The following is a 54604-nucleotide window of genomic DNA, read 5'->3' as shown; positions in this document are numbered from 1 at the left end:
ATGCTTCCGCGGCTGCCGTGACGTTGCTTCGGGACAGGCCCGGAAAATCAGGGTGCTGGCTGACTTTCGTTCCGATGATGATCTGGGACCTGTTGGAGCGCCGTGTCATCCAGTTTCCGATGATGGTCTCGGATTCCCCTCCAGTGTTGCCCTCCGCCCAGGCAGAGTAGCTGTCTGCTGTGTCGACGAAGTTGCCGCCCTGTCCGGTGAAGGCGTCCAGAACGCTGTGGGAAGTTTGTTGGTCAGAGGTCCAGCCGAAGGTGTTTCCGCCCAAGGCGAGCGGGAAGATCCTGAGATCCGAATGTCCGATAGTCGTCACGTGGAGTCCTTCTTGTAGTGGGGTCTGTCCAGTTCGAGGGGGCGTCAAGTTGTCTGTGTAAGGGGCCGGTCGGTTATCCGGTCTGCTGGGAGGACACATCGGAAGTGGGTTTGGGAATTTAACAGCGAACGCGTTTAGTGCCTGGTGCCAGCCTTGGGTGCCGGTGCCGAGCTCGCCGCCGCGGGTGGTCTCGATGTTTCTGATTCCCACGTAGACCAGATTGCGCGGCCTCGACGCATGCCAAATTCTCAGGACCCTCCTAGATCACCGCGCGCCTTTTCAGTTTGTGACGGCATGCTGGATGTTACTCCCGAGCCTGGCGGCCGGAGCGCACGTCGCAGCATCCTCCCTGAACGCCGCAGGCCGGCCGGACGAGGTGACGAGTCTGGTGGACGCCCTGGTTGCCGCACTGGAGCCATCACTACGCGCGACAACATCACGGATGCTTATGGGAACGAGATTGGAAACGCATCACGCGGGTGACGGGAGTCATATACCTCAGGTCTTGATAGTCAGTGCCAACATCCTTTCTTCGGGGGCACGTTGCCTTTACAGCAGCGACCCTTCAAGGCTCACACTTTCGTCGCTGGGGAGTTGGGGCAGCACCTTGTCTGCGAAGAGCTGCAGACTGGACCAAGAAAAATCTTCGTCCAGCCCGCACAAAGTGGGGTTGATGATCATTGCGGTGCCCCGATCGTGAAGGGACTTGCCGTACTCGATGCATTCACCGGGAGTGAGGACCTGGTAGAGGCCCGTCGCTTTCAGTGCGTCCACGTCTTCCGCCACCTGATAAGGCGTCGCCACGTCTGTCGTTGCCGCGTTCTTGGCATACATGTTGGTCTCATGGAACGCGAACGGCGCGATCTTATGCCACGCAGCCTCGGGATCCTCCGCGACGAAGAGGAACTGATGCGCACTCACGGCGTCAACGACGATTGGTTCCTTGCCAAGCTCACGACAGGTGTTTTCATAGATGGCAACGAGCTCCTGATCGAGCACGGCAGGTGCGAAACCGTCGCCTAAGCGCGCCGCCCGCCGCGCGGACGCTGGAACGTTGCCACCGACGAAGATGCGAGGGCCCCCGTTTGGCGGGACCGGGCGAATCGAGACCGGCCGCCCTTCATATTCGAAATCCTCACCGGCAAAGGCACGCCGCAGGACCTCGATGCCAGCCTCCACGCGCCTTGCTCGGTCTTTCAGCGAAACACCGAACATGTCAAACTCTGAAGGCACGTATCCGACCCCGATCGTCAGATCAAGCCGGCCGTTAGCGATGATGTCGAGCACAGCTGCATCTTCGGCAACTCGTACCGCGTCATGCAAAGGAAGTAGCAGCGCGAACAGGTTGAGCCTTATCCGCTCGGTTCGGGCCGCGATCGCCCCCCCGAGCACGAACGGAGAAGGATTACACCCATCCGAACTGCCATGATGTTCAGTGAATTGCACTGTCTCGAAGCCCAGCTTGTCGGCCCAGGCAGCCTGCTCGAGATGCAACTTCGCAACCCGCGTCGCCGGTATTCCAAAGTCGGCACTCCGAAGATCACATCGAAGCCAAATTTTCGCCATTACAAGTCCCTTTCAATTCTAGGATGCCGGGCCGGTCGTGCCGAAAGGTACGACTCCTCCAGCTCTCGCACCCGCGTCTTGACTTCGTCAGAGGGCCCCTGCAGAGCCACCTTGCCGTCGCGCAGCACATACACACGGTCGGCGACGGCCAGCGCCGACTCGACCTTCTGCTCCACGAGGAGAACACCGATGCCGTTGTCCTTTGCAGCGCTGCGTACGACCTGAAGCAATCGCTTCACCACAAGCGGCGCGAGTCCGAGCGACAGCTCATCGATGAGGAGCAGCTTCGGCTTGCGGGTGATCGCGCGTGCAAGGGTCACCATCTGCTGCTCACCGCCGGACAGAAGACCCGCAGGCCGATTCATCAGCTTCCGTAGTTCGGGGAAAATCGCAAGGCATTCGTCCGCATCGACACGACCCACCCTGAAGTTCTCAGCGGTGGTCATCTGCATGAACACCGAACGCTCTTCCGTCACGAACGCGAGACCGTCGGCCGCCCGCTTGTGCAGCGGGTCGACCCGCTTGTTGCCCAAGAAGTGCACTTCACCACTCAGCGCCCGAAGCTCGCCAGAGACCGCCAACAGCGTCGTCGTCTTACCTGCCCCATTCGGCCCAAGCAACGCGACGACTTCTCCGGCTTCGACAGTGATGTTCAGATCCCTAACGAACGGATGCCCGTGATAGCCCGAGGACAGATCCTTGGTTTCCAGCACTGCGGTCATTGCGACTGCCCTTTCCCAAGCACAACCGTCTCCTGCGTGAACGCATCAGCCGATGCGGACTCATTCTTGTCATTTCCGCCCAAGTACGCGGCAATGACTTCCGGACTCGCCTGGACTTCGGCAGGTGTACCGACCGCCAATCGCTTACCAGTATCCATCACGACCACGCGATCGCTGACCCCCATCACCAGACCCATGTCGTGTTCGACCAGCAGCACGGCGATACCCCACCTCGCGATCTGGCGGACGACCCCTTCGAACTCCTTTTTCTCTTGCTCCCCGAGACCCGCTGCCGGTTCATCAAGCAGCAGAACCGATGGTTCGGACGCCATTGCACGAGCGACGGCAACCAGGCGCCGCTGGCCGTAGGCCAGATCATTGACGCGTTTGTCGAGTACGTCCGCGAGCCCGAACTCTTGGATGACTGCCTTGGCGAGCGGTCCGAGTTCCGGTCGCTTCATCGATACGAGGTCTCCGAAGTACCGGCGCGACTTTCCGTCATCCGCCGCGATGAGCAGGTTGTCCTGCACAGTCAGGCTCTCGAACAGCTCCAGGGACTGAAACGAACGACCAATACCCTTGCGCGCTCGCGCGTGCGTCCAGTCCTTCGAGATGTCGACGCCGTCGAGCTTGACTCTCCCGGCGCTCGGGACAAACCCAGTGATCGCATCGATACATGTGGACTTGCCAGCCCCGTTCGGTCCGATCAGCGCAACCACCTCACCGGGTTCGACCGAAAACGACACCCCGCTGACGGCAACCACGGCACCGAACTTCACCGTGAGATCCTGGACTTCGAGGCGCTTCGGCGCGACTTTCACCTCCCCCACTTCCGAGGGGTCGGCCGCGGCGCCAAGTTCAGACTCGAGGGTTCCGCTCTTAACCGCGCTTGCGGATGGACTCCTCCGACGCGGGCGCTCACGGATGGCGTCCGCTGCCTTCACCCAATCGCGGGCGAAGCCATCGGGCTGCAGCAGGATGAACAGGATCACGAAGACACCGCTCAGCACCTGCAACCAGACACCGGAGGCATCCGGCCAGATCACGTCAAGTAGCCAGGCACCGAACGAACCCGGTGCCAATTGGCCTCCCGCGGGCGCTCCGAGGACGAACCCCACACCACCCACAAACGCGTAGGCGATGACAGTGATTGACTGCATAGGATCGAAATCTGCCGGGGTGAAAGCGGAGTTCTGGAATGCCAGTATCACACCGCCGAGACCGGCAACCGCAGCAGCCAGGCCGAACGAGTAAAACTTCGCACCGACCACATTAACCCCGAGTGCAGCAGCGGCACGTTCGTTGGTCCGCACTGCGAGCAGGCGCCCTCCGGATGTCCCCCGACGCACCGCCGCGACCGCGAGGCACCCGAGTAGGAAGATGATGAATGCAAACAACGCGTAACCCGTCGAATTTCTGATCGGCGAAATGTCGAACCCGAACAGGCTCACTTTGGGGACAAAAATACTGCCGTAGGGTCCCGTGAAGAAACCGTTTTTGAAGACGAGATCGCTCGTAATACTCGCAATGCCGAGCGTGACGATGGCAAGATTCATCCCTCTTGTGCGAACCGCCGGCAGCGCGAAAACCAGGCCGATCAGGACCGTGGTGATCAGCGCCACGATGATTGCGGGCAGGAGTGGGAAAGCTTGCTCGCTCACCAGCTTGGCCGCAATCATTCCGGTGATCGCAGCGAGGGTAGCCTGCGCTAGCGAGAGCTGACCGGTATAACCTATGAGAACGACGACTGACAGAACGATGAGTGACCAACCGAACGTGCCAGTCGCTGCTGCCTGGAATTGATCGTTGAACCAGAAAAGTATCCCGGCACTGACCAGCAGCACGACGATGGTCAAGGGAATCCACCGTACCCGTCCCGAACCCACCATGGGCAGCCGCTCGATGACCAGCGATCGACTGAGACGCTCCCGGCCCCGTGCGATGAGGACGAGCAGGATCAGGATGAACGGGAGGCTCTGCGCCACACCTGTTATCGGAACGAAGTTGAAGATCAAGGACTGGCCGACGCCGGTGGCCACAGAGGCGAGCAACAGCAATGGGAACGACTTGAATCCCGCAAGGAGCACTGCGGCAAGCACCGGAATGATCATCATTGGCATGCCGTCGGCGGAGACTGTGGTGATCGGGGCGATTAGAACCCCAGCGAGGCCAGCAAGCGCGGAGCCGAGGGTCCAGGTGAGCGCGCCCAGTTTGATCGGCGACCACCCAAGAGTGGAAGTGGCGCGCGAATTTTCGGCGATCGCGCGGAATGCCAGACCTGTGGCCGTGTAGCGGGCCCCCACCCAGAGCACACCGACCACCAACGTGGCAATCGCGATCAAGATGAGACGATCCCAACTGATCGCCGCGCCGAAGATCTCAACAGTGCCCCTCGGAAGGAAGGGCTGAAGGCTGAACGGACCGATTCCCCAAATCAGGACTGCAAGCCCCGGGAGCAGAATGAGGAGTCCGAGTGTGGCAATGGTCCGCGCCGTCGGGGAACTGTCGGCCAGCGGCCGCATGATGACGAAGTAGACAACCATGCCCAGCACGGCAGTCACCAAGACTGCCAGGGCAATACCGATGTAGACGGGGAACCTCATCACATTGGTGAGGCTGTGATAGAACAATGCAGCGACCAGCGCCAAAGCGCCCTGCGCGAAGTTGATCACCCCAGAGCCCCGGCTGATGAGGATCACGCCCGACCCGAGGAGCGTGTAACCGGCAGCAGCCCCAAGACCGAGGAGCGCGTATTGGAGGATGTCGCTCATCCTGAAACGCTCCTTCCAGTTTGGAGGATAACGGCGCAAACGTATGCATGCATCCGCCCACGCACCGCCTCGGGCATCAACTTAATTCGGCACGGTGTGACAACTCGCATGACCGATGACTCGCTTTCTTCTTCTTCTTCTTTGAAGGATGGGGAACCTTACCCCGTTGTGTGGCCGGGACCAGAGGTCCCGGCCACACGAGTTGAAGCGTTGAAATCAGGCTAGGCCGATCACTTCTCGCCCTTGATAGTTGGGACGAGATCCACATTCTGCGGGATGTCGAGATCGACGGCCTTGCCGTCCTTGAATGTCGTGAAATACGTCCTCATCTGCGGCATCCGCTCGTAGCCTTCAGGACCGGCCACGCCCGGAGTCCAGGTCACGAACTCCATGAGATTCAGACTCGTCGAAGGATCGTTCAAGACCTTGAGAAGGGTCTCACGAGTTACTTCGTCGCCCGGGATGGCTTCGATCGCTGCAGCCGCTGCATACACACCCTGCCAAGCTTGCACATCATTCATCCATGACCGGTCGTAAACGACGGCATCCAAATAGTTCTCGACAGACTTGCCCTCGAACGCTGCCATGTCGTTCACGAACTGCTCCATCATCGGGTACTTCTTATACTCCCGCGGCGACGGGTAAGCGGAGGGGTTTAGAAAGTTCTCAAGGAGCTCGCCGTTTTCGGCCGCATCATTTTCACCGATCGTCTGGGGGTTCGCTGCGAGGGCGGGCTTGTGGCCAATATCTGCCAAAGCCTTCATGAGGCCGAGGGCGGGACCGGCACTGGATATGAACTCCACAGCATCCGCGTCCATGTCCTTCACCCGCTGAGCCAGTGGCGAGTAGTCAGGCATGCCGAGGTTAAGGATCTCGACCGGAGACGTTACATCAATGTTGTATGGCGGCGCGAAGTCGCGCATCAGCTTGCCGTTGTTCTTGCACGCCGGATACTCGCACTCCACCGGAGTGATACTTTTGTGGCCCAACTCCTTTAGCATGAGCGGAGTTGAAAGAATGGCCCCACTGACACCCGCTGAGAGCGGAAAACTCATCGGACTGGTGAAGTCGCTTGGGGACCCGCTGGTGCCGAGCCCGATCGATGGGACATTGGCTTGCTCCAGTATCGGCAGCGTCTGGTCGGTGAACAGATCGTCCTGTCCCACCCAGGCGAGGATGTCATCGCTTGTGCCTTTACGCGCGCAGTCCAGCGCGGGCCCCTGGTCGAAAAGATTTTTGCACTGCACGAGCTCCAGTTGGCTACCTTTCACGCCGCCATCTTTGTTGATCGCGTCGACGGCCGCCTTGGCTGCGTTGCCGACATTCGGCTTGCTTGAGGCCACGCTATCGCCGGCGTAACTGACGAACAGCTTTATCGACCCGCCGGCGGCGCTGTTTCCGGACCCGCCCCCAGCAGCAGTACAGGAAGCGAGTAGCGCCCCCACCGCTAAGGCTGCGATCCCCCCAAATCCAGCCCGAAAACTTGGTGATCTAACGGTCATGGTTGCCTCTCTCCTTTGATGAGTAACCCGATAAACCATATTTCTTCCTATGGTCCGGATGTTAGTATTGAGTACTATGGATCCCACCGCAAGGGCTTGCATGGTTTTCATGACTCGAATAGGATGCTGCATCGCGAGCGGAAGCCACTGAACCGCCGGTTTTAACCTTTGGCGACGATAGAGCGCCGAACTCCTTCATGTCGACAACCGCTATGACTTGGGGCATGGGCTTTCCGTGCCCGCGTAGTCAGAGAGCCTTCAGGGAACCAACTGCGGTCAGTTGCAGATGGAACCGTCCCTATTTTTGCTGCTTCTATGCGGGGTTGGTTTCGAGGCCCTCATCGTGTATTCATGTTGCGATCCCAATACTCGAACACTGCAGACATGTCGCCACCTCTGTGACGAGTTTGCGAAACTCGACACAAATCGTGGCGATATACAAGGGTGACTTGACCCTAGAGTTCTGCACCGTGACTGGAACAGCGCTATGTGCGCCAGTCGCGGCAGTCAGCCGCACTTTTCCACCCTGACATTGGGGGAGGGGGACGCAGTCTGATTGGGCATGCGGAAAGTATTGGTAGACGGTCTGCCTGCTAATCCGGAAGTCACGCGCCTGAACGCTTTCGGAACACGGTTGCTGCTGGGCCATCTCTGCCGTCCGTGCGACGTCAGGTTTTTCCGTTGTTTGTAAACTTCGCGCTGTTGGGTCAGGGTGATGCCTTCGCGCTGGCGGTCGCGGATGAGGGCGCGTTTAACTACGGCGAAGGCGCCCATGACGGTGAGTATGAGGTTGGCTGTGGGGGGAGTCCTCGCCAGTGAAGACCGGCTGGTTTTTGAGCAACTCCACGCGCACGCCTCGACGGGTAAGGTTCTGAACCAGGGCGCGCAGGTCCAGCTATCACGAGTTCGAATGTCAAGTCGTGGCATATGAAGGTCAAGACCCGCCCGGTGGGAGATGCCGCTCAGTCTAGTGCAGCGGCCATGTCCTCGACGACCAGATAGTCGTCCTGGTCCGGCTGGAGCTCCAAGCTTTGCCAGTATCGCGGCAGGGCTGCCTTTCCGGACACGTGCTCAGTGCGCCCCATGGGCTTTTGCTTTTGTCGGCAGGCCCCGCCGGGCCGGTGCCATACAACAACGTCTCCTGAGCATGCCGAAAGGATGGCAATGGCAGGAATGTTCGAACTAATTGTCGACGCGGAATCGGCTTTCAGGTTCCGTCTCGCAGCGCCGGATGGCATCATCATGGCAGTGTCCAAGCCCTTTGACACTAAGACTGACGCTGTTGCCGGCATCGCCGCCGTGCGCGAGTACGCCGGCCTGGGCCTGATCAGCGACCACTGGACAGCGGCCACCGATGCCGCATTGCCTAGTGTCCGCGATGATGCCGCGTCGGCCTACCAATTTCGCGCGAGTCCCAAAGCTCGACTTCCAGCTCCCGCCAGGGCCGTCCGCAGGGCCGTGTCCGGTCCGAGCTGGGCCGGGGCAATACACGACCTTTTCTAAGCACCGGGGACGGCCCTTTTCGACCCCTTGCGGCGCTTTACATAAGGTCCACTACCTGCGTTTGAGTGGGCCATGTAGAAGTAGATGAGGGAACTGGTCCCGCGTGTTTTCGGGCGTTTTTAGCTTAGGCCGAAGTCGTGTCACATGGCAGGCAACCGTGCGTTGAAGACGTCTAGCATGACCCCGCGGCTCAGCCAAGAAGACTCTCACCGAACGGAGCGGTCTGGTCGGTTCCGCTTCCTTCGACGAGCCGTACACGCTGGCGCGCCCACTCCGGGGCTTGATCTGAAGGACCACCAGTTTTGAGCCGGCGGCCTCAACGAACTATGCATGCCAAGTTCCGAACGCCTTCACCAAGTGGTACAGATCTCCCAAGTACTGTAGAAGCTGGGAACGCAATGCTGGCAAGCTTGACCAGACCGCTGAGCGGTTCTCGGACCGCGGCCACGTGCGTACGGTCAAACTGCAGGGACGCCAGGTCGGCGCCCCGGACCGCCCCAGATCCCGCCTTCCTGGCAGGGCCAGCCAGTAATCTTCATGCCGTCGGCCAGCGGGTGGGGGCTGCAGGCTGTCGGCATGTATGCCAACGCCAGCATCGCCATAACCACCAGAATAAATGCGAGGCGGGCGCAGCGCGATCAAATCCATTCCCTCGCCGAAGCCGCAGCGCAAACGTTCGACGAGGTGAAGGTTCTGGCTTTCATGACATTTAGTTCTGGGCCCACCTCAGAAGGAGCCTGTGAAGCGAAGGACTGCCCTGGAGCAGGCAGCCGGCATATCAGTTTCCCGTCTTTCGTTTCGATCAGCGCCGCACGATCGACTTTTCCGATGCACAGGAGTCATGCGCTATCAAACGGAAGCGATTTCCATCGCGTTCGGGCACGACACCCGCTGTGACTACTAGCCGCCGATCACGGGCGCAGGCCGCCTCGTCGTCGCAGGATCGGGATGACCTGATCGACGAAGGGCGTCGAGCCCGTCGTGACGGTCGTCGATGACGAGGATGCCGTGGACAAGGAATTCGCGGAGTAACAGGCCCTGACTGGCGAGCTCAACGGCACGAGCAGCCTGTGGTAGGGCCTCGGACGCAGACCCCCGACTTGTTAGCTGGATAGAGGCTTGTCGGCAGCGGCCGGGCCCAGGCGGACGCCGAGCACCGCCGAAAAGTGCGCCAGGTTCCCCCGCATCTGGAGCGCTACCACCTGAGAACCGTAAACCACTACAAAGCACAAATAAATATGTATATGATTACTACGAACTAAGTGTGTGATGCAGTGATCAGGTACTCAAGGGCCCATGATTATCAGCCCGGACGCGTCCTTTGTCAGTACACCGGAAAGAGAGAATTCATGGAGTTCAGGATTCTGCTGGGCGGCCAGCCTGCAATGACTGCGCAGCGTATGAACGGCGTTCGCAACGAGAAAGTATCAGTGCAGATGCAACTCATGGCGGGCGTCTGTTGAGCGCTACACCGCGCAGGAAATCCCTCTCTGCATTTGACGCCGCTGTCTCCTCGGTGGTCTCCGGTGCCGAACTCACCGTAGATGAAGCCGAGGTTCTGCTGGGCGCACGCGGAGACGATCTCAAGGAGCTGTTGGATCTCGCATCAGCGAGCCGCGACGCTGGTCTAGCTTCAGACAAGCGCCCGGGGATCATCACTTACTCTCGCAAAATATTCATTCCGCTGACTACGCTATGCCGGGATCGTTGTCACTATTGCGTCTTCGTCGAGACTCCGAACCAGCTGGCGAAGATGAACAAGCCGAGCTACATGAGCGCGGAACAGGTGCTCGCAGTCGCTCGGCAAGGAGCGGCACTTGGATGTAAGGAGGCGCTCCTTACCCTTGGCGATCGGCCGGAGGACCGCTGGCCGGATGCTCGTGCGTGGCTTACCGCGAATGGTTACACGTCCACACTTGAGTATGTCGGCGCGATGGCCGCACTCATTACCCGTGAGACGGGCATGCTCGCTCACCTGAATCCCGGCGTCATGAGTCTGGACGAGTTGCGAACGCTCCGGCCCGTTGCTCCTTCAATGGGAATGATGCTGGAGACCACATCACGGCGACTCTTCGAGGAGCCGGGGGGCGTGCATTACGGATCTCCGGACAAAGATCCTGCCGTTCGTATGCGCACGATCGAAGACGCTGGGATTGCCCGTATCCCCTTCACGACGGGCATTCTCGTTGGTATTGGCGAGACGGCGGCAGACCGGGCGGAGTCACTTGTTGCCCTTCGAGACCTGCAGGCGAAGTACGGGCACATTCAGGAAGTCATTGTCCAGAACTTCCGCGCCAAATCGATGACTGCGATGCAAAATGCAGCCGATGCTACGTGGTGGGACTACATCTCCGCCGTCGCGGTGGCGCGTCTCGTGATGGGCTCGGCAATGAGGATTCAGGTCCCACCGAATCTCTCAGATGTCGAGGAGTTGGGCATGCTCGTCAGAGCCGGTATCGATGACTGGGGCGGCGTTTCACCGCTCACGGCTGACCATGTCAACCCGGAGCGGCCCTGGCCCAACCTTGACAATCTTGCGGTCCGGACAGCAGATCTAGGATTTTCTCTTAGAGAGCGTTTGACTGCTCATCCCGGGTATCTCGCTAAAGCCGACAAGTGGCTCGATCCCGCCATCGTTCCAGCAACAATGGCCTTGGCTGATCCGGCATCATTCCTCGCTCGCGTTCAGATCGATGGAACGACGACCCGGCCGCAGGCGAGGCCCGACCTATCTCAGGCCGAATCTGCGGGCCCGCGCGAACCGGATGGTACGCCCCTCCGAGCTGGACGAAGCAGCTCCAGCCAAATCCGCTCCCTTGTTGCTCGTGCCGCCGATGACCCCAGCTCTCTGGACAATGGCGAGTGGGTGGCCTTGCTCGAAGCGACCGGGGACGATCTCGACGTGCTCGCACTGACCGCCGACAGTGTGCGGCGATATACCGTTGGTGAAGCTGTCAGCATAGTGGTCAACCGCAACGTCTCCTCGAGCGCCTATCGCACAGTCCCCTGCGGGGACCCCGGCACGTACAACTCGGACGAGCTTGTTCAAATTGCGTTGGATGCATGGGAATTGGGAGCAACAGAGCTGTGCGTCCAGGGACTTCTACCAGCGGATGAGGACCCTAAGGGGTACGTTCAGATCGCACGCGCCATAAAGTCAGCAGTGCCGAGAATGCATCTTCACGCATTCCGTCCCCAAGATATCAACGACCTCGCCACACGAGGGGGACTGGGGCTCTCTGGCGCACTCGGAGCCCTACGCGAGGCCGGAGTCGACACGGTACCCGGAACCGGAGTGAAAGTCCTCTCGGAACGGGTTCGGAGGCTCGTGGCGCCAGAGGACCTGGACACGGATGAGTGGGTTGAAATTATCTCAGCAGCTCACCGGCTCGGCCTCCGATCGAGTTCCGTAATGTTCTACGGTCACATCGAAAGCGCGGAAGAACGCGTCGCGCACCTTCGCGCGCTGATGAGGATTCAGTCCCAAACGGGCGGTTTCACCGAGTTCGTGCCAATACCCCTGCCCGGGCACGGCAATCCGCTTGTCCCGAGCCGCGCACCACTAGACGAGCACCGTGCGATGTTCGCCGTCTCACGTTTGATGCTCTCGGGTGTGATCCCTCATATTCAGGTTGCCTGGACGCGACTTGGTATTGATGGGGCTAAGGCTATGCTCCGGTGCGGGGGTGACGACCTCGGTGGCACTCTTCTCGACGGGCGCGTGCTTCCCGCCGTCGGAGCCGAGAGTGGGTTGACGTTGCCTCTCGCAGACGCCCGACGGCTCGCACATCAGATGTTCCGTTCGTTCCGTCAGCGACTCACCGACTACCGCGAACCTGACGCTGATCGAAAAGCTTCATAATGCGAGTCGAAACGGCAATTGTGGGTGCAGGGTTCGCCGGAATCGCTGCGGCGATTTCGCTGGGCCGGGCCGGACGAGGCTCGTTTATCATTCTTGAGCGCGGTGCGTCCGTCGGCGGTACGTGGCGCGATAACACCTACCCAGGGGTCGCCTGCGACGTCCCGTCGCACCTGTACGGGTTGGAAAGCCACCCAAATCCAGCATGGTCTTCCGCATTCGCCAGCGGATCAGAGATACACGGTTACCTCGAAGCGGTCGTTCGCGACGAAGACTTGACCGGACGGATCCTTCTTAACACTGCAATGACCGGCGCCCAGTGGAACGGCCGCACGTGGCGCATAGCGGCTGGCGATCGTCAAATCGTGGCCGACCACCTCATCCTGGCCTGCGGGAGGCTGACTGAACCGCGCGTGCCGACCGTCCCAGGGCTCGGAACGTTCCCCGGGCCTATGTTCCATTCGGCCCGCTGGGATCACAGCGTAGAAGTCGACGGCACAAGAGTTGCGGTTGTCGGATCGGGGGCGAGTGCAGTACAACTCGCGCCGGCGTTATCGCAGCTCGGTGCGAAAGTAACGCTGTTCCAACGGAGCGCCGCGTGGATCTTACCAAAAGGCGACCGGCCCTACACGCCAGAGGAGCAGAGCCACTGGCGGTCTTATCCGGCGGAGCTCGCCCGGGTCAGGGACGAGCTCTACCGGGACGGTGAAGCGCGATTCGCTTCCCGCGCCGGAGATCGCGTCGCTGCGACGGCGGCCCGGAAACTGGCTCTGCGCCATCTGTACTCGCAGGTCGATGATCGGGGCCTTCGACGGGTACTTACCCCCGACTACGCTTTCGGATGCAAACGTGTACTCCTGTCAGATGCCTTCTATCCCTCTATCGCCTCTGGTGAAATCCAGTTAGAAGCTTCGGCGCTGGCCGCTGTCGAGGGGAACACTCTCACTGCTGCGAGCGGGACTCGTAGCGAGGTCGATGTCCTGATCCTGGCCACGGGCTTCGAGACGACAAGGCAGCCCTACGCCAGGCTTATCGAAAATGAGAACGGCCTGACGCTCGATCAGCACTGGTCAACGGGAATGACGTCCGTCGGATCTATCTTCGTAGCAGGCTTCCCCAGCCTGTTCGTGCTGAACGGGCCTAACGCCTCCTTGGGCCACAATTCCTCAATTCTGATGATCGAGGCCCAGACAGACTTCACGGCTCGCCTCATCGCCGCCGAGCCCGGACCCGTTAGGGTCTCGGCCGACGCTGAAACAGCGTATACCCGCGAGATAGTCACACGAAGTGCAAACACGGCGTGGATCGCAGGCGGCTGCCGTAACTGGTACACCGATGGCCGAAGCGGGCGGCTCACCCTGCTGTGGCCCGGCACTGTTGAAGCGTACCGTGGCCGCTTGGAGCAGGTCTTAGCCGCGAATATCGAGACAAACCACCAAGAACCGGCCCTGCTGTCGAAAGGAACATCATGACCGTACCCATCCGCTTTGGCTACAAGGCGTCCGCAGAGCAGTTCAAACCCCGCGAGCTTCTAGAGTTCGCCGTGCTTGCCGAGGAGGTGGGGTTCGATTCGGTGTTCGTCTCGGACCACCTTCAGCCTTGGATGCACGACGGCGGCCACGCGCCCGCAGCGTTGCCCTGGCTCGGCGCCCTGGGCGAACGTACCTCGCGCATCATCATGGGCACGTCGGTACTGACCCCCACGTTTCGATACCCACCGGGCGTGGTCGCACAGGCGTTCGCGACGTTGGGATCGCTCTACCCGGACAGGGTGATCCTTGGCGTCGGCACGGGTGAAGCGCTGAATGAGGCGACCCTCGGCCTGGATTGGCCGGACCCTCCGGAGCGCTTCCAGCGGTTGAAAGAGGCCATCGGCCTGATCAACCGCCTCTGGACCGAAGAGCGCGTCACCTTTGATGGAACGTACTACAGGACCAAAAACGCGACGATATACGATAAGCCTGAACGGCCCGTTCCGATCTATATCGGCGCATCTGGTCCTGCGGCCACACGCCTTGCTGGACGAATCGCCGACGGCTTCATTACCACCAGCGGAAAGCCGACAGAACTGTACACCGAAACTCTGCTGCCGGCTCTCGATGAGGGTCTCACCAAAGCCGGCCGCAACCGGGGCGACATTGACACGCTTATGGAAGTCAAAGTATCCCTCCACAGCCACCGAGCCGCGGCGCTGGAAAAGACACGCTTTTGGGCACCACTGGCCCTGAGCGCCGAGGAAAAGATGGGCGTCGAAGATCCGCTGGAGATGCAGAGACTCGCCGAGGCCCTCCCGATCGAGCGGGCCGCCTCACGATTCATCGTGTCTGACGACCCAGATGAACACGTGGCATCCATCGAACGGTACCTCACGTTGGGGTTCCGCCACCTCGTGTTCCACGACCCCGGCCACAATCAAGAGGAGTTCCTGAGAACATATGGCTCCGAGATTCTCCCGCGTTTACGCAAGCGCCTGTCCGGTGCCTGAGACCAGCGGCGTGGAGACGCGTGGGCGCGCCACTGTCTCCGCGCTGCAGCTTCGCGGGTACAAACTCGCGCGATTTGCTTCCATGCTGCAATGCACCCAGCTGTAAGATGGCGTCGCGTTCGTTTCGTCAGGCAGTGCGCAAAATCAGGATCTCGCCTTTGTTGCAATGACTTTCACGCCGGGATGCCACGCGCCGAGCAAAGGAGATAATCATGACCAGTGCCCAGTTCACCGTTTTTGCCGTCGAAGGCATCCCGGAGATTGTCCCAGGCGACGATCTCATACAACTTATCGGCGACCTGGTGGCGTTGGAGGACGGCGACATTCTAGCGATCACGTCGAAGATCGTGAGCAAAGCCGAAGGGCGATTTGCGGCGTTCGCAGATCGGGAAGAGGCAATAACATCGGAGACTGTCCGGGTGGTAGCGACGAGGGCCTATCCGGGTGGTGTTACGCGAATCGTCGAGAACCGATTCGGGATGGTCATGGCAGCGGCCGGCGTCGATGCCAGCAACGTTCCCGACGGACTGGTACTGCTGTTGCCAACAGATCCTGACGCGTCCGCTCGGCGTATCGCCTTGGCTCTCCGTGAGCGATTCCGCGTCTCAATTGGCGTCATCATCACCGACACTTTCGGGCGGCCCTGGCGCGAAGGCCAGACGGACGTGGCGATAGGTGCCGCGGGTTTGCGGGTACTCGACGATCTTCGCGGTACGCGGGACGCGGATGGACGAGAACTAAGCGTCACAATCGCTGCGACAGCCGACGAAGTGGCCGGTGCTGTGGATCTTGTGAAGGGTAAATCACGAGGATTGCCTCTGGCGATTGTTCGCGGACTGGGACATCTGGTTGGTGAAATGGATGAGCCGGGCGCCACTGCACTTGTACGCCCGAGAGAAAACGACATGTTCAGCCTCGGGACCGAGGAAGCGTGGGCGGAGGGTTTTGAGGCGGGGCGACGTGCGAAGGACTGACTGGACGGTGATCATCCCCGTCAAGGGAACACCACAGGCGAAATCACGAATGGACCCGATCCCCGGACTTCCTCTCGCGATCGCCCTCGACACCGTCGAAGCAGCCCTCGCGGCGGCAGAGGTATTGGTCGTGACCAGTGCATCGGCAGCAGAGTTGTTTCTGCATCTGGGCTCTCGTGTCGTCATAGACCATGGCGGCGGCCTCAACGCCGCCGCAAACCAGGGTCTGGCCGCGGCCAAAAGCGGAAACCGCGCAGTCCTCCTGGGAGATCTTCCCGCCTTGCAGCCTGGCGAATTGACGGAAGCGCTCGATGCCGCCCTTCAATTTCCCGGTACTTTTGTGCCCGATGCTGAGGGGGAGGGCACTACCCTCATCACGGCACGTGCTGGCTTCGCTCATCGTCCAGCCTTCGGCCCTCAGTCCCGGGTGGCGCATCAGGACTGGGGCTACGTCGAGCTCCAGGTCGATGTGCAATCGGGCCTGAGGCGCGACGTGGACACGCAAACTCACTTGCGGGGTATCCCCTCGGCTCGGCTGGGGGCCCGCACACGAGGGATACTCGAGGAGTGCAGCCTTCTAGGAGTTCAGCCCGACTGAAATTGCTGCGGATGCGAGAGCTGAGCTCGTATCCAAATCCCGCATCCACAGGGGGACAGCCGCCGCTCGAATTCCTGCACGCTCAATGTCGGGAGCAAGTGCAGCATCCGATTCATCGATCAGCCAAGCGTCGAGAAGCCCTCCACCCGAGCGAGAGCCGTATCTCAGCGCAACAGCGTCCGCGGCGGTCGCGACTCCGACCGCGCTGAGACAGGCGTCCGCCATGCCCCTGACGACCGAACCGGATATGATCGGCGAGACCCCGACCACCGGTGCGCGTGTTTCTGAGATCGCATCGGCGATTCCGGGCAGGGCGAGGATGGGTCCTATCGACACGATGGGATTTGATGGTGCGAAAAGGACGAGGCTCGAGGAACGAATGGCCTCCAGAACGTTAGGCGTCGGTCGTGCTTGTTCGACTTTCGAGTAAATAAATTCCGCGACCGGGAGCCGTGCCCTGTGACGCGTCCACCACTCCTGGAAATGCATGATCGCACCGTTGTCGGTTCGGACGTGAGTCTCAGTTTCGTCATCAGAGGCAGGAAGCAAAGTCACTCCAAGCGGCCACCGCGAGGTCAGCTTCGCTGTCACCTCGGTCAGTGTGAGGCCTTGTCGAAGCAGTTCGGTCCTCGATAAGTGGGTCCCAATATCAAGGTCGCCGAGAGTGAACCAAGGCCACCCAACTCCGTTGGCGCGCAATTCCGAACTTACCCGAGATGTGTCCCCAACGCGACCCCACCCTCGTTCCTCGTCTGATTCGCCCGCCAGCGTGTACATGATCGAATCCAGATCCGGCGCAATCCTGAGACCCGTCAGCCACATGTCATCGCTGACATTCACGATGGCGGTGATCTCGTCCTTAGGGGACGTCCCAGCCAAGGAACGTCGACATGCTTCGCGGACGCCGCGGATGAAGCGGGCGCCGCCCACGCCACCAGATAGAATCGTAATCCTCACTCAGAGATTCTATCGGCGCGCACAAACCGTGAACACACCGCGACGGCGAGACGGTGGCTGAATCGGCCTCTCGTGTTGCAGCCAACCGAAAATAGGGTCAGGAAGCCCAACTGAGTGCCTTGGGAAGTATTGGACCAGTAGTCCGGTGGTGTTGTCCTCGCATCCGCGTTGCCAGGGGCTTGTGGCATGGCAGAATCATAGGTCTTGTCAGTGGCGCTGCTGCAGGCCCTGCGTTTGGTCATTTCGGCGCCTGGTCCCAGGTCGGGGATACGGGCAGGTGCTCCGGCAGTGTACGCGTTTCAAGCAGCCCGTTGCCCGAATCTGCCGGTGGTCCACCGACAGGTGTTCAGCATCACATAATTGATGGTGTGTTCTGATAGCTCCTTGGTGCTCACGAACATCTGCTCGTTATCGTGGCACATTTAGCCAGCTCTGTTTGCTGGCACGAACCGAGATGGCGGAGTCCCTCGGGTCAGCTCCTTCTTGGCGCACGCGCAGGCAGTGAAGTTGTTTCTCCGATGGACATCACAAGGATTAGAGGCAAGGCTGGCATCGATGGCCCAGTTCGAGCCGGTGGAGCGCTCAGGCCTAGTTGCCGCGCTGACGCTGCCGATGCAGTACGCTGAAATACTCCTTAATTACCTCGGCCGAAGAGCGTTGCGGCGTATCAGCCTTCACAGTCCTCGCAGCCCGCGCCTTTCTCCCAGCAGGATTGTGCCAGCCGGCTCGATCGTCTGCGATTCCGTCTCAGCCCGAACTACTGGTATTCGCCACAATGCTGCCCGTCGGTCCAGAACACCCTGAAACTGTTCCTTCTCCGCCTATAAAACTGGCGCTTACGCCCAATCCCGGCAGCATTAGCCCACGTCTGGCCTGTAGTCCTTTTGATGCCGAGTTCGTAAGCCGCCACGGCGACAGTTCCTAGGCGACCACGGTGCCAAGGAATCCCGAATTCCGGCACCGCTATGGCCTTGAACTGATCGGCAGCAGGCTAGGGCAGGTGCAGATGCCCGGTCCGCCCTCCAGCTTGATAAATGCGACCGGCCTGGATACCAGGGGGGATTCCCTAGGTCGGTAAGCATGCCGTCGAGGATCTTGCGAAGTTGCCTGATGGAGGCCAGCAACACAGAAAGCGAAAGGAAAGGCATCCTATCGGCGCTGCGGTGTCGCTACGCCCGAGGGAAACCGCGACGCGCCACGCGGGTCGCACAGCGGCACCAATAGCTCTTGACAGTCTGTATCGTTGCAATGATCATAAAGGTAATACTGGTAATTTTGCCGTCAACCAAACACATTCGCGCGGAGGAGCCTGCGTTCTCCCGAACAATCTGAGGCAGTCCTCTGATCGTCGGCCGCGCACGAAATAGGAGCAATAATGACTGGTTTTTTGACCGAGCGCCTTTCAGGTATGCCCGTCGTTCAGATCGCATGGGTGGTCCGTGATCTTAAACAATCGATGTCGCAGTGGCTGAACCTTGGAGTCGGCCCGTTTTTCACACTCGACACTCAGGTGCCTGCGACGTACCGGGGTGAACCGAGTTCCCTCAGCATGGTGATCGGCCTCGCGCAGGCGGGACCGGTCCAGATCGAGTTGATCCAACAGACCAGCGACCAACCTTCCGCCTACACCGATGCGGAACCCTCTGGAGCGGCCGGCTTCCACCACATTTGTCGCGCTTACGGTGACTACGACGAGGCCGTCGCGAAACTTCAAGCGGAAGGATCCGTCCTCGTCACAGAAGGACAATGGGGCGAGGGGGGACCCCGCTTCTGCTACTTGGATGCGCGCGACACTGTGGGTTGCTTCATAGAAATTTGTGACGACAGCGAGGTGGGTCAGAAGATGTACAAAATCGTGCGCGAAGCCGCCGAGGGTTGGGACGGGACGGACCCGATCAGGAGCCTGGAGCCTCTTCTTTTCTGAGCGCGGCGATCTGCAGGGGCCCTCTAATGATGAACCGATCCCGGTTGTCTGCCACTTCTATGCGGATGACATCTCGAACGGGATGTCGGGTGAGGCTACCGAAGTAGCTGCCCGGCCTTGTGTTTATCGGGTGGTACGTCCCGATGGTCGAGTAGAGCGGCGGGTCTGATACCAGTCGATGCAGGCGAGGTCACCCATAGGACGTTGTTCGATGTTTGTAACGTCAGCCGCAGAAGGGACTGCAGTCACGGATCACTTCCGCTTCGAACAATGCGATTGGATCTCGGCGGGATTATTATCATAGGTGTCCGACGGATCGGAGCGACGCTGCGTTGGCCTCCAACACTAGGGTCTCTGCGAAATAAACCAACATGTACTGAGACTGGCGTCGCTGTAATGCATGAGTCCGCCGCAAGCGGGATGGTCTGGCGGTCACGCCGCCGAAGGCGCCATCCGGAGCGCCATTGTCACCCATGCTGCCTGCTTTGTGGTGGCGCCTGCCCACCGACGCCCGCTCGAATAGCAGTTGATCAGAACGTGACGCAGAAGGCCCGGACCAAGTCCTGAAATAGGCGAAGTTCGCGGCGTCGTTGTGTTCGGAGGGACCCCTGAGCTGGGGTCCAATAGGTCGGGACACGTCGTACCCCTGTCGGCGCAGCCAGGCGGTCATCCTCCGTCTGCCAACGTTCCCTCCGGTGTTCCGGTTTGGTTTCTAAGGCGTCATCGATGATCGCGTCGGAGCGGTGTGTTCGGAAGGTTTAGCGTTTTGCCACGCTCGATATGTCCGCGGAACGACCTGGATGGCCGTGCTCGAAATACACAGATCACATCATCCGTCCCCGCGCGGCCCATAGCTCGCTGCTGGTCGCTGAAGCCCAGGGACAGCGACGTCGGGGTCCCGTTCCCCGCGAAGAAAATTGTCCTGCTTTGACGATATTATTCGCCTCGCCGCAGTTCCCGCCCGGGTACACCATCCTCGACATCGACCCTTATGCAGTCGTGAGATTAGTCGCAAGGTAACAGTGCCACACCAGGGACGGTTGAAGTCGCGGTGGCTCGGATTCACCGTGGTCCAAGTCATTCGCAGTAAGTGGCAACCTTGTACTCACTTCGCCGAGGCCGAGGATGCGGAGAATAAGGTGCGCGAGCCCTGCACCCTATCCGATCCGCCCTGGCGGTGAAGGTGCTCAAGGAGCTCGAAAGCATCGAGGCGACCCCAGGTGGTCTTCCGGATGCAGTGCTTCGAAATCCCTAAGCAGCGGGTGCTGGCAGACTGGAGCTGTTCCGCAAGCACGGTGCTGCAAGGCTCCACCTGATCCCGGCTCTGAGGGACCGGCCGAGGGACAGGCCACACACAGGTGGTGTGGTCTGTCCCTCTCAGCCGGCCGGTATGGCCTTAGTCGCACGGAGGAGTGGGATACGCTAGCGTGCGTTGTCCTCCCGCGCATAGCCGAAACTACGGTTAAAGGGCGCCGGTTCGTACGGGGACCTGCTCATTAGACCTGACGGCTGAGTCAGTAACCAGCAGGTCAGCGAGTGCGATTGCCTGGCGGGTCGCGAACACCAGACGACGGGGTGCGTAGGCGTCGCCGAGCACGTGGACGTCGGGTCGCGCTGCAGCGATGCTGTTAAACGTAGCCGCGTCGGATTCCCCTCCACAGGACAGGACGACGTTGTCGAAGCCGCCGATCGAGGTCTCGACACGCGAATACAGGTGCCGCACGCGCACGGAGTCCCCCTCGATCCCGATGACCTGCTCCATCGTCCGGATCGTGACGCCGAGTGCGTCCAGTCGACCGAGCGCGGAACCGACGATGTACTTGCCTACCAGCTGGGCGGGGCCTTGCGTGGGGTAGAACATCGTGACCTTGACGCCCTGGACTGCGAGGTGCTCGGCGAGGGCAATCGGCGGCATATGGTCATCCTGCACCACGACGGCGACTGACTGTCCCGTCGTGGCGCGGCCGCTGATCACGTCTCGTGAGCGCAGCACGTGGTCAGCGGTGACACCGGCGATGTCGGGCACTCGTTCGACGGCCCCAGTCGCGAAGGCGAGAACTGTGCCTGTGGGGACGTCCTTCTCATCCCCGACCTCGAATTTCGAACCCAGCCGGACATCGATGCCGAGGTCATGCACTCGCTTGACCTGCCAGTCGAGGTAATCCCCGTACCGACCGAAGGAGGGCGCATTGGCCGCGATACGCAGCTGACCGCCCAGTTCCTCCGCGCGCTCGAACAGGGTCACCTTGGCGCCCGACTCGGCGGCCAGTGCCGCGAGCTCCAGTCCGGCAGGGCCGCCTCCGACGACGACGAGATCACGCGACATCCGCCGAACGCCCCACACCTCCTTGTATTCGCGACCAGCATGGGGGTTGACCGCACAGCCGAAGGGCAGCCCGTCCGTGTAGCGACGGTTGATGCATTCGTTACCACCCACGCACGGCCGAACGGACTCCGCCTTGCCGGCCTTCGCCTTGGCCAGAAGCTCTCCGTCGGCGATGTGCGCCCGAGACATGCCCACGATGTCCGCCTCGCCGGACTCGATGATGCGGGCCGCCACCTCGAGGCTGCTGACGAGTCCTGTGTGCACCACCGGCACGGACACCGCTTCACGGAAGCGGCGAGCGTATTGCGACCAGCCACCGGGCTCGTGGAAGTGGGGCTGGATGTAGCTGGGGTTTCCCCAGGGCGTACCGATCACCATGTGGAAGTAGTCCACCAGACCCATGGCATCGAGGGCACGGACGATCTCAAGACCGCCCTCGAGGTCGTATCCGTCGTCCTCGAACATATTCATCCGAACACCGAGAACCTTGTCGGGCCCGATCTCGGCGCGCATCGCCCGGAGGGTCTCCTCGGTGAACCGGAGTCGGCCGGCAAGATCGCCGCCGTACTCGTCCGTACGCTTGTTGGTCAGCGGCGACAGGAACCACTCGTGCAGGTCGTCGTGATTGGCGTGGAGCTCGAAGATATCGATGCCGGCATCGGCAGCGATTCGCGCCGAGTCGCCGTACTCCTTCACAAACTGCCGGACCTCGTCCCGGGTCAGCACATGCGGCATCTGGTTCGACCATTGGTTGCTCATGGTCGCCGACGGACTGTGCGGGTACCCGCCGATCAAGGTGAACTGCGCGGCGGCGAGCGCACCCGCTTCGTGCATCACTTCCACGAACCGCGGAACGCGCTCCGCATAGAGCGGGTTCCGGAAGATTCCTCCGGTCTCTGCGCTGAGTCCGGACGGCTCGAATCCGAGGTTGTAGAAGTTGCGCATCCGACCGGGGATTGTGGCCCAGGCGATGCCGGACTCCGCCCGGAGACGCAGATAGGCCAGGTTCTTCGCGGCCTCCTCCTCCGTGCCCCACAGGCTTCCGATCGCGGACTGGTGCGGCGACATCATGACGCGACTGCGCGCCACAAGGGGGCCCAGCTTAATAGGAGTGAACAGCTGCTCCAGGGCGTTGTTAGCCTTAATCTTAATATCCATTCCCATAGAATTGCATACTGCCTGATCCCGGTCAACGCCTCGCATCTGCTCAACGGCTTCGACTGCAGCTAGCCGTGTGGTCTACCTCTGTGCTCAATCGATCGAGGTGGGCATGGAGTTCAAGGCCGAAAATGCCGGCACACGTTGTTAAGGCTTCGACGATGGACGTTCCGACGGGGAGTAGCTCACGTCGCCGCGTCGCCGTCGGAGATCGTCCCTTTCGCGACCGAGCCCCTACCATCGCTGGACCGCTGTGCTGCTGGATGCCTTCAGCATATTTCTTCTAGGTATTAATTCGTATGAATACGGTAATCTAGGGCAAAGGTGGATTCGTCTGAAGTCGACGATGCCCAGTCTTGCATTGGCGCTTTGTGACAACAGCCGAAGGGTTTAGGCCGCCTAAATGCTGGGTATTTCGAATGAACTTCTTGCGGCAGGCTGTTGGTGTCGAAGCATTACGGGCGACATTTCGGTATCGCTGGCTGGTTCAAGCGTAGGTTCCAAGTGAAAGGCGCTGCAGATGACGTTTGTCCACGAGACCCCAGCGGCCAAATTAAAGAGCGGGGCCGAGGGTCTGTCAGAGTTCATGCGTGAAGTCGGCGGCAATCTTCTGACGCCGTCGGCTGGTGGCTCACTCGTGGGGGGCGCTGGCGATGACCCCAATGACCCCCGGCGCAGCCGCCATGGAATGGGCACGGTTGTATGCAGGCAGGAGAAGCTGATATCCCGAAGGCAAGATCGCGTGCTTCTCCAGAGCGCCTCCCGAATGGACCGCGAGACCGTAGTGCTGTTCCCCAGCGAGGGCGCACATCTCGTCGTCGTTATCAGCGGGGCCAATACCAAAGTACTCCCGCCCGGATCGAGGTCGATGTGGCGGCCGCAGACCTCGCTTCCCTGCCCTTGATGAGGTCACTGCTGGGAGACACCGGGAATAGCGCCGTGGCGCCACGAGCTCGCGGCTTCAGCCGCCAAGTAATCCGGCCCGGAGCAGAACCCAGGTCTCCTACAAGTACTAGATAACGAATGGTGCGAAGGCAAGCATGCAAAAGTAGGTCGAGGAGAGGAAGCATTGTCGAACGTGGCAGTTGAGCAGACAAATACGCTATGGACGAAGGATTTCATCCTGGCGCTGGTCACAAATTTTTTCATTACGATGGTCCACTACCTCCTGATAGTTTCGATGGCGCTCTACGCCGGTGAGCGGTTCGAGGCGTCGGACAGCGTGGCGGGCCTGGCGTCCAGTTCCTTTATCATCGGCTCGGTGGTGGCTCGGCTATTTGCCGGCAGGCTCATGGAGGTCGTGGGGCGTAAGCGGATGCTTATCGTGAGTCTCGCGGCCTGTACGATCTTGTCCTGCCTTTACATTCCCAGCGGCTCGCTCGGACTGCTGCTGACACTGCGGCTGCTGCACGGCATGGCCTTTGGGGCGGGAAATACCACACTCGCTGCCGGGGTGCAGGGGCTCATCCCGCCAGCGCGGCGCAGCGCGGGCACCGGCTACTTCGGAGTTGCCACAACGAGCTCGACCGCCGTCGGTCCGTTCTTGGCTGTGGTGCTCTCTGCGGGCGGCAACTACCATGGCATCTTCTGGTTTTGCACCGCGTCCTCGATCTGTGCTCTGCTGGTGGGATTGCTAGTCCGCCTGCCCGGCGCCTCCCCTGTTCTTGCATCGAGTCCATCGGCTCCGGCTCCGTCTCGGATGGGCAGGAGGCGCCTCAGCCTGACCTCATTTGTGGAAAAGGACGCCCTACCGATTTCGGTGGTCACGCTGCTGGGCGGCTTCGCCTACTCCGGTATCGTCGCGTTCCTGACCTCGTACACGCGGGAACAAGGGCGGGATTCCATGGCCGCCTTGTTCTTCCTGGTCTACGCCATCGCCGTCCTTGTCGCCCGGCTCGTCGTCGGACGAATTCAGGACCGCCGCGGTGACAACATAGTCATGTATCCGATGCTGCTGATATTTGCAGTGGGCCTGGCGCTGCTGGCGTTCCAGCCCGGCGTCCTCACGATCATGTTCGCGGCGGTGTGCAGCGGCCTGGGCTTCGGCGGCCTGATGCCCAGCGTTCAGGCCATGGCGGTCAAGGCTGTGCCCGAAGCGCGGATCGGCCTGGCTATCTCCACCTTCTACGTGCTCCTGGATGTCGGTGTGGGCTTCGGCCCGGTGCTGCTGGGCGCTTTCCTCCCGCTGACCGGATTTGCCGGAATGTATGCGGCCCTGTCCGCGTCTGTGGTCCTCACGATCGGGGTCTACCTCCTAGTGCACGGGCGGAAGCCGGAAGCCCGTCGGCCCGTGGGTGCTCATGTGGGGGGTGCCGCTGCTGGGGTCAAGTTGTAGCGGCTGCCGACGGGCCGGCTGGAGTTGGTGATGACGTAAGCGGCGATTTTAGGGGCTGCGGAAGCATCTGCTCAAGGCTTATCCCGTGGAGCGCGCTGTAGAAGCGAGGCGTGTGGGGGACGTTGAAGGCAAATGCCTTGGTGGCTGCGGCCAGGACAAGGAGGGGCACCCGCTACCCATCGTCGATCGTTCGTTCATCATCGAGGCAAGCATGAACCTGGGAGACCGGGCAACTGCCGGATACTGTCGCCGACATGTTTGATGCGAAGCGAAGTTAGGGTCAGGAAACGAGTCATCAACAAAACGAGGGGCGGCATCGCCGGCTGGCGCGAACAGTCCCAGCCCGTACTGTTCCATTAGGAACTTGCCGAAGCCCAGATCCACGATGTTGATCTGTCCTTTGAAGGCCAGCCTCTTTCACAGCCCCGGTAAGGCCGTGCGAGATGTTGGGCGAGTACGCCGACAGGAGGAGGGTCGTATCCGGGTGGGCCTGCAGATAGGTCTGCGTCTTCTTGAACGCATTGGCCGCAGTGTAGTCGGTATATACGGGTCAATTGTGTAGTCCACATTGTCCTCCGCGAACGTCCTAATAGGGACGTCTACGATGCTCTTGGACCGGCAGGCCCATAACGAGCCCGACCTTTGCTCGCCCGGTTGGCCTTTGCCGATGCGGCGAACCAACTGTCGATGAACAAGCCGGCGCTGTTACTACCCACGAGGTTCAAAATGTCCGCCGCCCAGATCTCAACAGCGATTTGCAAAGGGCCGAACCATCGTTGGGGCCTCTAACAGCGCGTCAAAGTTGCCCGGTTACAGTGCGGCCTACATCTGGTTGAGCTGTTTGCTGGGGGTCCTGTGCCCCGTCGAACACGGTGATATGAATGCCGAGCTCCTTGGCCGTCTTTTCCGCGGCGTGCACCTGCGCCTTACACGACAGTGAGCAGCATCACTGTCGATACGGCAACCAGCATTATGCGCGACTCGTTGTTTGCATTCCGTGCGAAACTGGCTGGACCAATGCAGGGCCGTTCCCGGGTATTACAACGTTTTTCCCCACATATCAAGAGCGGCGGAACGGCACCCCCCCACGGATCACCACGTGCGCCGACAAAATGGATCAACGGGACCTCAGTCGGATGCCCGCTGACCAGGCTCCGGACACCAGGAACGCGATCGCGGATTCTTCTCCGCTATACGTCGAGTACGGCAGGTAGGTGTTTGAAGAAGCTTTCGAGAGCACGTCACGTCCCAGAGTATAGGCGTCACCGGCCGAGCTTTATCGTCTACGAGCTCCCGCCATAGCAGAACGCGCCCCTTGACAAGATGCTGGTGTCTTCCCCTTGACGAAGGTACGCCAGGCTCAGCTTAAACACCCCTCCAAGGATGACCATATGACCGCAGTTCACCAGCTCCTGGCGACCTCTTGAAGTCCCTCACGCGGAGGCGTCGGCTGCCACACTCCCAAGGCAATCGTAGGGCCTAACGATTTGCGGCAGCAGACTTCGCCAACTTCGTTGGGCTCCAGAGCCCTGCGACTCTGCAGGCCGCGGGCCTTTTAGGAAATCTGCGCCCGCCAACGATTCCCGGCGTTGAGGTCCTTCATCGAGGCGCTCATCGACGTCGCTAACCCAGTGGGCTACACACAGGTATACGACGCGACAGCGGCAGCCGGGTCAGCGGTAATGGCCGGCCACATCAGCTTGACTCTCACGCCCGGGAGGCCAGTTGTGCACTGTTCATCTATTGGAGGCCTTGCAGCAGCAGGCCGAATGGGAGCATGTTACGCGGAACGGGATCGTCTGGATGCTTAGCGTTGCAAGCTCATCCTCGCGGCGGCTGGGATGGCCAGCATGACCACCCGCACCCCGTCCCGCGGCGCCCAGTCGACAAAGACATACGCAAATATCCCAGAGCCGCCGTACCAAGCTCGTCGACATCAAAGTTCTGGGGGAGGCCCTTCGATGTAGGCCGCACCTGGAGAAGCTGGTTGGGATGAGCGTGACGGTTCCGCTGCGTGTGCGATTTCTGCCCTAACCCGTGCCGACTTGAATGAGGATCTTTCCGGCTGCGCGGCGCTCGTCGAGGCTCGCGATGGCTTGCAGGGCTCGATCGAATGGGACGACGTCCCCAATTACCGGGTCGAACCTGCCCGATTGGATCTCGGGCAGTAGATTCATCCACTGCTCATGGGGGGAGATCCGTCCGTTTGCCATAAGTCCGCCCCAGCCCACACCGACCACCGCGATGTTGTTGAGGAGAAGACGGTTTACCTTCACGGTGGGGATGCTCCGACCGGCGAATCCGAGCACCAATAGCCGTCCATTCGCCGCCAGTGATCTCAGCGAGTCTGTGAACCGGTCACCGCCAACGGGATCGAGCACCATATCGATTCCGCGGCCACTCGTTATTTGCCGGATCTCCTGGAGGAATCCGTCGGGATGAATCACGACGTCAGCCCCGGCGCCGCGGGCGACGACCTCCTTGGCGGGGGTTGAGACCACCGCTATCACCCTCGCTCCAGCCAGCTTGGCACGCTGGATGAGCGCGACACCCAGTCCTCCCGCAGCACCGTGTATCAAAACGGTTTCTCCGGCGCGCAGATTGCCTCTTTGTTGCACGGCGAAGTCAGCGGTCAATACGTTCATCGGCATTCCCGCGGCGCGCAGGAAGTCTACCGAGTCTGGCAGCGGGAGCACCTGTTTCTCGTTTGCCACCGCATATTCGGCGAATGCCCCTGCGGGGCCGATCGCCGCCACTCTGTCACCGACGGCGTAAGGTGACATGGCGGGTGCACCCACTATCACTCCGGCGAACTCGCACCCGACTGTGAACGGAAGGGGGATCCGTAATTGGTAGTCGCCCCGTGTCTGCAGGACATCGGGGAATGTCACACCCGCCGCCTCAACGCGGATGAGCACTTCGTCGTTCGCGGGCACGGGTAGGGGAACTTCGTCCAGCCTCAGGGCGTGCGGTCCGCCATGTGTCGTGTTGCGGACAGCGCGCATCACTTTAGGGTGGATCATCTTGCCAAACGTCCCTTCGTGGTTGAGCGTCAGTCGACTGCGTCTGCGCTTCACCGCCAGACGGCGGGTAGGAGGCCCGGCTGAGGGTAAACCAGCCACACCCTATTCATTCTAATGAGTGTGAATTTTAGACTGGATCAGTTGGTGCACCTCCGAGCAGCTCCTACTGTCTATACAACAACTGCGCGCTATACAACAACTGCGCGCGCTACACTCTCCGATTCCACAAGAAGCCAATCCCCTCGAAGAGCCGAATTTTGGCCGCAAGTTGATAGACGGCGGGATATCCCAGGAATACATTCGGGGAGAGCAGGCTCGAGATAGGTCACTAGCCAGGCGACGGGTCTGACGATAAACCCGTAACTGGTGCCACGGGACGCCCGGGGGTCGTACCCACCAAAGCCAGGGCGATCGGCTTCGCGGAGCCCGAGTGGCAAACACCATCACGACATGCTTGGCACAGATGTCCCACAAGTGCGTCGGACATGCGGACGAGAAGGATGCGGATTCGGCATCACCCGGGGCGCTCCGTTCGGATGATCTCCATCTCGAACAGGGGCTGCAATTCACGGACCGTTGACGACGGGGTGAAGGGCGGATAATCTTCACTAAAGAGGCGGTTCATACCTATGAATGACAGGAATGCAATCGACAGCCTTAGAACGTAACTGTCGACGGCGGCAAGAGGCTGCCACCCACGTGGACCCCGCCCCCAAAGGAAAGGTCATGGACATTGAGGTTCAAGCCGATTGAAGACCACACGACGACAACCGACGGGAAGCAGAAACGGGATTCAGGCGCTAAGCGCGGCCATGTGCTTCTTAGCGCTGTCAGCCTGATGGCCGGAGCCGCGATCGTGCTCGCGGGTTGCAGTGCGCGCAGCCAGTCAGCTCCGGACAACTCCGCCGGACCTGATTCGACCGCAGAGATGGACAGGGCAGCGACGTTTGTTTGGGGAGCACCCGTGGCACCGACGATGCTGGATCCGCATAAGACGCCGAATTCTCAGGACGCCTTGTATCTACGTCCCGTCTACGACACGCTCGTCTCAGTGGGCAACGATGGGACGCTGTCTCCGCAGCTGGCGAAGGAATGGAAGTTCACCGACGATTCCACGCTGATGATGACACTGCGGGAAGGCGTTACGTTTTCCGATGGTGAGCCGTTTGACGCCGAGGCGGTCGTGGCAAATATCGAGGCGGGGAAGGCTGGCGGCCCGCAGCAGCAGGCCGCACTTGCCTCGATCACCTCCGTCAAAGCTGCTGACACCGCGACCGTGGTTCTCTCCCTGGGGGAAAAGCGCGGAACTACTCTGGGTCAGCTCGCGACGATGGCGGGCATGATGGTCAGCCCCAAGGCGATCAAAAGCGGCGATCTGGCCTCGACTTCGGCCGGGACCGGCCCGTACCAGATCACCTCGGTCAGGCCGGATGAGGTCGACTTGCAGCGCTCGGAGTCCTCATGGGTGAAGGATCAAGCGGGTGCTGCGGTGCTGAAAATGAAGGTCGTACCGGATCAGCAGTCGCGACTGAACCAGCTTAAGTCCGGGGAGATCACGGCAACGAACACGGACCTGAAGTCGTTCAAGGCACTGGGACCGGGCTTCCACAAAGCAGCTGCCGCCGAATACGGACAGCTCGTCATGCCGATAAATCAAAATGGCGTGTTCAAGTCAGTTGATGCTCGACGAGCCGTTGATCTGGCGATGGATCGAGCGGCGGTATTGAACGCGACCTACGGTGAGGGCGAGCCGAACGTCCAGCTGTTCCCGAAGAGCCATCCTGTGTTCGTGCCTGATCTTGAGCACGGTGCTGATGTGGAGGAGGCGAAGCGGTTGGCGGAAAGCTCCGGCCTCGCCGGCAAGACGATCCGGCTCCTGTCGTTGAACGTCTCCACCACCATGGCCGTGTCCGAAGGCGTCGCAGGAATGCTGGAAAAGGTCGGGGCGAAGGTTGAGATCGTCCCGGTTGAGGCCACGGTCCACACGCAGGAGTGGGGAACAGGGAAGTACGACCTCACCATCATCTACAACCTTGGGCACCCGGACCCTGCCGTTCTCTTCCAGAATCTGATCGGCGAGAACGCGGTGCTCAACCTCAACGGCGCTCCGCCCGCATCAGTTGCAGAACCCCTCGCTGCGGCGCTCAACACAGCACCCTCGGAGGAGCGCACCAAGACGCTCCAGGCTGTGGCCAAGGCCATCACCGAGGATGAAACGGTGCTTTCGGTGATGCACACCGCGATTCAGGTTGTCGGCGGGAAGTCCGCCGTGGGTCTCCGCCCGTACCAGACCGGTCTCCCGTCCCTGCGGGGTGTTGGGGTGGCTGCCAAGTGACGACTATGACACAAGTTGGAGCCAGGCGGTTCGGGTTACTTCGCTGCATGGCTCGTTCAATGGTGGAGCGACGCGGCTGGACGGGCCCTCGGAGCGTCCAGTGAGCAGCCACGTCTGGGCTATGGTCGGGAAGCGACTTCTGGCCACAGTCCCCATACTCGTCATGGTTTCGTTCGTGGTCTTTACCATGACGTACTTGATTCCTGGCGACGCTGCGGCGGTGATCGCAGGCGAATCGGCCACCAGGGAACAGGTGGAGGCCGTACGGGGGGAGTTGGGTCTTAACGACCCGTTCATCATCCGTTACCTCGAGTGGGCGGGCGGCGCCATTCGCGGAGACTTTGGGTTGTCCATAAGCCAAGGAAGGCCTGTAGGCGTCCTGATTGCCGAAGCACTTCCGGCAACAATGCAGTTGGCTGTGGGAAGCATGCTGATAGCGGTGTTCCTAGGCCTGCCGCTGGGGATGATCGCAGCTTCGCAGCCCGGGTCCTTATGGGACCGGGGGAGCGTCGTTTTGGCATCAATCGGACTCGCTGTGCCGTCGTTCTGGCTTGGAGTCATGCTCGTCGCTGTCTTCTCCGTGACTTTAGGTTGGTTGCCGACGGCGGGTTATGTGCCTTTGACTGAAGGCTTCGAGGAGTGGGCGGGACATCTTGTGCTTCCGGTTGTTGCCCTCGGCGTGACGGGAGCGGCTGAATTGATGCGTCAAACCAGGTCATCGCTCTCGTCGGTCCTACAGAACGATTACATCCGTACTGCCCAGATGAAAGGTCTTCCTCCGCGAGTGGTGGTTGCCAAACATGGAATGAAGAACGCTTCGCTCCCAGTGGTCACCGCGTTCGGTCTCCAAGCAGCAGTGATTCTCGGCGGAACGGCGGTCATCGAGTCGGTGTTCGCGATCTCCGGCGTCGGACGATTGGCGGTGGCGGCCATCTCAACTCGCGACATGCCGGTAGTCCAGGGTGTGGCCCTTCTCGTGACAGTTATGGCGGTTACCGTCAATCTCCTGATGGATCTGGTGACTATGTACCTCAACCCGAAGCTGGACCTCTCGTGATACCGGAGATGGCCCCGGAGGGCCCGACAACCGATGAAGCGGTCCCAGCAACAGCGGAACGTAGCGATGCCGCGGTAGTGGGTGAGCGCCCGCTACGTCGATTCATCCGCCGCTTCCGCCGCGAGCGGCTCGCGGTGGTGGCTCTGATTGTGCTGGCCCTGTTCGTGGCAGCTTCCGCTTTGGCCCCTGTGCTTGCGCCCTACGACCCCAATGCCCAGAACTTGGCGAACCTGCTTGCACCCCCCGGTTCGGAGGGCCACCTGCTCGGGACAGATCATCTCGGGCGGGACATCGTGAGTCGTCTGTTGTACGGAGGCCAGGTTTCGTTGCTTGCCGCAGTGCAGGCAGTAGCCGTAGGCGCTGCCCTCGGAGTGGTACCCGGTCTCTTGGCCGGATATCTGGGCGGACGTACCGACTGGTTGATCATGCGGGTAACGGACACAATGATGTCGTTCCCGCCGCTGATCCTGGCGATGACTGTTATCGCGGCATTGGGGCCGGGACTCGTCAACGCGATGATTGCGATCGGCATCCTGTTCGCGCCGCGGTTCTTACGCATGGCCAGGTCGGCGGTTTTGGCGGTACGCGAAGAGGTCTTCGTAGAAGCGGCGCGGTCGATGGGAATTCCCAGGTGGCAGATCATGTCTCGACACATCGTTCCGCACACGGTTGCGCCGCTCACGGTGACTGTATCCGTGCTGGCAAGCCACGCGATGTTGGCTGAGGCCGCACTCAGCTTCCTCGGACTCGGTGTTCAACCACCCGATGCGAGTTGGGGCGTGCTGATCGCCATCGGGTACCAGAACATCTTCACCGCGCCGGACATGATTCTCTGGCCCGGTCTGTGTATCGCTGTAGTCGTGTTGGCGTTCAACCTCTTGGGTGACGGCATTCGGGACTCCCTGGGTCGCGAGACCCGGCACCCGGTGAAGGAGTAGTTATGTCTGATGTTCCCCTACTAGAGATTGTCGATTTGACGATAGACGTGGCCGCTGAAGGACGGTGGCGCCGGGCTGTAGACGGTGTGAGCGTGACGGTCGCGCGGCAAGAGATCCGAGGTCTTGTCGGCGAATCAGGAAGCGGAAAGACGCTCACCGCTCTGGCGGTTATGGGTTTGCTCTCAAAGACGAGCACCCGGGTGGTCGGGGGGCAGATCCGCTTCAATGGAGTAGATCTACTCTCCCAATCACCCCGGGAGTTGAGGCGGTTCCAGGGGGCGCAGCTGGCCATGGTTTTCCAGGAGCCGATGTCGAGTCTAAACCCGGCCTTCACTGTCGGAGATCAGATCAGTGAGGTGCTGCGTCACCACGAAGGCATGTCCAAAGGCGCCGCTCGGACGCGCGCGGCTGCACTGCTGAATGACGTAGGGATCCCTGAGCCGACGCGACAGCTGGACCGCTACCCTCACGAGTTCTCCGGAGGCATGCGACAACGCGTAATGATTGCGATCGCGCTGGCATGCAAGCCGCAGTTGCTAATCGCGGACGAGCCAACAACCGCGCTTGACGTTACGGTGCAAGCACAAATTCTCGACCTCATCCGAGGGCTCTCCGCGGAGTATGGAATGGCGGTTCTGTTCATTTCGCACGACTTGGGCGCGGTGGCGGAGTTGTGCAGCGAAGTTACCGTCCTTTATGCCGGTGAGGTTGTCGAGTCCGGAACGGCTCCCTTGCTCTTCAGCACGCCGAAGCACCCTTACACGGGGGGGCTCTTGGCATCGGTGCATTCGTTGGACGACACCAGCAGACTGGGTTGGATTGAAGGCAGGCCGCCGCAGCCCGGTCGTTTCCCCGTGGGCTGCAGGTTTCATCCGCGCTGCGTTTTTGCCTCAGCTAAATGCGTGGATTCACGCCCGGAGCTGCGCGCATTAGACGGACGCCAGGTGAGGTGCCTACGTGCCGAAGAGATCGAGTTGGAAGGCAGACCATGAACTCTGAATTAGTTCTTGACATGGAGCAAGTTTCCATCTCCTACCCCGTCAAGGGTCCCGTGCGGTCCAAGAGACTTCGTGTGGTTTCAGATCTTGACCTCACGGTGGCACGTCACGAAACAGTCGCATTGGTCGGTGAGTCAGGTTCGGGTAAGTCGACAACCGCGCGCGCAGCCCTTCGGCTTCTCGACAGCGAGACGGGCCGTATCTCGTGGGCGGGTGTGGACGTCACCCAGTTGTCCGAGCGGCAACTGAGGCCGCTGCGCTCGCGAGCCCAGATGATCTTTCAGGACCCATACTCGTCCCTGAACCCGGCGATGACGGTGTTTCAGCTGATCGCTGAGGCACTTGGGCAGACGAGCCTCCCGAGGACGGAATGGCGCGGCCGGGTGCAGCAACTGCTCGAGGACGTGGGCCTCAGCTCGGGTCATGCGGACCGGTACCCATACGAGTTCTCCGGCGGCCAGCGCCAGCGTGTCGCCATCGCGAGGGCGCTCGCTTTCGAACCCGACCTCATAATCTGCGACGAGGCGGTGTCCGCGCTCGATGTCTCGACACAGAACCAGATCATGGCGCTGCTCGCGCGGCTTCGAGAGGAGCATGGGATCGCCTACCTGTTCATTAGCCATGATTTGGCCCTTGTCCGGCACCTGGCCCACCGAGTGTTGGTGATGTACGCCGGCCGCGTGGTGGAGTCAGGTGCCCCGAAGGACATCTTCACCTCGCCCAGACATCCATACACCCGCGCACTTCTGTCCGCAGTGCCGCAGGTTTCGGCCCGGTCCCGTCAGGAGCGCGGGGCACGAATTGAGCTACCCGGAGACGTGCCACGACCCGGCTCCGTCACCCGGGGGTGCGTTTTTCGCTCCCGCTGCCCCTGGGCTATGCCCATTTGCGCCGAGGAGATGCCAGAGCCTTTCATCACAGATGAGCAGACAATGGCCAAGTGCTATCTGCACACAGTGGGACCGAAGCTGCAGGGCCGCTCCGTGTCTTCGCTCCCAATACCGACGGTCCGGGACCGTACGGCCGGCGAATCCACGTCGGTCACGCCGGAGCCGTCATCTGGCACCCTTCGCAGGTGATCACCAAGGTTTATTCGCACACAATAGGCAGACCCTGTATTTGTAGATGGAGTCTGCCTCGGGTGCTGTCCCACCGTCAAGCTGGCGGCGCAGAAAGGTGCGACTGAACGGGCCGGTCCGATCGCCACTGCATCGACCACTTCGACGACCCGTACGACCTGGCGCACCGCTTCTCGTCGGGAGACATCATCGTCGGCGGCGGCATCGGTTGGAACGTGGTCGCCAGCATGTCGACGGCGACCGTACCAAACTTGGTATCACCGAGCTCGCTCACTCGAGAAGCGTGACGAACGCGCCGACGAGTTCCCGGGTGTCCTTCTCCAGCTCTGGGACAGTTGGAGAAGGACGCGATCGTGGTCGACAAGGCGGCCGGAGTCTGCGTCGACTCCGCCAAAGTGCACGGAATCGACCATATTGGTAGGCAGTACTCGCTGCGAGACCAAGCGTTTCTGCCTCTCACGCCGCAAGGCCGTCCCATTCTCGTGCAGGCCAGCTCGTCGGCACCCGAAATCACGTCCGCCGCCAACACTCGGAGGCAGTCTTCACAGCGCAGGGCACCATCGAGGAGGGGCCCGCCGTCTTTCCCAACCCCAAGTCGCGGGCCCAGTCACAACGGACACAACCCGAGCACGGGCTGGTCCTACCCGGGCTCGTGACGATTATCGTGGGCGTAGCGGCGAAAGTGCAGCCAAGGCGCTTGAACTGGAACTGATTGTGGTTGATCAAGCTCACGCGCAGCTGGTCGACCACGCCAGCGTCCCGATCGAGCGCATTGCCCTCGACAGTCCTCGGCCAAACGACACCCGGCGCCGGGGCAGCCTCTACGAGATCAAGGCGATAGTTCGCCGAGAGAACCTCACCGGCCGAGAGTTGCTCACTAGGCTCGACGGTAGCCGCGGCCACCAGAAGCGCGCCGGCAGGCCCGAGCAAACGGCCGACGTCATCGCATCGTGCTTCAATACGGGCGCGTCCGACGTCCCCCTGGTCGTGCCGCTCACCCTGCATGGGGGCTGGAGGACTCTACGTCGATCATGTCATCCGTATCCGCCGCACACGCGGGCTCTCCCGTAGCGTCTATGAAGCGGAAACCCTGCGCGGGCTAAGGTCTGCCGATGCCCCCAGGGGCGCACCAGGAAATCTCGGCGACTTCGACGCTCTGCGCATCGTTGAACCGGTAGTGGGTGGATTCGCCACTACACTCAGTTCACTTGGCGATAGGACGACGCGAGCGTCTCGGCCTGCCGGGAAATCACCTCTGGCGCCGGGTGGGTTAAGATGTAGGCGCGATTCTCGAGAATCCCATCCAGCACCATCGGGCCCACCCAATCGGGATCAATCGGCTGCATATTATGCGTAACCCTTGTCTGGTCTGTGACGACGTCTTTATTCTCCGCGCCGAGCGCTTCCCAGTTGTCGACATAGCTAGCCCACGGGACGACAGGCCGCGCCTCCGACCGCTCAGCCTCCGGACGGAGACGCTCGCTGGTGGAAATACGCGTTTTCACTGCTCCTGGCACAAGAACGGACACCGCGATGTTGAAGCCGGCGGCCTCGTACTCGGCTCGCGTCACCCGCGACAGCCCATCGACCGCACACTTGGCAGCCGTATAGGCAGAGTGCCCCGGTGAAGCGTTGAACACTCCGAATGATGTGGTGTTTATGATGTGCTTCGGTGCGACGGTCTCACGCATCCGCGGGACGAATGCCCTATGACCGTTGAAGACACCCCAGAAGTTGACGTTCATCATCCACTCGAAGTCTTCGAGGCTGGCATCCCAGCTTGAGCGGAAGGGGCGCCAGGTGACGCCAGCGTTGTTTGCCAGCACAGCGATGTCGCCGAACTCCTCGTACGCAGCGGCGGCCAGCGCCTCGACTTGGTCGAGCTTGGAAACATCCACCGGCACCGCAATACTGTTCACGCCCAGTTTCCGGACCTCCTCAGTGACCGCGGCCGCAGCCTCCGAGTCAACGTCGGCAATGACAATATTCATACCTTTTTCTGCGAGGCTGAGGGCGATCGAACGACCCATTCCGCCGCCCGAGCCGGTGATCACCGCTCCACGACCTTGCAACTCTTCCAGTTTCACGGAGTCTCCTTATCAGACACGGGTCGGCAAGGAGCGTAGAAGCGCCGATGAACCCGGGGTGCCCGGATCGCTTTGCATCCTCGCCGTCTCGCACTAGCATGGCATGTAACTCTTATTATGAATAGTCTGTTTACGGCCAATCTTCTTGGCAGTGGATTAACGCTTTCAAGAGCAGAAGTCGACCGAGACCCAAATTGAGGTGGAGTTGTGACGAGTAAGACCGTGCCAGCGCCCTTGGCTGGCAAGCGTGCGCTAGTGACCGGCGCCGCCCAAGGCATCGGACGAGCCACCGCGGTGATGCTGGCCCAACAGGGTGCGGCGCACGTAATCGTGACCGACCGGAATGCGGAGCTGGCTGAAGAGACCGCTGAACTGGTGCGCGGAATGGGTGCCGAGGCGACCGTTCTGCTGGCAAACCTCCGGAGCTCGGCTGAGATCGCTGGGCTGGTTGAAGCCTCGGTAGCTGCCATGGGAGGGCTCGATACCCTGGTCAACAACGCGGGTGTCGTCGATTCCACCCTCACTGACGTCTCAAGGGTGGACACCCTTGAGGAGGAAAACTGGGACCTCGTCTTCGATGTCAACGTTAAGGCGATGTGGCTCTTGACCAAGCTGTCCGCGCCCCACCTGCGACTCGGCAACGGCGCTGCAATTGCCAACTGCTCCTCGGTCGCCGGACTCACGGGATACCCAATGGCGCCGGCGTACTGCGCCAGCAAGGGAGCGGCGATTCAGCTTACCCGCGCGTCTGCAGTCGACCTCGCGCCACACATCCGGGTCAATGCCTACTGCCCCGGGGCGACCAGCACTCCGATGCGTGACCGGATCCTTGATGTTGCGCCGGATCGAGAAGCGGCCGAGCGCAAGTCGGCGGCATCCTCTCTGATTGGGCGGGCGGGCCGGCCGGACGAGGTGGCGGGTCTGGTGGCCTTTCTCGTCTCCGACGCCGCGTCGTTTGTGAACGGCGTCGTCGTGACCGCGGACGGAGGCGCACTCGCCTGGCGGGGCATGAACTGAAGGCATCGCGTCGGCATCTGGTTCGTCGCTGCGTGACGAACGATGGCGTACTGCGGACCACCGGGCCACGTCTGGGCCCAACAACTCCTGTACTGAAGCTTCGGCGGTCAGACTGGGCATCGCGGGAATTCAGTTCACCTTTCTGGCGGGCGAAATCGTCCACCTCCCGCTTATGAAGGCGTCGCAGTAGATCAGGGTGCCAGCCGTCATGACGTCCTGCCATGAATTCCGGGCGTGAACTGTGAACGAGTTTCCCATTCTCAGGGGCCACTGAAAGCCTTACGCACCCCGGCGGCATCGCGCGGGCACCATGACGGCGTCGGGAGAATTTACGCGTGGCTTTCGCCGCTTCGTCACGTCGGCTGGCGGGGCATTCGATCAATTCTCGCCGTCGTATATTCGCTCGTCACCCGGCGACGAGGCCGCCGTCTACGGGGATTGCCGCCCCCGTAAGATAGCGGCTGAGGTCGCTCGCCAGGAATAGCACCGTTCCAGCGATTTCGTCCGGCTGTGCGATCCGACCAAGCGGAACGTTGCTCATGTACGCATCGACGCGTTGCTGCACGTCTTCGGTAAGCTCCTCGCTGCCGTAGAACCGCGACAGCATCGGCGTCTCAGTGATGCCGGGGCAGATCGCGTTCGCTCGGATGCCCTCAGGGGCGAGGAGCAAAGCGACGGACTTCGCCAGCATAACGACGGCGCCTTTCGCGGCAGAATACGTGGGGCTGCTGGGGGAAGCTACCAGCCCCGAGGTGGACGCCGTGTAGATGATCGACGCCTTCCCAGAAGCGCGCAGAAGGGGAAGCAGGCGTTGCGTGAGTACCGTCGGGGCCCAGACATTGAGCCGCATGCTCCGCTCCCACCTGGCGTAGTCGACGTCCAGTCCTTGAGGGGCCGGGCCGCCGGCATTGTTGAAGAGGATGTCGATCTGGTCGTAGCGAGAGGTCACGGTTTCGACGAACGAAGCCACCGACGAATCGTCGAGCAAGTCGACCTGGATCGCGCAGGCCGTACCTCCGCCCTGCTCGATTTCATCGACAACTGCGTCAGCGCGCGCAAGGTCCATGTCGGCGATGATCACAACGGCGCCGGCGCGGGCGAGGCGGAGCGCCGAGGCGGCGCCCATCCCAGAAGCTCCTCCCGTGACGACCGCGATTCGCCCCCCTAGATCCAGTTGATCCACTTTCACTCCCTCCAGTATTTGGCCTTGTACTTCAAGCTACCGTATTATTGCTATCATTCGCCAGGATTTTCGTCCACCCTCCACGTTCTTTTGAATAAGGAGTAGGCGGACTGGACCCGTTGGTCGACTCCGCCGAGTTCTTCGAAGTGGTTTCTCGGCATTGCGGTCCTGGGGAGCAGAATTGCGCCGAGGCCCTCGGTGATGATCTGCGCGATGTCGCGGCCACGGAAGCCTTCGTCGCAGGGGGTAAACTTCACGGACCGGATCAGCGGCGGCCATTCGTGAGCAGTGCCTATGTGGCTTTGCGTTCACCGATCTTCGGTCAGCCAGTCCCCGGATCACGGGCATGCCTTCGGGGGCGCTGATCAAGTAGAGCCGAAAGTCGCAGAAAAACCGGCAATGGGAGTCGCAATAGCTGCACCTGCCTGGACGGGAAGGTTGAGCGTTTTACCGGTTCCCGGTATTTGCCGAACCGGACAGGCGTGGAGTCCACAAGCCGCAGGATCTCGTGCCAGGACGGCGTGTCCTGGCCATGGTGGCGACCAGTGCGGCGATGAGCGAACCGCCGGCGTGGACGCGTTTGTTGTAGCCGGAGTGGCACGGGATCTGCTGGAACCCCGTGCACTTGTGCCGGTACGGAGCGTATCCATCGTGATCCCGATGACGAGCCCGTGCAGCAGTAGTTGGGCCACGACCAGCCGCAGGAGCTCGGCGCCTTAATTCCGTACCGGATGACTCCGGATCAAAATGACATTCTTGTGTGGTTCCTTTCCCTGTCCTTGGCGATAAGAGTCGTTTGCGAGGCCGGCCCGACGGGCTTCGGTCTGGCCCGATTCCTGCTGGACTCTCGGATAGAACAGTGGTCGTGGCACCATCGAAATTCCAGGGTCCGCTCGGTGGCCGAGTATGAACCAACACCAAGGGTCCGCTGCATTGGCCTGGCTGCTGAAGCGGGGACAGGTCACGGGTAAGAATTCCCTCAGCCGACCAGGAAGCAGCGCGGACCTGGTTCGCTTTTGCGAAGACGTCCGCGGCGATCTGAAGCGTTCCCGCCACCGCATCTGCAACCTGCTGCTGCGCCAAGGCGTCGTATATTCCGGCAGGCAAGCCTGGACTGTTCCCACGGACTCTGGCTGGCCCGCCAGGGTTTCGATAACCGGCCCGGTAGCTGACCTACGAGTCCGCTCGAGGTGATGCATCAGATCTCGGACCGCCTCGACCAAGCGGCCACACCGAAGTCATTCAGCAGTAGATACACCTAGGGACCCGGTCATGGCAGTCTCTGCTAAAGATGTCAACGCAGATCGCCCTCGCCCGGGCCGTGAAGATCGGCGGCTGGGACCTGTTCACCGGCTCCACAATCGGCGCTTACCTGGGCTCGGTCCCGACATATCAATCCTTCGGCGCGCCCCGGTCTCTTGGCTCGATCGAGCGGTTAAACCGGACAACCACTGATCGGGTAACCCGCCAACCATTGATCGGGCACCTGGCGCTCGATCAAGAACGTATACATGCACTACGTGCAAGAGAGCCCATGGCATTGGCCGTGGATGGAAAACCTGCAGTCTATCGATCCGGGGCGATTCAGGACGCAACTCAAGTGATTGCGATGGTTTTGACCCGCAGGAACTCGGAGAGACCCTCCGGGCCGCCTTCACGGCCGTACCCGCTCAGGCCCAACCCCCCATAAGAACGATTCGGCATCATGCTGGGCGCACCGTTGATGAGGGTCACCCCGGCCTCTAATCGCTCCGCCACGCGGTGCGCTCGACGAAGGTCGTTCGTCTGGATGTACGAAACAAGACCGTATGGGGTCGCGTTGGCGATAGCTATGGCATCCTCTTCGGAGTCGAAAGGAATCACGCTCAGAACGGGACCGAAAACCTCTGTCTGGGCTATTTCGGAACGGGGGTCAACGCCAGCGAGCACGGTGGGTTCCAGGAAGTAGCCGCCGGCGAGTCCGTCGCCCGTCAGCCGGCGTCCGCCGTGAGCGAGAGTAGCGCCGTCTTGCGTCGCTCGCTGCGTCAGCTGGGAGATCCGGTTTAGGGCTGCATCGTTGATGACGGGTCCGACGTCCGTCGCCGCGTCGAAGGGGTCACCCACGATGACGGACGAAGCCGCCTTTACTGCCCGATCGACAACTTCGTCGTAGATGTTGCGCTGAACCAGCATCCGGGCCGGCGAACCACAGGTCTGTCCTGCCAGGGTGCTAACGGCGCGGGATGTGCCCCAGGTGACCGCGGCGTCAATGTCGGCATCATCGAAGATGATATAAGCGGCCTTCCCACCGAGTTCCATAACCGCCGGCTTCATCTGTTCCGCGCATGCCCGCAGGATCAGTTTTGCGGTGCTGGGTCCGCCGGTGAAGGAAATCTTCTTCACCAACGGATGCTCTACCAGCCTTGCCCCGGCGGCCGCCGTCCCCGGGACGATGTTGATGACCCCCTCGGGGAATCCGGCTTCCTCGGCGAGTGCTCCGAACAGGTCGGCTGCGAACGGCGTGAATTCAGACGGTTTGATCACCACAGTGTTGCCCGCCGCCAGCGCGGCCGGCACCTTCATTCCGATTGAACCCATAGGAGCGTTCCAGGTGATGATGATCCCGATCACCCCGTAAGGCTGGGGTAACTCGTAGCTGAACTCACCGTCAGGACCAAAGGATGAAGCAACACGCCCCTGCAACTTATCCGCCGCGCCGGCGTAGTAACGGGTCCACTCTAGCGGAAGGGTGAAAAGGTCCTTCGCGGTCTTGACCGGGGTGCCGTTGTCTAAAACTGCAAGGCGGATGAACTCGTCCCGGTTCGCTTCCATCAGGTCAGCCAGTCTGAGGAGGAGCCGTCTGCGTTCGGCTGGGCGGGTGTCCCGCCACCTCAAGTGTGCCTGATGGGCGATTTCGACCGCCCGATCAATCTCTTCGGGTCCCGCCAATGGAATCTCACGGTCAGGCCGTCCGGTCGTCGGATCGATATGACTGTATATGCCCCCCGATCCTTCGAAAAGGACATGCTTTCCGATTCTCAAACCGACGGTGGGTCGACTCCGGTCCAACTCAACCTTGTTCATCGAGGTGCCTTCCAATCTGACCGTCCAGTTCCTCGACTGGTTCGTCTACGTTGACTTCAAAACTGGTTGCCTAAGGTGGCGCTCGTCACTGGGAAAGGAATCTAGGCGTACCATTGACATTGTTATAGACTACTTTAGCCGAATCAAAACACACTGGCGTGGATCGGGGAGAAATTGCTAGACCAAACGATAAGTGAAGCTACCCCGGGTTCTATGGAATCCAACAACGGGCAGCGGTACCTTGACATTGCGCGGGAGCTCAGGCCTCTTATTGAAGCTGAGGCTGATGAGATGGAGCGAAACCGCAAAATCTCCCCAAAGGTGATCGAGGCGTTCAAAGGGGCTGGCCTCCCCTGGATGCTCGTTCCGGAGGCGGCTGGCGGCGGTGGTCTCCGCGTGACTGAGGCGATGAAGGTTATTGAACAAGTTGCGTCCATTGACGGGTCCACGGGGTGGTGCCTGAATGTATATACCATCGGGGCGGGGTTTCAGGCGGGCGTGTTGCCCGAGGCAGCCACGATGCACTTATTCGGAGGGGAGCGAAAGCGGCTCACCTGCGGCGCAGCGGTTCCCGGAGGACGCGGAACATTCGTTGATGGTGGAATTCGTGTCACCGGCCGTTGGCAGTTCGGGAGCGGCAGCGATTACGCGGACTATATCGGTTGCGCTGCGACGATGTACGACGACCAGGGCAACATGCTGATGATCGACGACGGTGTGCCCGACATGCGTTTTGCCTTCGCACCGCGTGACCAAATCCAGTTCCACGGCAACTGGGATGTTGCGGGGCTGGTAGGCACCGGCAGCGTGGACTACTCCGCGACCGACCTGTTCGTTCCCAACGACTTCGTCCAGAGGCTGACGGGCGCCACCCCGGTCCGGCCAGAACCCATGTATCAGATGGGCTTCAACGGCCTCTTCGCTTCAGGCCACAATGCGATCACCCTCGGTTTGATGCGGGGTGCGTTGCGTGAGGTTGCGAAGCTGACTGATGGCAAGAACCGAGGAGGCTACCCGGTTCCTGTGAGCGACTATCCGGTCTTCCAGTACGAGTTCGCCAAGCATGAAGCGGAGTACCAGGCCGCACGAGCATATGCGCTGAATACTGTCGAGCAGGCGCAGCAGATGGCCGAGCATGCGGGTCAGGCGACTCCCGAGCTCATGAGCCGTATGCAGCAATCGGCGACCTGGACTCACAAAGTCGCCGAGCGAGTTGTCAATTTCGCGCGACTGTGGTCGGGGTCGCCCTCCTTCCGTCAGCCTAGCCGGATAGGACGGGTCTTCCGTGATATGGCCGTGGCGACCCAGCATCTTCAGGTCGACGACATTTCGTTCGTCAATACGGCGCCCGACCTTCTCGCCGCGTGGAAAGCACTCTGACTCAATCGCGAACAGGTGTCTGTCATAGAGAACCAAAGCCAGGCACCTGGCGAAGGCTACAGGAGCCGGACTGTCAAGCTTGACGACAGCGAAACGGACCGAAGTCGCCGAGGCCCAGAAACACATCTAAGGACACAGACCTATCAAAGGGGCGAAGATAATGTACGACGGTGACACAGACGCGGATAGAGCGGGGCGTCCGCTACGTTTTTGCTTGTTCACGACGAACGCCCCGGCGGGTATTCCAGGGTCACCCTGGAACCAGCCGCTTGGTGTGGGACACGACTACCGGTCGCTGAAATCGTGGACTGAGCTCGCGCGGGGGCTCGAGGAGGCGAAGTTCGACGGCCTTTTCCTGGCGGATCACTCCGGCGTCCATGACACCTACGAGGGGTCGCGTGATGCCGCGGTGCGCTGGAGTGTCGGGTTCCCGAGCAACGACCCAAGCGCTTTGGTGGCCGCGCTTGCGGGGGCGACCGAGCACCTGGGACTTGCCTTCAGCGCAAACGTGATTCAGGAGCACCCGTACAGCTTTGCTCGGCGTGTGGCTACGATCGATCACCTCACCGAGGGCCGAGTGGCGTGGAACATCGTGACTTCGTTCCAGAAGTCGGCCTGGCGGAACGTCGGATTCGAAGACATTGCCTCGCACGCTGACCGGTATGTGCGCGCGGAGGAGTATGTAGATGTGTTCTACAAGCTGCTCGAGGGCAGTTGGGAAGATTGCGCCGTCATTCGGGACGTGGAAACCGGAGTCTATGCTGACCCGACGGCCGTGCATTCCATCGATCACGTTGGTGAGCTCTACAGCTCTGCCGGACCGATATCCGTAGAACCCTCCCCTCAGCGGATGCCCGTTCTGTTCCAGGCGGGCTCCTCGAACGATGGTCGCTCCTTCGCTGCCCGAAATGCGGAGGCGATTTTCATCGGAGCGAGGAATCCGCGCGGCGCAGCGGCTGTCGTGGACGACATGCGGACGCGGGTGAAGCAGGAAGGCCGGCGCCCCGAGGACCTCCTGGTATTCCAAGCGCTTAAGTGCATCACCGCTGCTACCGAGGAGGAGGCGGAGCGGAAGGCCGACGAGATGCTTAGCTACTGGAATGACGAGGCGAGTCTCGCGTTCCAGAGCGCCACGCTGGGTGTTGACCTGAGCACAGTCGAACTAGATACCCCAATCGGTGACATGGACACGAACGCAATGCAGGGAAACCTTCGTGCACTCTTAGAGGCCGCGCCCGACAAGCAGTGGACCTTCCGTGACTTCGCGAAGTGGACGCAAAAGCCCGACGTGGTAGGGACTGGTGAGCAGGTCGCCGATGCCATTGAGGAGTGGGCGGCAACAGGCATCGACGGCATCAACCTCATATTCATTAACGGACCTGGAGAGCTCGCAGACTTCTCCCGCTACGCCGTGCCGGAACTGCAGCGCCGCGGGCTCATGCAGACGGAGTACGCGTCAGGCACGCTCAGGCAGAAGTGGTTCGGGGCTTCTCATGTGAATGAGCGTCATCCGGCCGCGAAGTACCGGCGTGGCGCGGGCAGTGGAAAGGGCGTGGCCTGATGGCGGATTCGATGATTAAGATCGAGCCGGACCTCTTCCGCCGCGTCCTGGGTCACTTCCCCACCGGCGTTGTGGTGGTGACGGCAATGGGGAAAGACGGAAACCCGGTCGGCATGGCCGTGAACGCGTTCACGTCCGTCTCACTGGAGCCGCCGCTGGTCGCCTTCTTCCCCGCCGTCTCATCCAAGACCTGGCCTGAGATCGAATCCTGCGGTGGCTTCTGCATCAACATCCTGAGCACGCGGCAGGAGAAAGTATCGCGAGGTTTCAGTCGGTCCGGTACCGACAAGTTCGCGGGGGTGCCGTGGTATCCGTCACCCGGCGGTATGCCTGCGTTGGAAGACGCAGTGGCCTGGATCGACTGCGATTTGTTCCGAGTGGATGAAGCGGGAGACCACTACGCCGCGTACGGGCGGGTGAAGGACATGCGGCTTCAAGAGGGCTCGGGCCCATTGGTGTTCTTCCGGGGTGGCTATGGCGGCTTCGAACCGGTGTCCCTGGTAGCCGGGGACCCCCGCAACGATCTGGGAGTGCCCCTGCGCTTGGTTGACCTCGCGCGCCCTGCGCTCGAAGAGTTCACCGAACGCTCGAACACGCAGGTGGCAGTGACCGGTCTGGTCGGCGACGAACTCGTCGTCCTCGCAGTGGCAGGAGCGCCAGCGGAGGACCGTGCGTCGGGCACGTTCGTGGGCGTGCGAGTACGCGCCGTCCCACCGATCGGAGGAACCATCATGGCGTGGGAGCCCCATGAACGTGTGGCAACCTGGACGGCGTTAGCTCCCGCAGAGGAGACCGAGAACGTCCTCTCGCGGCTTGAGGCCATTCGTCGCTCGGGCATTGCCTACTCGCTCGAAGGCGGGGGTATCAAAGACTGGCAGGACGCGATGTCGGAAGCTTTCGAGGACAGGCAGTCGCGAGAGAAGATGCTTACGAAGCGCACGCGTGAGCTGATGGTTCCGCAGGTTGATGAACGGGATGCGGCACGCGTGCGTAACGTGCATGTCCCGGTCTTCGATGCCAGCGGGCGGGTCGGCCTCGTGCTTCACGTGGGCGGGTTCGAGCCTCTCGACAACGAGCGCCTCGCGGAGTTTGTTGCTGAAGTGAAAAGCCTCGCCGGCAACATCTCGAAGCTGGCAGCGAGCTGATCCGACCGGTGCAGGTAGATTCCGCATCATTTGAGTAACCTGCGTCCGCACGCTTTGGTGGCGGTCGTGTCGCGACACTATTAACTACGCCAGCAAGGGAGTGGTCCGCCGTGCTACGGCTTAGGCGAGGGCGGTCGCCACGGCGTACGGGCAGTTCGAGTCATGCTCCGGTTCGGTGACGACGGGTCGGGCATGAAACGCCCCGCGGCAGGTTTCCGGCGGGGCGTTGAGTATTGCCGAGAGGGTGGGCTTCGTCGATGACGACCACGGGCAGCGGGATCGTTCGTCCAATCCCGGCCGGCAGGGACGCGGTCTGGGAAGCCAGGCTTATGAGTAGAACGCGGCTGCCGCCGACAGTGGCCATGATTGCCGCGTGGATCCCGCGCACAGTGATCGTGGGTCGGCGATGTAGATGATCTCGGGTTTCGGGAGGTTTCGAGCTGGGCCAGGGCGGCGAGGACGGCGACCGTTTTTTTGGCGCCGTCCTAGCCGGTGATGACGCCGGTCTGACTGACGCACCGCTGGACCGCGCCTTCGCTTCCCGGTGTATGGGTGGGGGTGCAGGGTTTGGGGCGGAATGCAAGGGCCCGAAAGGCATGCGGGTGAAGCCGTAGTGGGACTGCAGGTTCTCAATGCACATGCTGTCAGTGAAGGCGTAGTCAGAAGCGCTACCGGCTGCCCACCGGCGAGGGAAAGCTAGTTCGACTGATCGGCCGCGACCGAAGGGCTGCCAGGGTTTCGGGCGTGCTCGTCCTTGACAGGGTGTTGGAAACGTCTATTGTAATAGATAGCATGATTCGATTATAGTTCAGCGTCGAAGCAATGAAGGCGGTTTCCGCCGAAGGCTCGCATGGAATGTGCAGGGATGATGGCGCCCGTTCTAATCCGGACGCCGGGAGTGGAGGCAACTGTGGCGCAGACAGCCAAGGCTGTAGTATTCGAAGGCCCGGAAAAGTTCGTCTTGCGGGAGTTGCCGCTTCCGGACATTGGTCCCGAAGAGTTGATGGTCGAAGTGCTGTTGTGCGGTGTTGACGGCTCTGAGGTCCACATGTTCCGAGGCGAGGTTGCTTGGATGAACGCTGCTGCGCCGGTGATCTTCGGCGATGAAATCGTGGGCCGGGTGGCCGTCATTGGCAACGGGGCCAGGCAGAAGCGGGGGCTGGATGTCGGCGACCGGGTGATCGTTGAAGCCAGGTGGGGTTGCAACCAGTGCCGCCCGTGCATCAAGGGCCATTATTACCTCTGCCGGAAGAACAGGGTGCCCGTCATGACGGGGTACGGAGTGATGAATCTCGATCGAGCGCCAGGGCTGTGGGGCGGCTACGCCACACACGCGTACGTGCCGGCGGAAGCAATCGTCCATAAAGTGCCTGATGGGATGGACTCGAAGACCGCGTTGATCGCGTCTGGGGTGCTGGCCAATGGCCTCCGCTGGAGTTCATTCGGTGATATCGGCCTTGGCACGCGTGTTGCCGTGGTCGGTCCTGGCCCCCAAGGTCTATGTACGGTCCTCGCGGCGGCGCGCCGGGGTGCGCAGGTCGTGTCCATAGGCTTGGAGTCGGACGCCGAACGCCTGGCGGTGGCCAAGCGCTTTGGTGCCGTCGAGACGATTGCGATAGCCCCCGGCGAAGACGCCGCGACGACGCGGGATCGAGTGATCGCTGCGATGGGTCCGATAGACGTCGCGATCGACGTTGCCGGTTATGCCCCGGCGAAGGAGTTGGCACTGAGTTTGCCGCAGGTTCTGGGCGCGGTGGTCAGCCCGGCGGTCGCGACGCCCCATGTCCAGCCGGTCGACTTCATGCACATGCTAAGGAACGAGATCACGATGTTCGCCCCGAACTCGCACCCGCATTCCGTGAAACCGGCGCTCGAGCTTGCCGCGCAGCTGCTGGATGAGGGGATCGACCTGGGCGAATTCGTGTCGCACGTCTACCCACTCGAGGCAGCGGAGGAAGCGATCCGCGTAACAGGCGGCGAGACCGACGAACGGCCGATCAAGACGGCACTCGACCCGACACTGTCTGCCTGACAACTGCAATGGGCCAATCAAACACTTTTCATGCTTGCGTTGATTTGAGCTGATCGAAAGTGACTCGTGAATGGACGTGCGTCCGCGAGGCCGACACGATACCCGAACTGGGGCGGCGGGTGGCCTTTCTTGAGGCCCACCATGCGATTAAGGCAACGCTGTATGCGCCCGCTCACGCCATCGACTATGGCGACGAGACGGCATTAGCTGACACGTTCACCCAGGACAGTGTGTTCGAGGTAGTCGGACCCGGCCAGGAGGTGGTGCTTCGCTTACAGGGGAACGACGAACTCCGCTTGTTCATTTCCGGTCCTAGCCAGGCACCAAGCCGATGGCACAAACATCGGTTGGGTGAGCCTGGGATCGCCCCCAGGACGACTCGACGGCCAGCGATTCCTACTTTGTGCTCGTGGTCGACGAAGGCAATCTCCCGCGCATACGCAGCTGTGGTCGCTGCGGAGACCGGCTCCGTCTCGGCGGGATGGCGTCTGACGGTTCACCCTCCGCCGGTACGAGGTGGAGTCCACGGACCGATCGCTTCCTCCGCTATCTGTTGTGAGTTTCAACGCATGAAGGGCTAGCCGGACGCGATTCTGGGAACGACTAATGCAATCGATCGGAGTAATCACATGGATTTCAAAACGCTAGCTACAGGCCTCGGGTTCACCGAGGGGCCGACCGCGCTCGAAGACGGCACCCTCTGGGTGACGTCGATTGACCATGGCGTCCTTTATCATCTTGATCCGAGCGGCGAGACGATAGAGGTTATCGAAATCGGCGGTCGTCCCAACGGGTTGACCGTAGATGATGCGGGGGTTCTGTACATCACACAAGCCGGAGACGACACGACAACTGCCGGAATACAGCGCGTCGAGGGCGGGCAGGTTAGCCACATAGCGACTGGTCTGGATCAGCCGAATGACCTTTGTTTCGGCCCTGATGGTCGACTCTATTTCACGGATCCGCGTAAAGTGCCCAACATCCTCGATCGGACGTCAGCCCCTGCTGGGCGTCTCTACGCTTGCGATCGCGACGGAGGCAAAATGGATCTCGTTCATGAGGGCATTCTGTTTCCCAACGGTCTAGCGTTCGGTCCTGGCGGGGACATCCTCTACGTGGCCGAGACGGCAACCCCCCACCGCATTTTCCAAGCGTCGATGGATTCCGGTCAGCTAGGGGAACCAGCAGCACTGGCAGTGCTCGATGCCGGCGTGCCTGACGGCATTGCCGTGGATGACACGGGGAATCTCTGGGTAGCGGCGGTGCGAGGGACGTCAGTTCAGGTATTCGACGCCGACGGGCAACTGGTGAGGAAACTCGATTGCGGTGAGGGATCCCGTCCGACCAACCTCTGCTTCGGTCTCCACCAAAAGCTTCTCTACGTGACTGATGCTGGACGTGGCGGGGTTCTGACATTTGACGTGGACGTGCGAGGTGTCGCGCTCTACGGCTAGCCCCTACCACTGGCGCACGTGTCCGCACATATGGACTCGACCCCAAAGGAAGTTCATGACATACGCAATTCCGCAACCCGCTGGTGCGGTCGTGGAGATTCCGGAGAGAGCGGGGGCCTTCAGTCCCGTTTCGTTTGAGGTCGTGCTCGTCCAGTCGCTCGACGGACACGCCCTGGAGGTGGAGTCCAAGTGAGGACCAACGCGAGGGAGCGCTTTAGCGGTCTTGTGGCACGGGGCATGAGGCCCTTGGGTACATTCGTTATGTCGAGCGACCCCTCGACCAGCGCAATCGTCGCGTCAGCCGGCTATGACTTCGTCATCATCGACCGAGAACACGGAATGATCGATCTAGCCGGGGCGGTGAACCATATCCGGGCCATTGAATTGGGCGGAGCAAGTCCTCTGATGCGGGTCCTCGAGCCTTCCGCCAACACGATTCAGCAGGCGCTCGATGCTGGCGCGCACGGGATCGTCGTGCCGAAGGCGGAGGATCCAGGGGTTATTGAGCGCCTGGTCCGGGCGACCCGGTATACGTCGGGCGGTCGCGGAAAGTGTGGGTCAACGCCGGGCGCGGGGTTCGTGACCATGAATGACTGGGGGCCGGTCGCCGCCCGCCACAACGAGAATGTGCTTCTTTTGCCACTCCTCGAAACGAGAGCGGGGGTCGACAACGCAGAGAAGATCGCGGCGGTCGACGGAGTCGATTACCTCTTCTTCGGTCCGGCTGACCTTTCACAGGATCTCGGTCTGGATACGAGCATCGACGCGGACCGGATACAGATCCGGGACATCTTTATAGAAGCGCAGGCATCAATCCGCTCGAGTGGTGCGCGGATGGGAGTGCCGGCTGGGTGGGGGCTTGATGACGAAGCCGACTTCCTCACTATCGGTTCGGATCTTGGCAGCGTTCGGGCGAAGGCGGTCGAGGGACTGGCCCGATTTAGGCCAAGCATGGAATAAGGTCCTGGCATTGGACTCCTGCGCCTGGCCCGTGCAATCTGTCAACGAGCCTACCAGGCTGGGTTGATACGGGCCTGACGGACGTGCCCTCAGACAGTTGCGGCGCATAGTGCATCTCTCCCCGCAGTCAAAGCCCTTATTCGGAATTCGCCATGGCTGATCGGGGGACCTGCTCTAGGTCTATGATGACCTCGACAATTCGGCCGGTCATCGTCAGTCGACCGAGTAATCGTCGGAGTGCACCGAACGTAGTACTCCCGCGGCAGCCGTGCCTGTCTGGAACAGTCTGTCCTGTGGGAAAGGGCAGGACACGCATCGCCTGCCGGTCCAGGCTCACTAGCTTCACCGGCTTGCCGCCTCCGACTTCTCGATCGCCGGTTATTTACCCTCGGGAGCCAGCCGCCCCAGTGTCCTTTTGAGAACTAAGGGGGAGGGGAACCGACGGCCGGGCATGAACCCGCTCCGCCTGCTGGACCAGGATCACTAGTCAAGAAGTCATTGCTGAGTTGTAACTTCAAAATGAAAAGGAGCTCAAAGCCACTGTTCGCTGGAACTTCGAGTCTTGGCGTTGACGTCGACACCGGCGATGGGCTCACTCCACAGGTGCAGACGGGCCAGGCGCATGAACGAAATTTTCCACTCGCCGTTCATTCGACGGTATTCCTCCTCGTAGCCCCCGTACCCCATGCGGCGGGGGAGCGCGCCGGCTCCGGTGATCTCGATGAGCGGTCTGTGCCCGTGATGAGCAGTAGCGGCATTCACAAGAGAGTCACGCGCGCCGTTCACGAAGACGTCGTGCGACGCGTTCGGAAAAATGTTCCGTCTGTTCGTAGATCATCCGTGAACAGCTGCCGCCATGCCTCCCAGTGTTTGGTGTCGAGATAGCGAAAATAATTACCCTTCAACTGCTTGATTGCCTCAACGGCGAGCAGATCATCCAAGTTTGCTGGTGCTCCAGCTTCTTGTCTTTTCGTTGATACCACTGTTGGGCACTCTCGAAAGTGCGCCGTGTGCCTTTGTATTCAGGAGAATCGAATCTCACGTCATAGCGGTGGTTGGACCGGCACGAACTCAGCCAAGCCCTCCGCCCTGCCTCGCCGCCGTATACGCTGAGGCCGAGGCTTCCGTACGAGCGATTTGGCATCAAACTGGTCGCGCCGTTGATGAGAATGACGCCGGCGTTCTGCAGCTCTGCAACGCGATATGGGATGGCGATGATGACGCTGGGTAGGGAAGGGGTCGTTATTTCCTAATGCGCGGACGGTAACCATTACCTAATAACCATTTGCATGGTTAACGCTACCATTGCTAAGAACAATCACACGGTTCTTGACGGGGCTTTGGGTGTCCCGGTCCCGGAGACACCATCGAGCACAAGGAGGAAACATGTCAGGCTATGTCACGCTCAAGGAATCACTGGATGCGAGCCGGACCGCGCTGATTATTTGGGACCTGCAAGCGGGGCTTGCGGGCCAAGCGGACAACCGGGCTGTGTTGGCAGAGCAGGTTCCCAAGTTGATTGCGGGAGCGCGCGCAGCGGGTTGTCGAGTGATCTGGAGTCGGCACGTCGGTGCTCCGGTGGACGAACTGTCACCCGCGGCAATCAGGATTGCCATGCGAATGCAGGGTGTGAGTGATCCTGCGGCCATCGCGCAGTACATGCCGGAGGGGAGTCCCGACGGGGAATGGGTTGAGTGGGCTTCGCCCGACTCGGGTGACGTCGTCCTCTCCAAGTCTCTCCCGACGTTCTTTGTTGGTACAGGACTGGATTCGCTGCTTCGCGGATGGTCGATTGACACCCTGGTGCTGGCGGGAGTCGCCACCGACCACGGCATCGAGGTGACGACTCGGCACGGTCTGGCGCTGGGTTTCACGTGCGTCGTCGCGTCGGACGGTACCGGAAGTTTCACTGCCGACACGCATCAGGACGCACTTGGCAGACTTTCGCAAACCGCCGAGGTGCTCAGTGTGCCGGAGATTCTCGCAATCTGGGAAAGCGGCACTCAGAACTAGCCGGAGTTTGCGCGTGGGCCGGCACTGAAAGAGCGCTACAAATGTCTGTTGATAGAAACCCGGCATCATCTGCCGGTAACGGTGTGGGGTTGCCTTGGGGATGTGCCAGCGGAGTTCGGTCCTTGGCAGACCACTGGAAGCGGCACCCCACTACAGCGGTGACGGCAACTGTGCACCATTCTGACGGCGCTGCTGACGACGGCGGATGCCAATGGCGAAGTGGATTGGTCGGTCTCGGTCGACTCGACGGTGAACCGCGCCCACTAGCACGGCACCAACCTTCCCCGCACCACAGGGGCCTGCTCGAATTACATGAATCTGTTTGCTGAGCCCGACGACTGCTCGTTGCCCCCGGGCAAGGCGGGGACACACCCATGTTCACCCGCCTGATGGACCAGCTGAAGGTCAACCGCGCCGGTCCGGGCCTGCCAGGTAACCGCCGGGACCGGGTTCGCGGTGAGAAGTCGTACTCGTCCAGAGCAATCAGGACCCACCTGCGTGACCGCGGCATCGTCGCTGTCATCCCGCAACCGTCCGAAAACAGGTCGGTCACCGGAAACGACGCGGATCCGCCGGCGGCCGCCCTCAGGCCTTCGACGAAGAGGACTACAAAGGCCGCTACGCCTCCAACGCAACTTCCAAGTCTGCAAGCAGTGGCGGGCCTTGGCGACCCGCTACGACAAACTTGCTCTCACCTATCGCGGCGGAGCAGTCCTCCGGGCCATCGGCATCTGGGTGACAGCTTTAGGAAACACGCCCTAGTACCTGCTGCGGCGCGCTGCGCCTTGAAACGGTGAAGGGGGACAAGGCGTTTGCGTGAAGCAGCCCCACAACAAAGTGGCACAGTGCCCGGAGCGGACTGTGCCTCTCAACGAGCGGCAACGAACTAGCGGCGGCCGCTTCCGTCATCGCGGGATTGGGGGTGGCTGGCGCGGTCCCGCACCTTGTCCCGGACCCGGTCGCGGTGACGCTCAGCAGACTGGCCGGAACGCTGGCCCCGGTCCGCGTTCTCGCCGGAATCATCGTCCCCGCCGTTTGCTGCACTGTACTTTTCGCGAAGTTCGCGCCCGTGCCGGATGTCCTCTTCCTCCTGCTTCTGCAGCTTCTCGCTCTTCTTGGTGTCCCGCGGCGGCAGCTGGATGGTTTCTTCTGCCTCGATGCCGGCCTGAAGCTGGCGGCCACGCTCCATCTCGGCGTCAAACTCCGCACCGAAGAGCAGGGACATGTTCAGGATCCACAGCCACAGCAGCATAACGATCACACCGCCCAGGGCGCCGTAGGTCTTGTTGTAGTTTCCGAAGTTGCCCACATAGAAACCAAAGCCAACGGACGCGAGCAGGAAGACGAACAAGGCAATACCTGAACCCATACTCATCCACTTGAACTTGGGCTGCTTGACGTTAGGCGTGGCGTAGTAGAGCACGGCAATGATCGCGATGATCAGCACCACCATCACCGGCCACTTGGCGATGTTCCAGATGGCGAGGAAGACGCCGCTAAGGCCGATCAGCCCGCCCACTGCCTCCGCCACAGGGCCGCTCAGCACCAGCATGCCGGCCAGGACGGCGACGATGACGATGGCCAGGAGCGTAACTGCCAGCATGGTGCCGCGCAGCTTGACGAACGGACGGCCTTCGTCCACCTCGTACACGCGGTTCATTGCCCGGCCGAAGGCGCCGACGTAGCCGGAGGCGGACCAGAGGGCTGTGGCGAGGCCGATCACCAGGGTGAAGCCTGCTGCCGGCGCGTTGGCCAGATCGGACACAACGCCCCCGACGGTGTCCACCGTTTCGGCGGGGACAAATCCCTGCACTATCTGGAGCAGGGCATCTGTCGTTTTCTGCGGGTCGCCGAAAAGCCCGATCAGTGAAACCAGCGCCAGAATGGCCGGGAACAGGGACAGCACTCCGTAGTAGGTCAGGGCTGCAGCAAGGTCCGGGCAATCATCCTTGGTGAACTCCCGCAGCGTCTTCTTGGCAATGTACTTCCAGTTCGGCTTGTCGAGGTCTGTGGGACTGTCCGGTTTCCGTGAGTCGTTGGGATCCGGTGCCTGCCTGGCCTTGGCAGTGCTGGTTTCGGATGAATCCTGAGTGGCCATGGGGTTGTCCTCTCGTTATGGGTGCAAAAGCTGAGAGGCCGGCTCCGCGGTATGGCGGGGCCGGCCTGTCAGGGTGATGCTCATGCCTTGGGTACCGCGTTGGTGCTTACGTGTTTTGGACGTGGTCTTTGGCGTCGGTGGCGCGGTCTTTGACGTCGGTGACGGCGCCCTGGCCTTCGGCT

Annotated in this window: 37 protein-coding genes; 22 read left to right on the top strand and 15 right to left on the bottom strand. The window is 61.1% G+C overall.

The window, feature by feature from the left end; translation table 11 throughout:
* The 6 genes from QRN11_RS15585 to QRN11_RS15560 all read right to left on the bottom strand — a co-directional run.
* Window positions 1-319: aldo/keto reductase (locus QRN11_RS15585; protein WP_285313492.1), on the bottom strand; the 319-nt coding region annotated here is incomplete at its 3' end.
* A gap of 549 nt (window positions 320-868) precedes the next feature.
* Window positions 869-1885 (bottom strand): LLM class flavin-dependent oxidoreductase, encoded by a 1017-nt coding sequence (locus QRN11_RS15580; RefSeq protein ID WP_285313491.1) that lies wholly within the window; start codon window positions 1883-1885, stop codon window positions 869-871.
* A complete protein-coding gene (locus tag QRN11_RS15575) occupies window positions 1885-2607 on the bottom strand; it encodes an ABC transporter ATP-binding protein (protein WP_285313490.1) in 723 nt (240 codons plus the stop codon). The genes QRN11_RS15580 and QRN11_RS15575 overlap by 1 nt, the downstream gene beginning before the upstream one ends.
* Window positions 2604-5378, bottom strand: a complete 2775-nt coding sequence (locus QRN11_RS15570; RefSeq protein WP_285313489.1) for a branched-chain amino acid ABC transporter permease/ATP-binding protein — start codon at window positions 5376-5378, stop codon at window positions 2604-2606. The genes QRN11_RS15575 and QRN11_RS15570 overlap by 4 nt, the downstream gene beginning before the upstream one ends.
* 230 nt (window positions 5379-5608) lie before the next feature.
* Window positions 5609-6880 carry an ABC transporter substrate-binding protein gene (locus tag QRN11_RS15565; protein ID WP_285313488.1) on the bottom strand — a complete coding sequence of 424 codons (1272 nt, stop codon included), beginning with the start codon at window positions 6878-6880 and terminating at the stop codon, window positions 5609-5611.
* 962 nt (window positions 6881-7842) lie between these two features.
* Window positions 7843-7965: a hypothetical protein gene (locus QRN11_RS15560; protein WP_285313487.1), complete on the bottom strand. Its 123-nt coding sequence runs from the start codon at window positions 7963-7965 to the stop codon at window positions 7843-7845.
* A gap of 79 nt (window positions 7966-8044) precedes the next feature.
* On the opposite strand from QRN11_RS15560, the gene QRN11_RS15555 reads away from it, so the two are divergent.
* The 6 genes from QRN11_RS15555 to QRN11_RS15530 all read left to right on the top strand — a co-directional run bounded on the left by QRN11_RS15555 (window position 8045) and on the right by QRN11_RS15530 (window position 16299).
* A complete protein-coding gene (locus tag QRN11_RS15555) occupies window positions 8045-8383 on the top strand; it encodes a YegP family protein (protein ID WP_285313486.1) in 339 nt (112 codons plus the stop codon).
* Between the two features lie 1459 nt (window positions 8384-9842).
* Window positions 9843-12245, top strand: coding sequence for a 7,8-didemethyl-8-hydroxy-5-deazariboflavin synthase CofG (gene cofG / locus QRN11_RS15550; RefSeq protein ID WP_285313484.1), 2403 nt, complete (start codon window positions 9843-9845; stop codon window positions 12243-12245).
* Window positions 12245-13714: a flavin-containing monooxygenase gene (locus QRN11_RS15545; RefSeq protein ID WP_285313483.1), complete on the top strand. Its 1470-nt coding sequence runs from the start codon at window positions 12245-12247 to the stop codon at window positions 13712-13714. Before cofG ends, QRN11_RS15545 begins: the two co-directional genes overlap by 1 nt.
* Complete coding sequence (gene fgd / locus QRN11_RS15540; RefSeq protein WP_285313482.1) at window positions 13711-14727, top strand: glucose-6-phosphate dehydrogenase (coenzyme-F420); 1017 nt, start codon at window positions 13711-13713, stop codon at window positions 14725-14727. Before QRN11_RS15545 ends, fgd begins: the two co-directional genes overlap by 4 nt.
* Before the next feature lie 212 nt (window positions 14728-14939).
* Entirely contained in the window at window positions 14940-15701 is a 762-nt protein-coding gene (locus QRN11_RS15535) for a coenzyme F420-0:L-glutamate ligase (protein WP_285313481.1), read from the top strand.
* Between the two features lie 7 nt (window positions 15702-15708).
* Window positions 15709-16299, top strand: a complete 591-nt coding sequence (locus tag QRN11_RS15530; protein ID WP_285313480.1) for an NTP transferase domain-containing protein — start codon at window positions 15709-15711, stop codon at window positions 16297-16299.
* Here QRN11_RS15530 and cofD read toward each other — a convergent pair.
* Window positions 16279-17256, bottom strand: a complete 978-nt coding sequence (gene cofD, locus QRN11_RS15525; protein WP_285313479.1) for a 2-phospho-L-lactate transferase — start codon at window positions 17254-17256, stop codon at window positions 16279-16281. The genes QRN11_RS15530 and cofD overlap by 21 nt on opposite strands.
* Window positions 17257-18631: 1375 nt before the next feature.
* On the opposite strand from cofD, the gene QRN11_RS15520 reads away from it, so the two are divergent.
* On the top strand, window positions 18632-19180 hold the full coding sequence (locus QRN11_RS15520; protein ID WP_285313478.1) for a VOC family protein: 549 nt from the start codon (window positions 18632-18634) through the stop codon (window positions 19178-19180).
* Window positions 19181-20642: 1462 nt separating this feature from the next.
* Here QRN11_RS15520 and QRN11_RS15515 read toward each other — a convergent pair.
* Window positions 20643-22664, bottom strand: coding sequence for an FAD-dependent oxidoreductase (locus tag QRN11_RS15515; RefSeq protein ID WP_285313477.1), 2022 nt, complete (start codon window positions 22662-22664; stop codon window positions 20643-20645).
* 1078 nt (window positions 22665-23742) lie between these two features.
* On the opposite strand from QRN11_RS15515, the gene QRN11_RS15510 reads away from it, so the two are divergent.
* Entirely contained in the window at window positions 23743-24999 is a 1257-nt protein-coding gene (locus QRN11_RS15510; RefSeq protein ID WP_285313476.1) for an MFS transporter, read from the top strand.
* Window positions 25000-27029: 2030 nt separating this feature from the next.
* Here the strand turns inward: QRN11_RS15510 and QRN11_RS15505 are convergent.
* A complete protein-coding gene (locus tag QRN11_RS15505) occupies window positions 27030-28022 on the bottom strand; it encodes an NADPH:quinone oxidoreductase family protein (protein WP_285313475.1) in 993 nt (330 codons plus the stop codon).
* Window positions 28023-28755: 733 nt separating this feature from the next.
* On the opposite strand from QRN11_RS15505, the gene QRN11_RS15500 reads away from it, so the two are divergent.
* From QRN11_RS15500 to QRN11_RS15480, 5 genes are all read left to right on the top strand, one after another.
* Complete coding sequence (locus tag QRN11_RS15500) at window positions 28756-30357, top strand: ABC transporter substrate-binding protein (RefSeq protein WP_285313474.1); 1602 nt, start codon at window positions 28756-28758, stop codon at window positions 30355-30357.
* Between the two features lie 100 nt (window positions 30358-30457).
* Window positions 30458-31414 carry an ABC transporter permease gene (locus QRN11_RS15495; RefSeq protein ID WP_285313473.1) on the top strand — a complete coding sequence of 319 codons (957 nt, stop codon included), beginning with the start codon at window positions 30458-30460 and terminating at the stop codon, window positions 31412-31414.
* A gap of 77 nt (window positions 31415-31491) precedes the next feature.
* The gene (locus QRN11_RS15490) at window positions 31492-32352 is read left to right on the top strand and encodes an ABC transporter permease (protein ID WP_285313472.1); all 861 of its coding nucleotides are present in this window, start codon (window positions 31492-31494) and stop codon (window positions 32350-32352) included.
* 2 nt (window positions 32353-32354) lie between these two features.
* Window positions 32355-33344, top strand: a complete 990-nt coding sequence (locus QRN11_RS15485) for an ABC transporter ATP-binding protein (RefSeq protein WP_285313471.1) — start codon at window positions 32355-32357, stop codon at window positions 33342-33344.
* The gene (locus QRN11_RS15480) at window positions 33341-34429 is read left to right on the top strand and encodes an ABC transporter ATP-binding protein (protein WP_285313470.1); all 1089 of its coding nucleotides are present in this window, start codon (window positions 33341-33343) and stop codon (window positions 34427-34429) included. Before QRN11_RS15485 ends, QRN11_RS15480 begins: the two co-directional genes overlap by 4 nt.
* Window positions 34430-35628: 1199 nt before the next feature.
* Here the strand turns inward: QRN11_RS15480 and QRN11_RS15475 are convergent.
* Window positions 35629-36516, bottom strand: a complete 888-nt coding sequence (locus QRN11_RS15475; protein WP_285313469.1) for an SDR family NAD(P)-dependent oxidoreductase — start codon at window positions 36514-36516, stop codon at window positions 35629-35631.
* A gap of 255 nt (window positions 36517-36771) precedes the next feature.
* Here QRN11_RS15475 and QRN11_RS15470 point away from each other — a divergent pair, with 255 nt between their 5' ends.
* The gene (locus QRN11_RS15470) at window positions 36772-37533 is read left to right on the top strand and encodes an SDR family NAD(P)-dependent oxidoreductase (RefSeq protein ID WP_285313468.1); all 762 of its coding nucleotides are present in this window, start codon (window positions 36772-36774) and stop codon (window positions 37531-37533) included.
* Window positions 37534-37939: 406 nt separating this feature from the next.
* Here the strand turns inward: QRN11_RS15470 and QRN11_RS15465 are convergent, their stop codons facing one another.
* Together QRN11_RS15465 and QRN11_RS15460 are read right to left on the bottom strand one after the other, a co-directional pair.
* Window positions 37940-38716 (bottom strand): SDR family NAD(P)-dependent oxidoreductase, encoded by a 777-nt coding sequence (locus QRN11_RS15465; protein ID WP_285313467.1) that lies wholly within the window; start codon window positions 38714-38716, stop codon window positions 37940-37942.
* Window positions 38717-40312: 1596 nt separating this feature from the next.
* Entirely contained in the window at window positions 40313-41779 is a 1467-nt protein-coding gene (locus QRN11_RS15460) for an aldehyde dehydrogenase family protein (RefSeq protein WP_285313466.1), read from the bottom strand.
* A 213-nt stretch (window positions 41780-41992) separates the two neighbouring features.
* Between QRN11_RS15460 and QRN11_RS15455 the strand changes: the two genes are divergently transcribed.
* From QRN11_RS15455 to QRN11_RS15425, 7 genes are all read left to right on the top strand, one after another.
* Complete coding sequence (locus QRN11_RS15455; RefSeq protein ID WP_285313465.1) at window positions 41993-43159, top strand: acyl-CoA dehydrogenase family protein; 1167 nt, start codon at window positions 41993-41995, stop codon at window positions 43157-43159.
* Window positions 43160-43319: 160 nt separating this feature from the next.
* Window positions 43320-44720, top strand: a complete 1401-nt coding sequence (locus QRN11_RS15450; RefSeq protein ID WP_285313464.1) for an NtaA/DmoA family FMN-dependent monooxygenase — start codon at window positions 43320-43322, stop codon at window positions 44718-44720.
* Window positions 44721-44731: 11 nt separating this feature from the next.
* The gene (locus QRN11_RS15445) at window positions 44732-45865 is read left to right on the top strand and encodes a flavin reductase (protein WP_285313463.1); all 1134 of its coding nucleotides are present in this window, start codon (window positions 44732-44734) and stop codon (window positions 45863-45865) included.
* 910 nt (window positions 45866-46775) lie between these two features.
* Entirely contained in the window at window positions 46776-47897 is a 1122-nt protein-coding gene (locus QRN11_RS15440) for a zinc-dependent alcohol dehydrogenase (protein WP_285313462.1), read from the top strand.
* A 629-nt stretch (window positions 47898-48526) separates the two neighbouring features.
* Window positions 48527-49351 (top strand): SMP-30/gluconolactonase/LRE family protein, encoded by an 825-nt coding sequence (locus tag QRN11_RS15435; protein ID WP_285313461.1) that lies wholly within the window; start codon window positions 48527-48529, stop codon window positions 49349-49351.
* 55 nt (window positions 49352-49406) lie between these two features.
* Window positions 49407-49544 (top strand): hypothetical protein, encoded by a 138-nt coding sequence (locus QRN11_RS15430; protein WP_285313460.1) that lies wholly within the window; start codon window positions 49407-49409, stop codon window positions 49542-49544.
* Window positions 49541-50311: an HpcH/HpaI aldolase family protein gene (locus QRN11_RS15425; protein ID WP_285313459.1), complete on the top strand. Its 771-nt coding sequence runs from the start codon at window positions 49541-49543 to the stop codon at window positions 50309-50311. Before QRN11_RS15430 ends, QRN11_RS15425 begins: the two co-directional genes overlap by 4 nt.
* A gap of 531 nt (window positions 50312-50842) precedes the next feature.
* Here the strand turns inward: QRN11_RS15425 and QRN11_RS15420 are convergent.
* On the bottom strand, window positions 50843-51073 hold the full coding sequence (locus QRN11_RS15420) for a nuclear transport factor 2 family protein (protein ID WP_285313458.1): 231 nt from the start codon (window positions 51071-51073) through the stop codon (window positions 50843-50845).
* 20 nt (window positions 51074-51093) lie between these two features.
* A complete protein-coding gene (locus QRN11_RS22555; protein ID WP_350223999.1) occupies window positions 51094-51294 on the bottom strand; it encodes a nuclear transport factor 2 family protein in 201 nt (66 codons plus the stop codon).
* Window positions 51295-51697: 403 nt separating this feature from the next.
* Here QRN11_RS22555 and QRN11_RS15415 point away from each other — a divergent pair, with 403 nt between their 5' ends.
* Window positions 51698-52324 (top strand): cysteine hydrolase family protein, encoded by a 627-nt coding sequence (locus QRN11_RS15415; protein WP_285313457.1) that lies wholly within the window; start codon window positions 51698-51700, stop codon window positions 52322-52324.
* Between the two features lie 886 nt (window positions 52325-53210).
* Here QRN11_RS15415 and QRN11_RS15410 read toward each other — a convergent pair.
* Complete coding sequence (locus QRN11_RS15410) at window positions 53211-54422, bottom strand: YihY/virulence factor BrkB family protein (RefSeq protein WP_285313456.1); 1212 nt, start codon at window positions 54420-54422, stop codon at window positions 53211-53213.
* Window positions 54423-54604: the final 182 nt, after the last annotated feature.

Source organism: Pseudarthrobacter sp. fls2-241-R2A-168 (assembly GCF_030209335.1).
Taxonomy (GTDB): domain Bacteria; phylum Actinomycetota; class Actinomycetes; order Actinomycetales; family Micrococcaceae; genus Arthrobacter.
The sequence above is the reverse complement of the archived record's forward strand: the minus strand, read 5'-3'. Positions and strand labels throughout refer to the sequence as shown.

Coding starts and splice junctions, on each gene's coding strand:
- QRN11_RS15570 (WP_285313489.1), bottom strand. CDS start 5,378: ATGAGCGACATCCTCCAATACGCGCTCCTCGGTCTTGGGGCTGCTGCC.
- QRN11_RS15520 (WP_285313478.1), top strand. CDS start 18,632: ATGACTGGTTTTTTGACCGAGCGCCTTTCAGGTATGCCCGTCGTTCAG.
- QRN11_RS15445 (WP_285313463.1), top strand. CDS start 44,732: ATGATTAAGATCGAGCCGGACCTCTTCCGCCGCGTCCTGGGTCACTTC.
- QRN11_RS15545 (WP_285313483.1), top strand. CDS start 12,245: ATGCGAGTCGAAACGGCAATTGTGGGTGCAGGGTTCGCCGGAATCGCT.
- QRN11_RS15450 (WP_285313464.1), top strand. CDS start 43,320: ATGTACGACGGTGACACAGACGCGGATAGAGCGGGGCGTCCGCTACGT.
- QRN11_RS15535 (WP_285313481.1), top strand. CDS start 14,940: ATGACCAGTGCCCAGTTCACCGTTTTTGCCGTCGAAGGCATCCCGGAG.
- QRN11_RS15515 (WP_285313477.1), bottom strand. CDS start 22,664: ATGGATATTAAGATTAAGGCTAACAACGCCCTGGAGCAGCTGTTCACT.
- QRN11_RS15580 (WP_285313491.1), bottom strand. CDS start 1,885: ATGGCGAAAATTTGGCTTCGATGTGATCTTCGGAGTGCCGACTTTGGA.
- QRN11_RS15555 (WP_285313486.1), top strand. CDS start 8,045: ATGGCAGGAATGTTCGAACTAATTGTCGACGCGGAATCGGCTTTCAGG.
- QRN11_RS15430 (WP_285313460.1), top strand. CDS start 49,407: ATGACATACGCAATTCCGCAACCCGCTGGTGCGGTCGTGGAGATTCCG.
- QRN11_RS15460 (WP_285313466.1), bottom strand. CDS start 41,779: ATGAACAAGGTTGAGTTGGACCGGAGTCGACCCACCGTCGGTTTGAGA.
- QRN11_RS15415 (WP_285313457.1), top strand. CDS start 51,698: ATGTCAGGCTATGTCACGCTCAAGGAATCACTGGATGCGAGCCGGACC.
- QRN11_RS15480 (WP_285313470.1), top strand. CDS start 33,341: ATGAACTCTGAATTAGTTCTTGACATGGAGCAAGTTTCCATCTCCTAC.
- fgd (WP_285313482.1), top strand. CDS start 13,711: ATGACCGTACCCATCCGCTTTGGCTACAAGGCGTCCGCAGAGCAGTTC.
- QRN11_RS15560 (WP_285313487.1), bottom strand. CDS start 7,965: ATGGGGCGCACTGAGCACGTGTCCGGAAAGGCAGCCCTGCCGCGATAC.
- QRN11_RS15455 (WP_285313465.1), top strand. CDS start 41,993: ATGGAATCCAACAACGGGCAGCGGTACCTTGACATTGCGCGGGAGCTC.
- QRN11_RS15505 (WP_285313475.1), bottom strand. CDS start 28,022: ATGATCCACCCTAAAGTGATGCGCGCTGTCCGCAACACGACACATGGC.
- QRN11_RS15485 (WP_285313471.1), top strand. CDS start 32,355: ATGTCTGATGTTCCCCTACTAGAGATTGTCGATTTGACGATAGACGTG.
- QRN11_RS15575 (WP_285313490.1), bottom strand. CDS start 2,607: ATGACCGCAGTGCTGGAAACCAAGGATCTGTCCTCGGGCTATCACGGG.
- QRN11_RS15565 (WP_285313488.1), bottom strand. CDS start 6,880: ATGACCGTTAGATCACCAAGTTTTCGGGCTGGATTTGGGGGGATCGCA.
- QRN11_RS15410 (WP_285313456.1), bottom strand. CDS start 54,422: ATGGCCACTCAGGATTCATCCGAAACCAGCACTGCCAAGGCCAGGCAG.
- QRN11_RS15435 (WP_285313461.1), top strand. CDS start 48,527: ATGGATTTCAAAACGCTAGCTACAGGCCTCGGGTTCACCGAGGGGCCG.